This is a genomic window from Actinomadura sp. 9N215 (assembly GCF_044326345.1).
In the GTDB taxonomy this organism is placed as follows: Bacteria; Actinomycetota; Actinomycetes; order Streptosporangiales; family Streptosporangiaceae; genus Spirillospora.
Window position 1 is genome coordinate 56,073 of sequence record NZ_JBIRBA010000026.1, and the last position, 55,300, is coordinate 111,372.

Sequence of the window (55,300 nt, forward strand, 5' to 3'; positions counted from 1 at the left end):
AGCCCGGGAGGTCGAGGCGTCCGCCGCGGGGACGGTCGGCGGGCAGCAGCAGCCAGGTCGCCGCCAGCACGGCGACCGCGCCGGGGACCATGACGAAGAACACCGCGCGCCACCCGTAGAGGCCGGTGAGCACCCCGCCGAGCAGCACCCCGGCCGCGCCGCCCGCCCCCGACACGGCGCCCCACACACCAAGAGCGGTGCCGCGTCCTTTCACGTCGGAGAACTGGGTCAGCACCAGCGCCAGCGCCGTCGGAGCCAGCAGCGCCGCCCCGACACCCTGGACGGCCCGTGCCGCGATGAGCGTTGCGGGCCCGTCCGCCAGCCCGGCGGCCAGCGAGGACACTGCGAACAACCCGACACCGGACAGGAACACGCGGCGCAGCCCGAACACGTCGCCCGAACGGCCCCCGAACAGCAGCAACGCCCCGAAGACGAGGACGTAGGCGTTGACGACCCACGACAGCCCCGTGGAGCCGAGCCCGAGACCGGTCCGGATCTGCGGGAGCGCGACGTTCACGATCGAGGTGCTCAGCACCACGAGGAACTGGGCCGTGGCCAGGACGGTCAGCACCGTCCACGGGCCGAACCTGCTCTGCGCGGGCCTACTCATAGACCCAAGATCACACGGCGGCGCCCGCGCTCGCGTCGGCAGAAATCACCTACTCTTCACGTCGGGCCGTTCCACGGACACAGTGGCGACCTGCCCGCTCGCCGCCGCCTCCGGGGCCCGCCGCACGGTAACCAGGACGAGCAGCACCAGCGCCGCCCCGACCCACAGCATGGTCTCGACCCCCGCGGCGTCGACCACCACGCTCCCGGCCAGCGCGCCGAACGCGATGGCGAGGTTGAACACGAAGCAGTAGATCGCCGTCGCCGCCTCCGCGCTCCCGGGTGCGGCGCTCATCGTCCAGGTCTGCAAGGTCACCGGCGCCGCGCCATAGGCGAGCCCCCACACGAACAGCAGCGCCGCGCCTGTCCAGGGTGTCGTGCCGAGCAGCGGGAACAGCACCAGCGCGGCGCCGAGCACGATCACGATGACAGCCGTGGTGCGTCCCGCCGCCCGGGCCGCCCTCGGCCCACCGACCGCGTTGCCGATCATGCCGAGGATCCCGTACCCGAGCAGCAGCGGCCCGATGACCCCGGCGCTGATCCCGGACACGTCCTGCAAGACGGGGCTCACGAACGTGTACGCGCCGTAGTGCCCGGCGACGAGCAGCGCGGTCGCGGCGATCCCCGCCACCAGCACCGGATTGCGCAACTGCTCCCGCAGCGCCCGCAACCGCACCGGCTCCGCCGCCGGAAGCGCCGGAAGCAGGACGATCGCCGCGACCAGCACCACCACGCTCAACCCCGTCAGCGACCAGAACGCGCCGCGCCACCCCACCAGCTCACCGATCATCGTCCCGACCGGCACGCCCAGCACCGCCGCGGCCCCGACCCCGCCGAAGATCAGCACCATCGCCCGCGGCACCGAAGGTGCGGGCACCAGCCGCACGGCGAGGCTGCCCGCGGTCGCCCAGAACCCGCCGATGGTGATCCCGACGAGCAGCCTGGACGCCAGCAGCACGCCGAAGTTCGGGGCGAGCGCCGAGACCGCGCTCGCCACCGCCATCACCGCGAGCAGTCCCACCAGCAGCACCCGCCGGTCGAGCCTGCCGACCGCCAGCGGCAGCGCGACCGACGCGACCGCCGCGACCACACCGGGCACGGTGACCGTCAGTCCGGCCATCCCGACCGACACCCCCAGCCGGTCGGAGATCGCCGGGATCAGCCCGACCGGCAACTGCTCAGCGGTGATCATCGAGAAGATGCCCACCGACACGGTGAGCACGCTCAACCACATTCGCAGCGTGGTCCGCCGCGCCTCGTCGGATGGTGCGTCGGGCAGGGACACAATGGCCTCCGTATTTCTGGACGGACGAATTCCGGGCAGCACTGATCGCCTCGCGATCGGGCAGGCTCACCCGGCGAGGCTCGTCCTACGGCGGGCGCTCAGGCCCCGCCGGACGAGGTCGATATGTGGTTGACGTGCTCGGGGTCAGGTCACGTGGTCACTTCGAGCGGGACCCAGCGGTCGGCCCAGCGGCTCAACGCGTAGACCGCGTCGTGCAGCTCAAGCCCCTTCTCCGTCAGCCGGTACTCGATCCGCACGGGGGTCTCGTCATGCACGATCCGCTCCACGATTCCTTCGTCCTGGAGCTCTTTCAGCCGCTCGGCCAGCATGCGGTCGCTCAGCCCCGGCACGACTCCGCGCAGGTCGCCGAACCGCGTGACGTCCAGGAGCATGGCCCGCAGGATCGCACCGGTCCACCGCTTCCCGATGACCTCCACGGCCCGGTGGTACCGCGGGCAGAACGCGCTGTCAGTGATGTCCACGCGCCCATACTAAGGAATAGTAAGTGACTCGGCAATAGTAAGCAGCAACCTCAGACGGGATTGCCGGGCTCGTCCAGCCACACCCTCTGAGCGTCCGCGCCGACGGTCATCCCGAACCTGGTGATGTCGGGCCGCCCCCACCTCAGCCACCGCAGGTAGGCGTCCTCGGTCTCGTCCCAGAGCGATCGGTCACCAGCCTGCTGAACCTCGAAGTCGGCCTGACCTGGCTCGTACTCCACCGAAGCCCACGACCCGCGATGATCGTCACGCTCCAGAACCCACAGCGTGGCCCCGTCGGCGTCGGAGTAGAACCGCGAGACCACACCGGGCACCATCGCGGCAACGGCGAGATCCACACTCACCGGCCCGTAGCGCAACGCCCGCGGATCGAGCCGCGTCCGCCGCACCCGGACGTCCCGCTCCGCCGCCCGCGCCCACGTCCGCGCCGCCCCACCGGCAGGACGCTGCGAACGCAAAAGCATGTAATCCGCCGACCCACCGAACCGACCCACCGCCGTCCCGTCGTCCAGTACGTCAAGGCGAAGGACCGCGCCGTACCCGTAACCGGCGCTGAACGGTGTCACGATCACGCCGCCCACCCGCGTCTGCTCGACCCAGGCATAGGGGACGCGGGACACCGCGCACGTGGCGTGCACCCGATCGTACGGAGCACCGTCCGCCCAGCCCTCCGCGCCGTCGCCGACGACCACACGCGGCGCGAATCCAGCCGCCCGGAGCCGCTCACCGGCCCGGACGGCGAGCTCCGGCGAGATCTCCACCGTGGTGACGTTCTCGGCCCCCACTCGGGCCGAGAGCAGCGCGGCCGTCCAGCCGGACCCCGTGCCGATCTCCAAGACCCGATGGTGATCGTACGGATCGAGCTGCTCCAGGAACCCGACGACCATCTCCGGCATGGACAGCGACGAGGTGGCCAGCCCCTCGCCCTCTGCCTTCCCGTCCTCGAACTGGGTGACGAGCGGCTGATCGAGCGCCACGACCCGTTCCCACTCGCCGGGGTCGGCGGCGCGGTCGACACGTGCCCAAGGGCCGGGCCCCAGGTCAGCCCACACCACATCGGGTGTGAACGAACTCCGGGGCACCGACCCGATCACGTTGTGCCAGTCGGTCACGAACGCTTCCCGTCGTTGGGGTTGCCGTCGCTCTTGTCGCCGCCACCGCGGGAACCGCCCTGCGGCTTGTTCCCGTCGGTGCTGGTCTTGTCGTCGCTGTTGCCCTTGTCCCGGCTGCCCATCCTGCCAACTCCTCCCTATCCGACGCGGCCCGTTACCGCGCACGTGTGTGGGTGGAGGCGGCGCGGCGTCTGGGGGGTTGCCGCCGCGCCGCCCCCAGCTCTAATGCGGCCGGTTCGCGCCGAGGGTCGCGGCGACGCAGTCGGCGACCTCCTCGGCGTCCGCGCCGATCGAGAGACCCCGATAAGGGCCGTCGTGCCAGGTGTAGGACGAGCCGTCCCAGCCGATCAGCCTCGGCCCCTCGCCCCGGTAGGTGACGCTGACCCGGCTGAGGCCCGCTTCCTCGTCCCGGACGACCGAGACCGCGATCCGCGGCGCCCGCCTGCGAACGGCCGCGTGCAACCGCTCGGCCGGGCCGAAGATCTCGCCCATCAGCATGTCTCTCCTGGTCGTATGGCGACGAGCCCGCCCAGCGCAGCCCGCACCCACGCCCGACAGACCGGACGACGGCGTCGCGCAGGAACCGGCTGAACGCGCGGGGCCACCGCGACCAGTTGATCCCGCGAATACCTCGGCACAAGATGCGGCACGGGCCGCCGCAGCTCGGCGATCCGCTCGGCCAGCCCACCCGGCGTCGAGGCCTCGACGAGCCAGTGACGCCCGGCGCGGTCACACACGAGCGCCCACCAATTCCCGGTGTACTCGCCCAACCAAGCCGACACGCCAGGAAACCTGCGCGCCAGCTCGGCCGCCACCCGCTCGGGCTCCAGCTCGACCACCGCCCAAGGCGCCGTCACCGGCTCGCCCCATGCAGATAGCCGACGATGAACAAGGCCGCGTCGGTGATGCGCCCCGCCTCGGCGACGGGCTCATTCCAGGACGTGAAGAACCAGTCCCGCTCACCGTCCTCCGACCTCGGACGGCACGTGACCACGTCCGAAAGCCTCCCCACCTCCGAACAGCAACCGGGCACGTCCGGATTCACGACACGCAGCCCGGACGCGGTCAGCTCGACCTCAAGCCCAAGCCGCCGCGCCGACAGATGCGCCCCCAACGCCGCAAGCGGGTCGCGGGAACTCATTCCATTTGCCATGGGTCGGAGTCACCTTCCGGGCAAGGCCCCGGATCTCTGGTGTTCGCCCACCAGCCCGGGGCCGTCGCTTCTCTGGTGGAGGGAGTCATCGGCGTTCACTCGCCGCTTCCCGGAGTGGCAGGCTGGATGAGCTCCTCCGTGTGACTGAGTGAATCGGGTCCGTCACTGGAAGGGGAGATGACATCTGGTGACATGAGGAACGGACATGCCGCAGGCCGTGACGATCACCGGTACGCGTTCGACCGACCATCGCGCACTGACCGATTATCGGGCGACGTTTGATGAGTACGTCCGCCCGTTCGCGCGGCATGGTGTCCGTTTCCACCTGGGCGGCGCGTCCGGCATCGACTCGCTCGCGTTGCGTTGGCTGGCCGACGAGACGGAAGTGCAGATCGTGGTCGCCGTTCCGGCCCGGCTGGCCGATCAGCCGCCCGACGCTCGGCGTGCTGTGGTGGCCGTCCGGAACGCGGGCCGTCTCACCGAATTGGTCGAGCTTGACGGCACGCTCGACGCCGAAGGCTACTTCGCGCGCAACCGCTGGATGGTGGATCGCAGCGATTTCGTCATTGGCTTCCCCCTCCGGGGGACGCAATCGAGCGGTACCCGGTACACGCTCGACTATGCGGCAAACCAAGACAAACCCCGATTGGTGATGCCTGTCTGAGAACCGCGGTGGTGTACTGCGAGGATGGACGGACAACGCAACGCCGGAGCCCGTGCTCTGCGGCGGCTGCGCACGAAGCGAGGCTGGTCCTGGACCGAGCTGGCCGCACAACTCCGTTCGCAAGGCCGCAGGCTGCACATCACACGCATCGGCACGGCCCAGCTGAACAGCATCCGGCGGACCATCGGGCGCTGGGAGGCGGCGGTCAGCGTTCCCGACGACCAATATCAGGTGCTTCTCGCGCACGTCTACGCCCGCACGCCCGCTGGATCGGTGGCCCTCGGCTCCGGTTCGGACTTCCGCGAGTTAGTCGACACACTGGCGCTTCTCGGCGTGCCATCCGAGCGGATCGACGAGCTGACGAACACGGTCGTCGCCGCTGTCACTGATACAGGAACGAGCCTGCTGGCCTTTCTCGGAGCTTCGACACGTGCCGATTTGGCCGGTGTGCTGGCCCGGCCCGAGTCATTGAGCGTTTCGGTTCTCGAGGGGATCGACGCGGCGAGCGTGGCGGTCGACGGGCAGATCGGCACGGTTCCGTTCGTGCGGCTCCACCTTGCCCAAGCGGCCGTCGTGGAAGCATGTCGACATTTGCTGCTGGGCGACCATTCTGCAGAACTGCGGGCCCGGCTGAACACGGTCGCAGCACGCGCCCTTGCGCTGGCCGCCCGCCTCGCCTTCGAGACGCGTGACGACTCTGCCGCGCTGGCGTTGTACTCGGAAGCGGTGGCGATCGCGGGCGAGTTCGATCTTTCGCGGCGGGCTTTGATCCGTTCCAGCCAGACGATGGTCACTTACTACTCCACCGGTGACATCGGTCGCGCCCGCCGCATCGCCGACGCCGCCGCGCGGGACGCTCGCCGTGGCGACAGCGTCCTCATGAGGGCGCGGGCGCAGGCGCTCCAGGCCGAGATGGCGGCGCGCAGCCGGCCTCCGCAGGCTCGCCGTGCCCAGGCGGCCCTGCACAGGGCTTGGCGCGACCTTACTTCCGACACAGCGGGCGATCCGATGGCGGGCTCGTTCAGCATGGGGCGGCTGCGCGGCTTCGAGGGCGTGTGCGGGATCTTCCTCGGTGACGCGGAGGCCGCCGAACGCCAGCTGGCGAGGTCCGCCGAGGCTTTGACAAGGTCCCGCGAGGGTGTCCAGCGCGCCATCGTCCTGACCGATCGCGCGCTCGCGCGACTGCGCACGTCCGGTGCCGGCGCTCCAGAGGCGGCGACCGAGCAGTTGCACGAATGCGTCGAGCTCATCGGCGCCACTCGGGCACGCGTTCCAGCTCAGCGGCTCAAGCTCGCACGCCAGGAGCTGCGCCCTTGGCGTCGTGAGGCCTTCGTGGCGGACCTTGACGACCACATCCACTCCGCGCTGATCGGAACCTGAGCGCACAGCGGGACATGTGTCATGGAGCCCTCGGAGGTCTCTGGCTTCCGGCAGAGGTGGGCTCGTTACTCCCGTCGTCCTCCGGGCTCACCTTCTAGTACTCCAACAAGGCTGTGCGCGATCGTCGGCATCAATCTGTGAACGGGCTGGGAGTGGCGCAATGGAAGAACGCAAGTGGCGGAAGTTATGCGTTTGGGCCAGTTTGGATGTGGCGAGGTGGGCATTATGCCGTCGCGGTTCAGCTTCCTTTTTTCTGTTGTCGGGCTTTTCGGTTCCATTCCCCGTGGTAGCTCTCTTGGTGAGCTGGTGGCGCACGGGCCGGGCATCTGCGTCGGCGCCGCCGTTGGTTGCTGCGGTGTGCGGGAGGATCGCGTGATCACGACGGTGTTGCGCGGTGAGGATTTTGAGCCTGGGGACCGGTTCGATGCCTGGTGTGATCTGGTGAGCAAGCTGCCGTGCAAACACCAGATCCGTTCCGACCACGCCGCCGACTTCAATTTCACGTTGAACATGGCGCTGCTGGGGACAGTCGCGGTGGCCCACACCCGTCTCCCCTCGATCCATGCCATCCGTACCCCGCGGATGATCCGGCAAGCTGATGACGGCGTCTACGCACTGGAGTTGTGCAGGCGTGGCCGCATCGGCGCCGAACAGTCCGGCCGCGAGATCGAAGGTGCGGTCGGGCAGTGGGTCGTGCACGATTCCTGTCGTCCGCACTCATTGTGGTCGGTGCCCGAGGGCCGCCGCAGTCCGGCCGCGGTCGCGCTGACCGTTCCCAAGTCCGTGCTGGGGCTGAACGAAGACACGGTGGCTCCTCTGCTGACCGGTCCACTCCCGGGAGACAGTGGTTTCGGCGGGATGCTTGCCGACATGATCACGCGGATCCTGCGCGAGCCGGCCGCCTTCGGGCCCGCCGACGCCCCGCGCCTGGGGGAAGTGCTGCGTGACCTGGCGGCGGCGATGTTCGCCCACGAGCTGGACGCCGGGCGCCTGCTGCCGGAGGAGACCCACAGCCGGGCGCTGCCCCTGCGGATCCAGGCGTTCGTGCTGGCCCACCTGGGAGACCACGACCTGACACCGGGAACGATCGCGGCCGCGCACCACATCTCGGTGGGCTACCTGCACCGGCTGTTCCGCCGGGACGGCCGCACGGTCGCCGGGTGGGTGCGGACCCAGCGGCTGGAACGCGCCCGCCGCGACCTGGCCGACCCTACCCGGCGCACCATTCCCATTCAGGCCCTGGCCGCGCGATGGGGCTTCACGCACGCCTCAGACTTCTCCCGGGCGTTTCGCCGCGCCTATGGCATCTCCCCGCGCGACTACCGGGAAGGCACCCACGACCAGGGCACGCACGGTTGAGCACGGACCCACCGCCGCGCCCGCCACACAGGGGCCGGATCAAACTGCACGAATTCGAGCCGCCTGATCACGGCATCGGCCGGTCCCGAGGCGGCCTGTCGACGAAGATCCACCAGCTCGTCGACGGCGGCGGGCTTTCGTTGGTGACGCTGATCACGCCCGGGCGGGCCGGTGACTCGCCGATGTTCCCGACGCTCATGGCGCAGCTGCGCGTCGGCAGAGACACCGATCGGCCGCGGACTTGTCCGGACGCGGTCCGAGGCGACAAGGCGTACTCGTCCCGCGCCATACGCTCGCACCTGCGCTCGCGCGGGATCATGGCGAGGAGTCGCGACCGATACGACAGGCACGCCACCGTCTACCGCGCCGCCGTCGTCCTCAACGCCGTCATCGCCTGGATCCCGGCAGTCGTCAGTCCCACCGTGGTTCCTGATTGCTCGCCGGGCTTGTTCGATCGAGTCGCGGCTCGCCAGCGGAGCTCATCGGCCCGGCTCGGTAGCATGCGACACATGGCCATCAAATTTGAGAACGTCGGCATCACCGTTCGCGACCTCGAAGCAGCGATCTCCTTTTTCACAGACCTCGGTCTCACGGTCGTCGGCCGTGACACGGTCAGTGGTGAGTGGACCGACACTGCCGTCGGCCTCGATGGCAACCACGCCAAGATTGCGATGCTCCAGACGCCAGACGGTCACGGTCGCCTTGAGCTCTTCGAGTACATCCACCCCGAAGCGATCGAGTCGGAGCCCACTCGTCCCAACGAGATCGGCATGCACCGAGTCGCCTTCTCAGTCGACGACATCGACGAAGCCCTTGAGATAGCCGCGAAACACGGATGCCGTCCGCTTCGCGGCGTGGCCACCTATGAGGACATCTACAAGCTCACGTACGTCCGCGGTCCCAGCGGCATCATCGTGATGCTCGCCGAGGAACTGAAGAAGAACTGACGTCCGATCGGCCCAATTAGGATGTGTTGCCAACCTCCTCGGGGCTGTAAGTCCGCCCAGTAGGCCATTACCTATCGCGTCGGCTTCGTCCTCAAACGCCGTGATCGCCTGGACCGGAGCATTGTCAGACACGCTCTAGGCTCCCGACACGACCGGTGTTGCGACGACCCTCGAATCCGCCGGGACTGGCGGGGCTTTTCGTGCTCTCCTTTGTCTTATTCGATGGTGATTGTTTTGGTTGTGCGGGCGGCGGGGGAGCCGGTGCAGAGGGGGGTTTGGCCGGTGAAGATCAAGGCGGTGGTGCAGCCCTCGTCGTCGGTGACGGTGAGGGTGGCCTTGTATGTGCCGGGTCGCCGGTAGGTGTGTGTTGGGTTTGGGCCGCCGTTGGGGTTTGTGGTGCCGTCGCCGAACGTCCAGTCGTAGCGGGCGATTTTGCCGTCCTCGTCGGCGGAAGTGGTGCCGTTGAAGCGGGCGGTGCGGTCGGTCACGGTGGTTTGGAAGGACGCGCGCGGCCCCTGGTTGGGCGGGACGGCGACGCCCTGGAAGGTGGGAGAGAGGCCGCCGGTCGGGATCGGTGAGCCTGGGATCTGGTCGAGTACACCGATCTTGCCGATGGTGTAGGTCGCGAGGTCGTGGGACTCGAAATTGCTCACGTAGAGATTCTGTCCGTCGCGGCTGGGGGTGATTCCGACGGAGGCTTTGCCCGACTCGAAGGGCGAGCCTGGGACGGTGCGCAGTGTGCCGTCGCGTCCTATTGAGAACGCGGTCACGTTCCGTGTGACGGTGTTGTCGTGGTTGGGACTGGTGACGTAAAGGTGCCGGCCGTCCGGGGTGACCGCCACGTCCTCGGGGAAGTCGGCGGTGGGGAAGGGGGAGCCCTGCACGGGTGACAGGCTCCCGTTCCGGCCGATGCGGAAGGCGTACACGGCGTCCGATCCGGTGCTTGCGACGTAGATGAAGCGGCCGTTCGGGGTGATGTCGGAGCCGTTTCCGCCGGAGCCGACCGAGACCGGCGGTAGCGCGGTGCGCACCAGGCCGCCATCGGGTTGGACGGCGAATACGACCATTACGTCTTCGCGGCCTGTGGCGGGGCGGCCGTGGCTGACGTAGACGAAGCGTCCGTCCGCCGTCGCCGATACGGTTCGTGGTTCGGGTGCGTTGGTGGGCACCGGCGTCCCGATCAACCGGGGTGTTCCGTTCGCGCCGATCGACAGGGCCGAAACGGTGCCGGAATCGAGGTTGGCGGTGTACAGGGTTTTGCCGTCCGGGGAGATGGCGATGCCGAAAGGTCCCTGCCCGCCGGTCGGAGCCGGATCGCCCAGGACGGAGAGTTCGCCGTGGTCGCCGACCATGTACGCCGAGATCGTGCCGTCGCCGCCGTTGGCCGTGTAAACCCTGCGCCCGTCGGGTGTAAAGACGAAACCGCGCGGCATGGTGCCGGTCGCTATGCGGTCGCCGGTCGGCGTGGGACGCCCGGTGGGGCCCAGTGTGAAAGTGGTGATGTCGTTGGAGAAGAGGTGCAGTACGTAAAGTGCGTTGCGGCGGCTCGGCGGCTCGGTCACCGGATTCGCCGACGCGGAGGACTGGGCGATCGGCGGCGTCACCACGACTCCCGCCAGTAAGCAACCCAGGGCACGGTTCCGAAGCTTCATTGCCCGACCTTCCCGTCGTCATCGACATGGCTGTGTCAATAGCCACGGAAAGCGCGCCGCATCGGTTCATTCCAAGCCGAGCTCGTGCACGGAAGGTCAGAATTGATCAATGTGATCCCGGCTGGCGGATGTTGCGGTGGCGATGGGTGGTGATGAGGCCCTCGTCGCGCAGGGCGGTCGGCGTGAGGTGACGACGGCGGCGCGGCGGTCGTCCGGGGGCCGATGAATTTTCGTACGAGGGGTGGTCTCTCTGAGAGAGATATCACGACGATGGAGGCTCTCCAGGTGAGAAAGATCGTGTTTCACATGCAGACCACCGTGAACAACCGCATCGCTAACGCCGACGGGGGATTCTGGGAGCCGTTCCCGTGGGGAGAGGAAGAGACGGCCTATATCGCCGAGCAGTTCTCCCAGGCGGACACCTGGGCGATGGGCAGGGCGACGTACGAGGCGATCGTGCCTTGGTGGGACAAGGTCGCCCGTGGTGAGACTCCCAACGACGCACCTGTCATCACCGCCGCGGACCGCACGTTCGCCGAGGTGCAGCGGAACCTGGCCAAGGTCGTCTTCTCCACGACCTTGCCGCCCGCCACCGACCGTCTGGTCATCAGTGGCGACCTGGTCGACGAGCTCACCGCGTTGAAGCGGCAGGACGGCAAGGACATCATGCTGTCCTGCGGCCCGCGGACCCTCGCGCCGATCGCCTCTGCGCCCGGGGTGGTCGATGAGTACCTGCTCGCGGTCAGTCCGGCCGTCCTCAGCTCCGGACCTCAGGTGTTCGACGGCCTCACGGTCGATCTCGGCCTTGAACTGGCCGATGCCAAGGTGTTCAAGGGCGGCGCGATCGTTTCGCGATACCGCGTCGTCCACCCATAGGCGCGACGGCTCGGAACCGGACGACGCGGCGACGCCCTCCAGATCGTCGGCGTCCGGCTGGGCTTTCGGACGCTTGGGCGCCGGGCGTCAGCGGTCGTCTGGGCGGCGGCGGGGGCGGGCTTCTTGGGTGCGGAGGTGGTGGACGACGGTTTCGGTGGCGGCGGCCAGGGCGTCGATCTGGTCGTCGGTGAGCAGGTCGATGAGGTGGCGGCGGACGGACTCGACGTGGTGCGGCGCCGCCTCCTCGATGGTGCGCAGGCCGGTCGGGGTGAGGGCGACGACGGCGGCGCGGCGGTTGTCCGGGTGTTCTTCCTTGCACACGAGGTCGCGGCGGCTCATCCGGTCTAGCTGGTGGGCGAGGCGGCTGGTCGACCACATGGTGAGTTCGGCGAGCTCGTACAGCCTGATGCGGTGCCCCGGGGTCTCCGACAGCGCGACGAGGACCTGGTAGTCGGCGAGGGAGAGGCCGGAGTCGCGGGCCAGGTCCCGGGTGATCTGGAGGTCGAGGAGCGCGCGCATCCGCATGTAGCCGCGCCACGCGCGGTCCTCGCGCGCGTCCAGCCAACGGGGGTCCGCCATGGTCCCAGTCTAGTCGAGTTGACGTGTCAACTCGGACGTGCCTAGAGTCTGAGTTGACACGTCAACTCGAATCGTCCCGGGCGCGTCGAAGGCGGCCGGGGCGGGCGCCACAGGATCGGACGGGCGATGAACGACGCACGGATCGCAGTCATCTACTACTCCTCGACCGGCAACATCCACCGCCTCGCCGAGGCGTACGCCAAGGGCGCGGCCGACGCGGGCGCGGAGGTGCGGCTGCGCAAGGTTCCGGAACTTGCATCTGACGCCGTGGTCGACGGCGTCCCCCGGTGGCGGGCGCATCTCGACGCCACCGAGCACATCGCGTCCGCCACCCATGACGACCTGACCTGGGCCACCGGGTACGCCTTCGGCACGCCCACGCGGTTCGGGAACATCAGCTCCCAGCTGAAGCAGTTCTTCGACACGACCTCGCCGCTGTGGCTCGCCGGGGAGATGGCCAACAAGCCGGTGACCGGCTTCACCGGTAGCCAGGACCCGCACGGCGGCCAGGAGTCCACGCTGCTCGCCCTGTACCAGACGATGTACCACTGGGGCTCGGTCGTCCTGCCGCCCGGCTGGGTCGACTACGAGATCGCGCACGCCGCCGGAGGCAACCCCTACGGCATCAGCCAGGTCGAGACCCAGGCCCATGACTCCGAGTACGTGGCCGCCGTCCTCGCGGCGGCCCGGCACCAGGGCGGCCGCCTCGCCGAGACCGCCCGCGCCCTCGCCCACCTCAACGCCGCCCAGGCCAGCGCCGCCTGACCCTCGACCTTCGGGCGTCTCGGTGGGATCTTCAACTGGTGATGACATCCGGTTTGCCCCGCGATCGGTAGCGTCGTAAGGGTGTTCGGCCAGCGCAAGACGTGTGTCCAGGTCGTCAAGGGCCGGACGCATGACGCGGCCGCCCTGCGCGACGCCGCCGACCGCTGGCAGCGGGACGTCGGCCGCCGGGCCCGGGGGTGGCTGGGCAGCACCGGGGGCCTCACCGACGACGGCGTCTACCTCAACCTGGTGTGGTTCGCGTCGGAGAAGGCGGCGCATCGCAACGACAGGCGCCGCGAGCAGATGCGGTGGTGGGACCAGGTCCGCGACCTGTTCGAGGGGGAGGTCACCGTCGCCGAGTGCACCGATGTGGAGACGTTCGGACGGGACGACCCGGACCGGACCGGGTTCGTCCAGATCTTGCAGACCCACGTCCGCGATCGGGAGGCGGTGCGTCCGTTCGTGCCCGAGGAGGCCGAGGAGACCTTGGCCCAGTTGAGGCCCGACATGATCGGCGGCATGTTCTGCGTCGCTCCGGACGGCACGTGCACCGGCGTCGCCTACTTCACTTCCCGGGAGGCCGCGCGTGAAGGCGAGCGCACGCGGATGCCGCCGGACTACAAAGCCTGGCGCGACGAACAGATGGCCCATTTCGACGAGGACGCCGTCTTCTACGACCTGCGCGATTTCTGGCTGCAATCCCCGTGACCGTGTCGGCCGGCGGGATTCAGAACTCGGGGCTGGGGACGAGGGTCGTTGCCAGGCCGAACTGTCCGTGGGGCACCAGCACGACCAGCACCGCCAGAGTGAGGGCCACGCCCATGACATTGCGGGCCCGGCCGAGGAGGTAACCCGCGGCCGCCACTACCAGATAGGCGGCGAAGACCAGCGCAATGGCGACGATGACGCAGGTGTGGTGCCGCAAATCCGTGTCGATGGCGCTCGCGTCCACGGCGCCGGTCATGTGAGTGAGCCGGGGCGACGCCTTCCACCAGGCGAGCGACAGGTTCACCAGCGCCAGGACCGTGCCTGCCGCCACGGACAGGGCCGTTCCCGTCCGGCGGGACCGATCCGCTGCCGCGCGGGCGACCAGCAGCCCGGACAGCAAAGCGCAGATAAGGCCGACCCCGCTGCCGGACGTGTGACCGCAGATGGCGGCGCCCCGCCACGCCGCGACCATTTGCGTGTCCATCTGCGCGTCGGGCCACACTTCCAGGCCCTGCTCGATGCCGCGGGAAATCAACAGGACGGAAGCGACGCCGGTTCCGGTGAGCAGGACCGCATAAACGGCGGCGCACAGTAACGCGGTGTGTCGGCTGGGCAACAGGGTCTGAGCCATTCCGCCATGCTGCCGGAAATCGTCGAATTCCGTTGCCCGTCTCGGCTGACCGATACGGTGATGATCCATGGCCCCCGACCGAAAGTCCTGGAAGAGGACCCGCGCCCGGAACATCGCCCGCTGCACGGCCGGGCTCCTGCGATTCGCGACGCCCCGGGAAATGGACGCGCTGCTCGACCGCCTCCCCGACGACCACGTCCGGCAGGCCGTGAACAGCCACGGGATGCCGAACGCGGTCGTACTCGGGGCGCTGCTGAGGCGCGGGCGCGTCGACGACCTGGATCTCCTCGTCCAGCAGGCGCTGCTGGTCGGGGACCCGCCGTCCCTGCTGGGGCGGCTGCTCGACCTGGACGACCCCGAGGTCAACGCCACCGTGCTGATCGCCGACGGGGTGCTCACCCGGCTTCCGCGGAACCTGCGCCGCCAGCTCGCCCACCAGACCTCGCGCCGCGACGGCGTCACGCCGAGGCCGCTGCCCGGGGAGACCTGGACAGGCGCGCTGTCGCAGCGCAAAGAGGCGCTCGATCAGGCGATCCTCTACGCGACCGACCCCGATCAGGCCGGGAGCGCGCTCCGGAGCCTCGGCGCGGGCGCCGACCCGCACGGCGCGATCCGGGCCTGCCGGACGCTGCTGGACGCCCACCGCGCCCACGAGCTCCGGGACCTCGTCGAGCAGGGACGCCTCCCCGCGTTCAGGTGGGGACCGAACGCCTCGGAACCAAGCGTCCTGGCCTACGCACAGGCCGCGCTGAAGAGCGAGGACGGGACGCGCCGACTCCGGGAACTGGCCGAGCGGGTGCGGCGACCGGAGACTCTCCGCTCGATCGCCGACATCGCCGACGCGGACGCCTGCGAGCCGTGGCGGAATGGCCGCCGTCCGTTCGTCCGGACGGTGGTGAACCGCCGTCACCCGGGCACCCCGCGCGTCGACTGGTCCGCGGTGGGCGCGGACGGAGGCCCGATCCCCTACCGGGCCGCCCGGTTCATGGTGCGGCGCACCGACGCTCCGCTCGCGCTCCTGCGGAGGGTGGTGGCCGACCATCCCGAGCTGGCCGTCTTCATCGACGCCCCCGCGCCGGAACTGCTCACCGACCTGTATGGACAGGGCGCGCGGCCGGGCGCCGACGCGCTCCTCAAGGTCGTCGGGAACGGGCTCGTCGCGGGGACGTTCGACGCCGAGTTCGTCGTCGCGACCGTCCCGGAGGAGGCCCTGCGGGTGGTCGCCGACGCGCTGTGGCTCCCCGGCCTGCGCGGCACGGCGCGGATCAGGGCGCTGCTCGGCCTGGACGGGGACGTCCAGCTGACCCCGCCCTTCGTGGACGAGACCGGCCACGGCCGCACCCGCCGCCTACGCGACCCCAAGGTGGCGGCACACTGGAACCCTGAACTCGCCTACGGGCAAGCAGCCGCGCGGCTGTTCGAGCAGCGGCGGGGCACCACGGCCGACGAGGTGCTCAGGACGGCCGACGTGGACGCGATCCTCGCACCGTCCCAGGGCGGCCTGCCCGACCCGCGCGTGCTGCGCCGCCTCGCCGAACACGCCGACCGGAATCTCGGCGGCCGCCCCGAAGCCTGGATCATGGCGTTGCGCCTACTCCAGGACGGATTCGTCGGGACGCTCCTGGACCTCCTCGAAACGTCCGGCGAGGTCACCAGCTGACGACCCGGGTCACCAGCGGACGAGGCGGGTCAGCAGCTGACCACGCGGGTCACCAGCTGACGACGCGGAAGTCCTTCAGCAGGCAGCCGTGCGGCGGGTCCCCGTCGCGCTCGCCGCGCACGATCGGGTGGTAGACGCGGGCGGCCGCGTCCACGACGTCGAGCGGCGGCCGGAACCCGGCGGCGGCCCGGCGCACCCGGTCGGGCTCCGGCTGCTGATCAGTGAACCAGCCCGGATCGACGCTCGTCACGTAGACGCCGCGCTCCGCCAGCTCGGACGCCGTCGTCCGCGTCAGCATGTTCAGCGCCGCCTTCGCCATATTGGTGTGCGGATGCTCCGCGCCCTTGTAGACGCTGTCGAACCGGCCCTCAACGGCCGACACGTTCACCACGTACCGGCGCGGACGCGGCGACGCCTCAAGGAGCGGGCGGAGGCGTCCGAGCAGCACGAACGGCGCCGTCACGTTGATGAGCTGCACCTCGATCAGCTCCACCGGATCGACCTCGTGCACGAGCCGCGTCCAGGAATTGTCCGGCGACGGGTCGGGGAGCAGGCCCGCGACGTCCACCTCACCCGCCCGCGTCGCGACCGGCAACGCGACGGGCGCCGGAAGCGCGGGCAGGTTCTCGCCCGCGAGCAGCCCGGCGTACGACTCGGGCGGATGCCGCAGCGTCTGCGCCGCCAGGTTCACCAGGATGTCGAGCGGCTCGCCCGCCGCGGCCAGCTCGTCGCACCAGCGGACGAGGGCGGGGATGTCCCGCAGGTCCATGCCGGTGATCGTGAGGCGGTCCCACCAGTCGTCCCGGTCGGGGACCTCGGAGAAGCGGCGGATCGCGTCCGCCGGGAACCGGGTCAGGGCCGTCACGTGGGCGCCGTCCCGCAGCAGCTTCAGTACCAGCTCGAACCCCGCCTTCACCCGTCCGCCCGTGACGATCGCACGCCGTCCCGCCAGATCGGCGCGCGCGTGCCGGTGCCGGTGATGCTCCGCCGCGCAGGGCGGGCACAGCCGGTGGTAGAACTCGTCCGCCTCCCGGAAATGCGCCTTGCACACATAGCAGGCGCGCAGCCTGTTGAGCGGCGTCCCAGCCGGGACGACCTCAAGCGGAGCCTCCGCAGGCGCGCCTTCCACCCGTCCCGGCGCCCCGGTCGCCGTAGCGGCCAGCATCTCCGCATCGGCCTCCGCAGCCCGCCGCCGCGCCGCAGCCCGCTCCCGCCCCCGCGTCCGCCGCACGAACACCCCCACAGCCGCCCGCACCCGCTCCAGATCAGGATCCCCTTCCGGCGCATCGACCATTTCCGCCAACACCCGCAGACACGCCCGCACATCCTCGTCCCGCACACCCACCATTAAACCGACCTCAATCCCGCACCAAAACCAGCTTTGCCCTCTCAGCCTGGCCTCCCGTGTCCGGCGTCAACGCGACGAGCGCCCACAGTGCACCGCGCAGCAGTTCGGGCAACACCAGGTCTGTCGACCCTTCGTCGCACAGGGTCAGCGCGGCCAGGACGCAGGTGGCCGCCAGCACCGTGTCACTTTGCCGAACTGGGCGGCTTCGTTCCCATAGTGGGGAAGAATAAAGCAACGCGGTCGTGATCAAAGCCTCCAAGTCCCTCATGCCAGAAACGTTCGCTCGTCGCCGAGCACGTTCTATCGCCATGACCGGATCATCGGTGAGGTGCCAAGGTCGGAGGTTGCTCAATTGCTCTCGGAGGAAATCACCGAACGACGTTGGCACCCTGTCTGTCTGGCGACTGCGGTAGGTCCGTTCAGGAGTCGAGATCTCCATATGGTGACGCACTAGTTGGTCACAGGCCCCCGCCAGTCCGGTCACGGCGTGCACCCCTTGGGCCCATACGTCACTGGTGGCCATGAGACGGGCCAGGGCCAAGTCGCCGGCGAGGGCGAGACCGTTGCCCAAGGCGAAAGTACCTGCGACGGCGGTGATATGGGCGGTGGTATCGACATCGAGACTCTGCAGATAAGCGGCGTGCTCGCGGGTATGTGCACTTGCGAAATGGAAGTAGCTCGCGATGTTGGAACTGCGGCTATCGAAGCGGAAATGGGCGGCGCCAAGATGGGAGATCTCGTCTATGCTGCGGCTGCGGTCGAGGTCGATGTCGAGGTTGCCGTTGAGATTGCGGGCAGCGGCGTCATGGGCGATGAGGTCGCGGAGCACCGCATTGAGAGCATCGATGTGGTCTGGGTCGTTGTCGTGGCCTTGGGGGCCGGCAAAGGCGTCAGCGAGTTCGTGGGCTTCGTTGACGGCACTGGCGAGTTGTTGGTCGGAGAAAAGGTCTCGATGGGGGGCGAGGTGGAGGACCTCGACGATCGCCTGACTGAGAACTCGATTCAGAGTGGAAGAATCGGCGCGGACACCGACAAATTCCTGGTCAAGGCCATACCTGAAGACTGCGGTGAGAGCTTGCTCAACGGTGCGGACGATGCCGAGTGCGTCGTTGAGATCACTGGCCAGCTTCCTGGCATGGAACATGTCGAATATGCGAACGGGATCCCAGGAAGGGCCTGAGTAGAAGCCGAGCTCACCTTTACGGAGGCGGCGGCGGCAGTGAGCGAGCTTGCAGGCAAGCTCGAAGGCGAGGTCGATCACGTGCAGTAGTTGATGACGAGGGTTTCTGAGGTCGCGAGGGCTGGCATAACTGAGCAGGTGAGTAAAGGGGAGACCTGAGCGGGAACCGAGGAGCCGGCAGACAAGACGGGTCTGGCGGAGGATCAGTTCCGGATGGGCCTCGATCTGTTCCGGTGCAGGCTCATGAGGATGCCGTGCGGATTCACCGAGAATGAGACGCACCTCATTCGGGGCACTGTCCCGGTCGTGGTCGGTGGCGTACAGGATCGTCCCAGGGTCGGGATACAGGTCGCTGCCGAGGGCCTGCTGGGCTTCCTCCGCGGTGGGCAGCCGGTAGCTGATGCCGTCGCTGACCAGGCTGTTGAGCCAGATGAGAAAGCTCTCGAGGTCCGCGAATCGGTCGACGAATCCAGGGTGTGCGTGGGCGCGGAAGTAGCGAGTCCAGAGGTTATCGGGGACAGGGTGAGCGCAGATGCGCGTGCCGCTGTTGTCGAGAGCTCGCGTGTCCTGCAGGGCGCGTGTAGCGGCTACACCATTCAGCAACCGGACTTCGGCGGGGTCGCTATGCGTTGTATTCAGGAGCCGGTCAAGGTCGGCGCGGAGCACGGGGTCGAGTTCGCGGGCTTCGCTCGCGCAGGCGTAGGCGAGGTTGAGCGTGGCGACGGTGCGGGCGGCCAGGCACGCTTCCACGACCGGGCTGGCGTCCGCGCGGGCGGCCCACAGCAGGGTGGTCTCCCGCCACCAGGGGTCACCGACGTTCTCCACCAGGACTTGACGCCGGGAAGCGTGCCCGGGGACGAGCGCGGCCGCCAGATACTCCTGCAGGGTGAGGTGGGCGAAGCTGTACTGCCCGTGCTGATGCTCCAGGAGCAGGCCGCTGCGCCTGACGTGGGAGAGGAACGCCTCGGGCGTGAGGTTGGGAGCGGTGCGCTGGAGCACGTCCCGGATCGCGCGCTCGGCCTGCGCGACGGGGATGTCGCGCAGGTGGTTGCGCATCATGTGCCACGCCAGTTCTTGGATGATGCGTTCCTTCCGTTCCCCGCTCAGGCCCTCCAGGTCGGTGTCGCGCAGGTTCTTGGCCTCCTGGCGGCGGTGGAGCAGGACCTGGCACATCTCCTCGTACAGCGAGGCCCGGCTGCGCGGCAGGCTCCCGGCGCGGTACCGGTGCACGTTGGCGATCATGGTGAGCAGCATCGGGTTCGCGGCCAGGTCGTACAGGGCGGGACGGCCGCTGATCCGCTGAAACAGGTCGTCAGCGTCGCGGGCAGCGATCCGGTCGATCTCCTGCGCGTCGCCTTGGCGGGAACGATGCTCGATGGCCCGGTACCAGGCGTGCAGGAACGCGCGTATCTGTCCGCTGGTGAATCGCTGCACCTGTAAGACGTCAGCGCTGGAAAGCCGGTTGTCCTTGTACCCCAGCGGCCGGGACGTGACGACGAAGGTGTTGCCCGGATAGCGGCTTATCTGGTCTTCCACCCACCGCACCACGCGGCGACGGTCATCGGCGTCGGCGACTTCGTCCAGGCCGTCCAGTAACACGACGCATTGACCGCGTGCGAGGCGGCGTTCCAGCCACTCGGCCGGGATCGCGCCGCCCAGCCATGGGGCGGCCGCCGCGATCGGCGCGAGGTTCTCAGGCTCTCCCGTCCGGATCGCCTCGGCCTGGTCTCGCAGGTAAAGCAGGACCGGAAGCAGCCGTCGGCGCCACCGCTTCTCGGCCAGTTCCAGGGCGGTGTAACGGGCCAGGGTCGTCTTTCCGGACCCTGCCGCACCCAGGACCGCGAGTACACGGCCCGGGGTCAGGAAGGACGCCAGCGAGTCCCGCTGGCCGGGCGCCGACGGGACGGCCCCGATGCCGGTGTCGGTGACCGTGTCGGTGACCGGCTTGGGCTGGAGCATCACGTCGACGTAGACCTGACGGGTCCGCAAGACGAATTCCGCCTGGGTGACGAGCCCGATCGTCTCCATCTGGTCGACGGACGAACGCATTCGTCGTAAGTACGTGTGACGTGCACGCCATGGGCGCCGCATGGGCGGCGTCGTGGTCTCCGCGGCTGGTGTGGCGGGCTGTGGGGCCGCCTGGAGCAATCCGCCCAGGACGGTGAACGCCAGTGCGAGGTAGCCCCAGTTCCAGCTGAGTTTCCCGTTGTTCAGGATCTGGTTGACGGCGACGCCCGCGGCGACCAGCAGTGATGCTCCGAGCAGGGTGCGTCCCATGAACCTCAGTGTTCGCACGGCGGCCGGGCTCCCGGGGTAGGGCAAGAGCTTGCAAACCCACTAAACCGGCTTTACCTCGTGCTCGCCCTGCCGTCGCCAATCTGATACTTGGAATGAATCTGGACAGTGCCCGGTCTTCTCCCGGGGCGGGCAGACCGCCACATATGATCGACTTCGTCCTCGGAACCGGCTGGCTTGGCTAGAATCTGCCTGTTAGGCGAGGCTTCCGCTAATTGTGAGCATGTTGTTGCGCTCCGTTCCCCGTCAGGAAGCCGGCCGCTCACCGTTATCCGCTAAGGAGTCTGTGCATGCCCGTGGAATCGGAAGGTCTCGTCCCAGCGGCGAGTCCCGTGATCGGGGAGGCGGAGATCGAGGCCGCGGTGCGCGTGCTGCGCAGCGGACGGGTCGTCCAGGGGCCCGAGGTCGCCGCGTTCGAGGAGGAGTTCTCCGAGATCGTGGCGGGACGGCACTGCGTGGCGGTCAACTCGGGGACGTCGGCCTTGCATCTCGGCCTGCTCGCGCTGGGCCTCGGGCCCGGCGACGAGGTGATCGTCCCGTCGTTCACGTTCGCGGCGACCGCGAACGTGGTGCGGCTCGTCGGCGCCGAGCCCGTCTTCGTCGACATCGATCCGCGCTCGTTCTGCATGGATCCGGACGCCGTCGCCGCCGCGGTCGGCCCGCGGACCGCCGCGATCATGCCGGTGCACCTGTACGGGCATCCGGCGGCGATGGAGCGCATCGGGCCGCTCGCGGAGCGGCACGGGCTCGCCGTCGTGGAGGACGCCTGCCAGGCGCACGGCGCCTCCGTCGACGGGGTCCCGGCCGGTGCGATGGGCGCGATCGGGTGTTTCAGCTTCTACCCGACGAAGAACATGCACGCGCTGGAAGGCGGCATGATCACCACCGCGGACGCGGAGACCGCGCGGACGCTGCGGCTGCTGCGCAACCAGGGCATGGAGCAGCGGTACGCGAACGAGATCGTCGGCGCGAACATGCGGCTCACCGACGTCGCCGCGGCGATCGGGCGGGTGCAGCTCACGCGGCTCGCCGGGTGGACGGAGCGGCGCCGCGCGAACGCCGGGTTCCTCAACGCGAAGATCACCGAGGCGGTCACGCCGCCGGTCGCGGAGGGCGCGACGCACGTCTACCACCAGTACACGGTCCGGGTGCGCGGTGACCGGGACGCCGTCCAGCGGCATCTGGGCGAGCGGAACGTGGGCAGCGCGGTCTACTATCCGACGCCCGTCCACCGGCTGAGGCCGTTCCTGAAGGACGGGAGTCCCGACCCGCGCTGGGACCTGCCCGAGACCGAGCGGGCGGCGCGCGAGGTCCTGTCGCTGCCGGTGCATCCGGCGCTCGGTGAGGACGACCTTGCACGTGTCGCCGACGCCGTCAACGAGGCGGGGGGAGCGTCGTGAGCGCGCCGCTGCGGGCGGGTCTGATCGGGCTCGGGGTGATGGGACGCAACCACGCGCGCGTCCTGGCGGGGCTGGACGGCGTCGACCTCGTCGGGGTCGTCGACCCGGCGGGACGTCCGGACGGCGCCCCGCACGGCGTCCCGATGCTGGAGTCCCTCTCCGACCTGGTGGCGCTCGGCATCGACTACGCGGTGGTCGCGTGCCCGACGGCGCTGCACGAGGAGATCGGGCTGGCGCTGGCGGACGCGGGCGTCGGCGCGCTGATCGAGAAGCCGCTCGCCGAGTCGGTGGCGGCGGCGGAGCGGCTGGTGGCGGCGTTCGAGTCGCGCGGGCTGGTCGCCGGGGTCGGGCACATCGAGCGCTACAACCCGGCGTTGCAGAGCATGCGGGCACGGCTGGAGGCGGGCGAGCTCGGCGACGTGTTCCAGGTCGTCACGCGCCGCCAGGGTCCGTTCCCGCACCGCATCGCCGACGTCGGCGTCGTCAAGGACCTCGCCACCCACGACATCGACCTGACCGGGTGGGTGACCGGTCAGGACTACGCGTCCATCTGCGCGCACACGGTGGCGCGCAGCGGACGCCCGCACGAGGACATGGTCGCCGCCGTCGGACGTTTGACGGACGGCTCAATGGTGAACCACCTGGTCAACTGGCTCAGCCCGCTCAAGGAGCGGACGACGGTCGTCACGGGGGAGCGCGGCTGCTTCGTCGCCGACACCCTCACCGCCGACCTGACGTTCTACGCGAACGGGGAGCTGAGCACGGAATGGGAGGCGCTGCGGGCGTTCCGCGGCGTGTCCGAGGGCGACATGATCCGGTACGCGATCCCGAAGCGGGAACCGCTGCTGGTGGAGCACGAACGGTTCCGCGACGCGGTCGCCGCGGACGGCGGGGAGAACGGCGGGGGAATCGTGACGCTGCGGCAGGGCCTGCGGACGGTCGAGGTCTCGGCCGCCGTTCTTGAGTCGGCGAGGCTCGGTGAGACGGTCTCGCTCCAGCCGTCAGGGGTGCTTGGTGCCGTCTGACCCCGGGCCGCCCAGGGGTGCGGGGGATCGTCCCCCCGCCGAGGACTCGCGCGGCGTCGACGTCACGGTCGTCGTCGCCGTCTACAACACGATGCCGTACCTGACCGGCTGCCTGAACTCCCTGGTGGAGCAGAGCATCGGCGCGGACCGCATGGAGGTCGTCGCGGTCGACGACGGCTCCACCGACGGCAGCGGAGCCGAGCTGGACCGGTTCGCCAAGGAGTATCCGGACATCGTCCGGGTGCTGCGCCAGCCGAACTCGGGCGGCCCGGCCGCGCCCAGCAACCGCGCCCTGGACGTCGCGCGAGGCCGCTACGTGTACTTCGTCGGCGCCGACGACCACCTGGGCCGCGAGGCCCTGGAACGGATGGTCGAGGCGGCCGACGGCTGGGGCTCCGACGTCCTCGTCGGCAGGATGAAGGGCGTCGGCGGGCGCGAGGTCAAGCAGGAACTGTTCGCCGAGAACCGCGTCGACGTCGACCTGTTCGACTCGCCGCTGCCGTGGCTGCTGTCCAACTGCAAGCTGTTCCGCCGCGACCTGATCGAGCGGCACAAGCTCCGCTTCCCCGAGGACATGCGGATCGGCAGCGACCAGCCGTTCACCATCGAGGCGTGCGTGCGCGCCGCGCGGATCTCGGTGCTGGCCGACTACACCTGCTACTACGCGATGCTCCGCGACGACGGCGGCAACATCACGCAGGGCACCGTCGAGGTCTACACCCGGCTGGAGTGCGCCGAGCGGCTCTTCGAGTTCGTCGACGGGCTGCTGGAGCCGGGCCCTGAGCGGAACGCGCTCGTCCACCGGCACGCCAAGTGGGAGCTGACGAAGCCGATCCGGGAGGGCCTCCTCGACCTGGACGGCGCCGCCCGCCGCGACGTGTGCACGCGCGTCGGCGCCATCGTCGACCGGTATGTGCCCGACGACGTGCTGGCCCTGCTGCCCATCGTCCGGCGGGTGCGGCTCCGCATGGCGCAGCGCGGCGACGTCGACCGGCTCTGCGCGGCGATCGAGGCCGACGCGGCGGGCAAGACCTACCCGATCAGGCTCAAGGACGGCCGCGCCTACCACGCCTACCACGGCTTCGAGGACGCGGCGGCCGGCCTGCCCGACGACCTGTACGAGGTCACCAAAGGGCTCCGCAGGCGGCTCGCGGACGAGGTGCGCGCGGTCGGCGCGCGGCGCTCGGACGACATCGTCGAGGTCACCGTGCGGACGCCGATCACCGGCCCGGATGCGAAGGACCCGGAGACCGTCCACCTCGCGCTCGCCGTCCGCGGGCGGGACGGGCGCGTCCGGCTGGACGAGGCGTCCGGCGCGGAGGTGGGCCGGGCCCTCGGCGACGACGGCCTGACCCTGACCGTGCGGATGCCGAAGCGGCTGCTGTTCGCGTCCGGCACGGCCAAGCGCACGTTGCGGCTGATCGTCCGGGCGTCCGGTGAGGCCTATGACGTCGCCGTGCCCGCCGGCCTGCCCGGTCCGTGCAAATCGCTCGTCTGGCACCGGATCAGGCCCTACCGTCTGTCGGTGCGCGGCGACAAGCGCGGCACGACGGCGATCGAGACACGCCCGTCCCTTCCGGTCCGTGCCGTCGTCAGGCGGCTCCGGCGCGTGACGTCCCTTGGAGGTAGGTAGCACATGCGGATCTGCGTGGTCGCGCTCGGCAAGATCGGTCTTCCGCTGGCGGTGCAGTTCGCCCGAAACGGCCACCGGGTGACCGGCGCCGACGTGGACGAACGCGTCGTCGCCGAGGTGAACGCCGGCCGCGAGCCCTTCCCCGGCGAGGCGGACCTCGACGTCCATCTCGCCGAGGCGGTGCGGGCCGGGCTGCTGACGGCGACGACGGACACGGCGTCGGCCGTGGCCGAGTCCGAGGCGGTCGTGGTGGTCGTCCCGCTGTTCGTGGACGAGGCCGGCACGCCCGACTTCGGCTGGATGGACGCGGCGACCCGGTCGATCGCCGAGGGCCTGCGTCCGGGGACGCTGGTCAGCTACGAGACGACGCTGCCGGTCGGCACGACCCGGGACCGCTGGGCGCCGATGCTCGCCGAGGGGTCGGGCCTCACCGCGGGCACCGACTTCCACCTGGTGTTCAGCCCGGAACGCGTCCTGACGGGCCGCGTGTTCGCCGACCTGCGCCGCTACCCGAAGCTCGTCGGCGGCGTCGACGACGCGTCCGCGCGGCACGGCGTGGAGTTCTACGAGCAGGTCCTCGACTTCGACGAGCGGCCCGACCTGGACCGTCCGAACGGCGTGTGGGACCTCGGCTCCGCCGAGGCCGCCGAGCTGGCAAAGCTCGCCGAGACGACGTACCGGGACGTCAACATCGGCCTCGCCAACCAGTTCGCCCGCTACGCCGACACGGTCGGAGTGGACGTCATGAAGGTGATCGAGGCCTGCAACACGCAGCCGTACAGCCACATCCACCAGCCGGGCATCGCGGTCGGCGGCCACTGCATCCCCGTATATCCGCGGATGTACCTGTGGAACGACCCGGACGCGACCGTCGTCCGCACCGCCCGCGAGGCCAACATGGCGATGCCCGAATACGCCGTCGGCCTTCTCGCGGACGCCTACGGCGACCTCACCGGCGCCCCGGTCCTGGTCCTGGGCGCGGCATACCGGGGCGGGGTCAAGGAGACGGCGTTCTCCGGCGTCTTCCCGACCGTGGAGGCGCTGCGGAAGCGCGGGGCCGTCCCGTACGTGTCCGACCCGATGTACACGGCCGGAGAACTGGAGGCCCTTGGCCTGCCGCCGCACCGGGGCGAGCCCGTCACGGCCGCCGTCGTGCAGGCCGACCACGCCGCCTACCGCGACCTCGGCGCGGACGACCTGCCGGGCGTCAAGGCCCTGGTCGACGGCCGCCGCGTCACCGACCCGTCCCGCTGGACGGGCGTGCACCGCGTCGTCATCGGCGCCCCGGACCAGAGCGGGGCCGACGCGCGGAGAACGCCCTGAGCGCGCCGTATCCGCCCCTTCCCGACGCCGACGGCCCCTGCCGACCACGACTGGAGCAAGCGATGCAAAACGAAGACGAGACGGTCCCCAGCGCGCGCGGCCGCATCGTCATGCTCGTCGACAACGACATCGTGCGCGACTCCCGGGTGCAGAAGGCGGCGAAATCGATCGCCGACGCCGGCTGGGAGGTGCACCTCCTCGGCGTCCACTCGGCCAAGAGGCCCCGCACCTGGATGCTGGGCGGCGCCCACGTGCGCCACCTCAGGCCTCACCACACGCTCCTCCGGAACAGGCACAGCGTGTGGCGCGCAACGCTCCGCCGCCCGCTCGCGTACGCGCACCCGAACGTGGCGGACTACCGGCGGCGGCTCGTCCAGTCCCGGCGGGCCGACCTCGCCGCGAGCCGCCTCGCTCCGGGGGCCGGCCGCCCCGTGCGCAAGACGTGGCTGCTGGCGCGGCGGGTCACGGCGAAGCTCCAGGCGCGGTGGTTCGCACTGCGCGCCCGCCAGACCGACTCGCTCGCCAAGGCCCGCGGCAACCCGCGCGCTCCGCTGGAGCGGATCACGCTCAAGTTCTGGCAGACGCTTCTCGGCGACCGGGCCTGGCGCGTCCTCGACCGCAACCTCTGGGACTGGGACAGCGCGTACGGGAAGGTCATCGACCAGCTGGAGCCCGACATCATCCACGCCAACGACTTCCGGATGCTCGGCGTCGGAGCCCGCGCCGCGCGGCGGGCCCGCGCCAAGGGACGGCCGGTGAAGCTCGTGTGGGACGCGCACGAGTTCCTGCCGGGCATCAGGCCCTGGGGCATCGGGTCGCGCTGGCTCCCGGCCATGATCGCGCACGAGCGCGAGTACGCCGGCGACGCCGACGCGGTGGTGACCGTCTCGGAGGCCCTCGCCGACAAGCTCGTCGATGCCCACGGCCTGCGGCACAAGCCGACCGTCGTGCTCAACGCCCCGGTCACCGAGGGCGAGTCGACCAGCACCGACCCCGTTCCCGACCTGCGGGAGCTGTGCGGCGTCGGACCCGGCGTCCCGATCGCCGTCTACAGCGGCAGCGCCTCCGTGCAGCGCGGCCTGGACATCATGATCGAGGCGCTGCCGCGGCTTCCGGAGCTGCACGTCGCCCTGATCGTCGCCACGGCGCGGTCCGAGTACGTCCAGGGGCTGCGCGCGCGGGCCGTGGAGCTCGGCGTGGACGACCGGGTCCACACGCTGCCGTACGTCCCGTTCGACCAGGTCGCTCCGTTCCTGTCGGCGGCCGACCTCGGCGTCATCCCGATCCACCACTGGCCGAACCACGAGATCGCGCTGATCACGAAGTTCTTCGAGTACGCGCACGCACGGCTGCCGATCATCGTCAGCGACGTGCAGGCGATGGGCGACATGGTGAAGGCCACCGGGCAGGGCGAGGTGTTCCACGCCCAGGACCTCGACGACTACGTGCGGGCGGTCGAGGCGGTCCTCGGCGACCCGCAGCGGTACCGGGCGGTTTACGACGACCGGCCCGACCTGCTCCACGAGTGGACGTGGGAGGCGCAGGCCGAGATCCTGGACGGCGTCTACACCAAGCTGCTGCCCTCCGCCGCGAGGACGTCCGCCCCCGCGCCGGAGGCGTCCGGCTCACCGCCGGCGTCCGGCGACCAGCTGATCGGGGCCCAGGACTGACATGACGACGACGGACCGACTCACCGACCGGAGCGTGGCCGTCGTCACGCCGTGGTACCCCAACCCGCAGCAGGAGTGGGCGGGGGCGTTCGTCCAGGCGATGGTCGAGGCGACGGCGCCGGGCTGCGACGAGGTCACCGTCTACCACAACGAGGCGTGGCTGATGAGGCAGGCGCCGGAGGAGGTCGCGGCGGCGCGGGAGGCGCACCGGCGGCTCCTGCCGGTCGCGCTGCACGACACGCCCACGGTCGCGGGCGCCCGCCTGGTACGGCTTCCGGTGCCGACCGTCCCCGACTACACGTTCGCGGAACTCGCCGAGCAGCACACGGCGTGGCTGCGCGAGGCGCTGGGCGGCAAGCCGATCCCGGCGCGAGTCGTGCACGCCCACGTCGGGCTGCGCGGCGGCTGGACGGCCCTGGAGAACGCCCATCCGGACGCGCGTGTGTTCGTCACCGAGCACGCCTCCTTCATCGACCAGGTCCTCGACCAGCCGGACTCGCGGGACATGTACGAACAGGTCCTCGACCGCTGCACCGGCTTCTTCGCCGTGACGGACGTGCTCCGCGACAGGCTCGCCGAGGCCTTCCCCGCGCTCGCCCACAAGATCGAGCTGATCTCGAACCCGATCTCGTTCGCGGCGACGCGGGCGCGTCCCGTCACGGAGCTGCGCCGCTGGCTGTACGTCGGCACCCTCGTCGAGCGCAAGGGGGTCGACTGGCTCCTGGACGCGTTCGCCGAATGCCACGCCGAGGACCCCGAGCTGACGCTGACCATGGCGGGCCCCGGCGTGCTGGCCGGACGGCTCGCCGAGCGCGCCGCCGAACTCGGCGTCGACGACGTGGTGACGTTCACCGGCGCGGTCGCCCCGGACGAGGCCGCGCGGCTCATGCGGGAGCACGACCTGCTCGTCCACGCGGCCCGGTGGGAGACCTTCGGCGTGTCGATCATCGAGGCGGTCGCGGCCGGGATGCCGGTGCTCGTCACCCGCTGCGGCGGCCCTGAGCGCACCCTCGCGGGCATCGAGGACGCGGTCGGGGAGATGATCGACGTCGAGGAGAACTCGGAGTCGATCGCCGCGGGCTACCGCCGGCTGCGCGACCGCTTCCCGGACGGCCTCGACCTGGGCAAAGGCCAGCGGGTTCTGGACGAGCGCTTCGGGTATAGCACCGTCGCCCAGGCGCACCACCGGCACTGGTTCCCCGAGCCCGGCGCCGGCGGCGGCGAACACGACACGATCGGCGAGAAGGACGACGACGGCACCGACGGAAGAGAAGAAGCGTGAACGTTCTGTTCGTGGCGCTCGGGGCGTCCCGCCGGCCCGCGATCGTCAGGGAGTCCGCGCGGATCGTCGCGGACGGCGGTCACGCCGTCGTGCTCGTCACCAAGTCGTCCTCGTGGGCGAAGGACCCGCTCCCGGACGGCGTCGACGTGGTCGAACTTCCGGCGCTCGAACGCCGCCACGCCCCCGCCGTGCCACGGATTCTGCTGTACGGCATCCCGCGGCGGCTGGTGCGCGTGTGCTTTCCGGGCCCGCTTCGCAAGACGGGGGACCGGATCTACGCCGGGTACCGCAGGCGCGTCGCCCGTCCCGTCGAGCGGCGCCTGGCCCGCCTCCTCCGGCGGGAACCCGCCGCCGTCCGCGGGCGGGCGGTCGACCGCGAACTGCTGCGCGGCCGGTCCATCGGCCTTGTCGTCGCCGGTGACCCGCAGTCGTTCGTGACCGTGTCCGAGCTCTCGGACGTGATCGCGGACGCGGGAGCGCGGCTGGCCTACTCCGCTGACTACGCCAGGGGATGATGACATGACCGAGCGCCGACCGCGCCTGCTGTATCTCGCGTTCTATTTTCCGCCGTCCCGTGCCAGCGGCGTGTACCGGCCCCGCGCGACCGCCAACCGGCTGACCGAGCTGGGCTGGGACGTCACCGTCTTCGCGGCGCCGCTGCCGTTCCTGTACAACGCGATCGGCTCGGTCGACGAGAAGCTGATGGAGACGATCGATCCGCGGATCACGCTGGTGCGGCCGGACCTGAACCGGTTCGTCTGGCAGACGAACCTGCGTGACTACAGCAAATTCAGGGCCACATTCCCTCAAATGGCGCAGTCGCTGTACACGTGGGGGCAGAAGCACGTCTTCCCGGAACATTACGCGTCCTGGGCGCGTGCCAGCGTGCGGCGGGCGCTGCGGATGCACGCGCGGCGCAAGTTCGACGTGGTCCTCGCCACGGGGAACCCGTTCGCCTCGTTCGGCGCGGCCTGGCTCTTCCACAAGCTGACCCGCACCCCCTACATCATCGACTACCGGGACTCCTGGACCCTCGACCAGTTCGGCGAGCAGCCGAGGTACGACGACGGGCACCCCGCGTGGCGCTGGGAGCGCCGGGTGCTGAACGGCGCGGCCAACTCGCTCTACGTCAACGAGGCGCAGCTGTCGTGGCACGCCGAGCGTTATCCCAAGGCGGCCGGGCGGATGATGACCGTCCTGAACGGCTGGGACGTCGACACGCTGCCCGCGACCGCCGAGCCGCCCCCGGCCGCCCGGGCGGAGGCGGGCGAGCACGAGCCCCGGTTCTCCTTCGTGGGCACGATCACCGATCAGCAGCCCATCGAGGAGATGGTCGAGGGGTTCACCCGCGCGCGCGAGCACTCCGACATGTCGGCGGCCTGCCTGGACCTCTACGGCTACTTCGGGTTCTTCAGGGGCTCCGACAGGGCGCTGCGCAAGCGCTTCGCCGCCGCGGACCCCGCGGACGCCCCGGAGGGCGCAGCGACCGAGGGAGCCGGGGGGGACGACGAGGAGCCGGTCTTCGCCCCGGGGGTGCGGTACCGCGGGCCGGTGTCCAAGACCGAGCTCGTCGACGTCTACCGGGACTCCGACGTCCTGGTGTTCCTCAACGGCGGCGGACGCTACGTCACGTCCGGCAAGATCTTCGAGTACATGGCGGCGGCGCGGCCGATCGTGTCGGTCCACTCGCCCGGGTCGGCGGCCGAGGAACTGCTGCGGGACTACCCGCTGTGGTTCAACCCCGGGAGCCTCGACCCGGCGGACATCGCCGTCTCGATGGTCGCGGCGGCGAAGGCGGCGGCCGGTCTCGACGAGCGGCAGGTGGCCGCCGCCCGCGCCTACGCGGACCGTTTCGAGCGGACGGTGGCGCTGGAGCCGCTCGTGCGGCGGCTGAGCGAACTGGCCGGCCGCAGGCGCGCGGTGTCCGGGTGACCAGGTTGGGAGACGATGCGGTGAACGGCGCGCAGGCACCCCGGGTGCTGGTTCTGGCCATGGACGCACGGCTGACCATGGACCCCAAGCCGAACGTGAAGCCCAAACGCCACTACGGACGGATCGTCGGGCTGACCGGCTACTTCGTGGAGGAGGAAGGGGCCCAGGTCGATCTGGTGACCGCCGATTCGGGCGACTGGGCCGAGCTGGACGAGCGCGTGCGCCTGCACCGGCTCGACAAGGCCGAGGCCAGGCATCCCCTGCCGTGGGTGGAGCGCACGCTCGTGGTCAGGCTGCCGTGGCTCGTCGTGCGCCCGGTGGCGGGGCTCGGACGCCCCGGCGCGAAGCTGGAGCGCGTCCGGAACCGGGGCTCGCAGGTCGTCCACCGGCGGTTGTTCGTGCCGTTCTACCGGCATGTGCGGCCGCTCCTGCTGTCCCGCATCGCGTGGCGGCGCGTCCTGCGCGACGTCGACCTGACCCAGATCACCCGGGTCATCGTGATGGACCGGACATCGGTGCCGCTCGGACGGCGGCTGGCCCGCCGCCACCCGGACCTCATCGTGACGACCCGGCAGGACAGAAGCCTCGAGGCCAAGCCCTGACCGGCTCAGCGGCCCAGCGGGTCTTGACCGGGTTCAGCCGTCCAGTGGGTCGTTCGCTTGGGCTTATTTCTCGATGAGGAGCGTCTTGCCGGAGTCGTCTCCGGCGGGCGTCTCGGCGTAGCGGGCACCGGTTCGGGGGCATTCCCATGTTCCGTCCGGGCGTTGCGTGAGGCGGGCGCCCGCGCGGCCGACCCAGCCGATGCGGCGGGCGGGGACGCCCGCGACCAGGGCGAAGTCGGGGACGTCGCGGGTCACGACCGCCCCCGCGGCGACCATCGCCCAGCGTCCGATGCGCACCGGCGCGACGCACACGCTGCGGGCGCCGAGGGACGCGCCCTCGGCGACGTGCACGCCGACCGCCTCCCAGTCGCCGCCGCGCTTCAGCTTGCCGTCCGGGTCGACGGAGCGGGGCTCCCGGTCGTTGGTGAGGACGACGGCGGGGCCGACGAACACGCCGTCCTCCAGCACGGCGGGCTCGTAGACGAGCGCGTGGTTCTGCAGCTTGACATTGTCGCCGATCCGCACGCCCGCGCCGACGTAGGCGCCGCGGCCCACGATGCAGCCCGCGCCGAGCCGGGCGTCCTCGCGGACCTGGGCGAGATCCCAGACCGTGGTGCCGTCGCCGAGTTCGGCACTCGGGTCGACCTGGGCGCTCTCGACGATGCGGTGGCTCATCTGCTGCCTTTCCTCCGGGTGCTAGGTGCTTTGGGGTGTCGATGGTGATTGCAGTTCCTCGCCGCTCTCGCGGGCGCCCAGCCGTTGCCGGACGCGCCGGACCCTGGCCGCCAGCGGCGCGGTGACCTCCACGGTCAGTGTCCCGCGATCGAGCCGGACGCGCAGCCGACGCGGTGGCACCAGCGACGCGTTGGCCGGCCCGGGGAGATCGGACCCCGCCGCGACGCGCACCGGGACCGGCCCGCCGACGCCGTCGACCTCGAAGCTCGCCCCCCAGTGACCGGGGCGCGAACGGGCCAGGGAGATGTCGGCGCGCCGCCGGGACGGATCGTCCGGGACGGCCGCCAGCGCCGCCCGGATCACGGTGCCTTCATGGGCATGGCGCAGGCGGAGACTCATCGCCGGCTCGTCCCCCAGGACGGGCGGCGCCTCGGCGCTTACCCGCACCCGATTCAGCGGGCCCCAAGCGACGTCCGCGTCGTGGAAGTCGCCGGACGCGAGGGGACCGCCCACGTCGAGCACCAGGGTCCCGCTGCCGCGCGCCGGCAGCGGACGGATCACCCGTCTGCCGGTCGCCCGCGTGCCGGCCAGGGCCACGCGCGGGACGGCCAAGCTGCTCGGCTTGACCAGCGGGATCGTCCGGACGTGCCCTTCGATCGAGACCTCAGCGGAGACCGTCCAGCGGCCGTCGGGCAGGGCGGCCGGCTCCGGGCTGATCGCGGCGGTGAAGGTCGCGGCCGTTCCCAGGTCGGTGGGGGAGGCGGGGACGGTCTCGCACTCCACCGGGCGCGGGTCGCCCGTACCGTCGTCGAGCAGGAGGCGGACGGCGGGGGCTCCCTCGTCCACGTCGCGGAGCACGACCGTGCCGTCGATCCTCAGGGCGCCGTCCTCCCAGGCCAGCCTGGTCGGACTGGGCCGGATCTCCGGCGGATCGAGGCTCCGGAAGCACTCGTCGGGGATACCGGAGGCGTCCCGGAAGAACGGGTACATCAGGAAGGCCTCGCCGTCCTCCAGAAGTACGCGGGGCCGCGTCCCGTCCTGGAGGAACCGCAGAACCTCCAGGAACTCGTCGTCGAGGTCGTTCAGCAGGCAGTGGGCGAGCAGCCGGTGGCTGGGGTGGGCGAGTTCCAGCACCCCGGGGGTGTACCACTTCTCCAACAGCTCGCGGCAGTTCGTGAGGGTGATCTTCTGGTCTTCGGGAGTGGAGTCCAGGTACAGCCGGGCGAGCCGTCCGAACACCTCAAGGCGGAGGTACCGATGCTGCAACCGGTCCCTGACCTCGCCTGGCACGGTGCGGTCGGCGACCTCCCGCATCGCCCGGGCGATGATCGCGTAGACGTCGGCGGGCCCGGCGCCGCCGGTCTGGGTCGCGCTCGTCCCGTCCGTCCGGGCCGCCCAGTAGTAGCAGTCGTAGTCGGCGAGGACGGACACGCCGCTCGCCGCCAGGTACGCGCCCGCGGTGAAGAGCTGGTCCTCGTGGGAGAGCAGGCCCTCGGTGAAGCGCAGCGGCCCGTTCTGCTCGATCAGCGACCGGCGGAACAGCTGGAGCGCCGCCATCGACATCCGGGGGAAGAGGTCGCAGCCGGGGTCGAGGACGTGGGTGCGCTCGATCGTCCGCTCGAACATCCTCGGCACCTTGCGGCCGCCGGTCCCGACCTGCTTGCCGAGGACGACGTCGGTCCCGTTCCGCTCCGCCATCGCCGTCATCCGCTCCAGCGCCTCGGGGCCGAGCGCATCGTCGGCGTCCAGGAAGAACACGAACGTCCCGGACGCGAGCTCCAGGCCCCGGTTGCGCGGCCCGCCCGGCCCGCCTGAGTGCGGCTGGTGGACGACCGTCAGCCGGTCGTGGCCGCGGGCCAGCTCGTCAAGCAGCTCCGCGCCGCCGTCGGCCGAGCCGTCGTCGACCGCGATGATCTCGATCCGCTCGGCGGGCAGGGTCTGGGCGAAGACCGACTCCAGCGCCCGGCCCACCGTGTCCCGACAGTCGTGGACCGGAACGATCACGCTTACCAGTGGTCCACTCACAAAGCCCCCTGAGGTCCGGGGCGGGGGTGCGAGGGACACTCTATTCGGGTTCGGGCGCTGCCGTGACCGCTCACCCTTCAGGGCGATGCCGCATCACGCACATGCCGTCATGACCTCCTAGGCCGTGACCGCCGATCCGCCCAGGCCGTGCATCGCCGACCTGGGGCCGGACTCGGCCAGGGTGTCGACGGCGGCGGCGAACCGGGTCATCGCGTCCGGGTGCTCGGGGCCCAGGAGGTAGTCGCGGAGCCTGCGCCGGTCGTCGGCGAGCGGGTCGGCGCCCGGCGTCACGGCGACGGCGACGATGTCCGCGAGCTCCGCGCAGGCCGGGCCGAGCAGGTACGCGGCCGACGCGGACGGGAAGTCGGCGCGGAAGGCGACGTCGTTGGCCGCGTGCGGGTTGGTGACCACGTACGGCTTCAGGCTCGGCATGTAGTCGGAGATCACGCTGGAGATGTCGGTGATGAGCATGTCCGACTGGTTGAAGCAGTCGTGCAGGGACGCCTCCGCGCCGGTGACGACCCGGTGCCCGCCCGGGCCCGTCCGGTTCGCCTGCTCGATCATCTGGATGATCCGGTGGTGGGCCGCCGCGGCGGCGGCCATGCGGGTGCCCGTGTACGGGTGCGGCCGGTAGATGACGCGCAGCCGCGGGCCCTTGTCCAGCAGCGCACCGACGATCTTCTCGCCCATCGTGAGCAGCGAGCAGTAGCTGTGCTCGCTGTCCCAGCCCTCCCAGGTCGGCGCGTACAGGACGGTCGGCACCTCGCTCCCGGACGGCCCCGGCTCGACCCCGGCGAGCTGCGGCCGCCCGACCTCGACGATCGCCTCGTCGCGGACGCCCGCCTCGGAGTTGCGGTAGCGGTCGCGGCCCGCGGGACCGGCGACCCACACCTCGTCGAAGACCTTGCTGACGGGGTTGGAGCTGGAGTCCTTGTCGCTGTCGCCGTGGCCGATGAAGACGTGCTTGATGTCCGGCTCGCGGAGCAGGTGCAGGTTCTTGCCGGTGTTGCCGGTGTAGAGCGCGACGCGGACGGTCGACCAGTCGAAGTTCATGACGTCCTCGGCGCGCGAGATGCACACGACCGGCAGCCGGGTCGGGGCCAGCGCGTCCACGACCTCCGGCGACCGGACGAGGACCATCGCCTTGCGGTTCAGCCGCTCCATCGTCTCCAGCCACATGTTGCCCTGGTAGGCGTTGACGGCCATGCCGGTGAAGTACAGGACGACCTCGGGCCCGTACTCGCCGACGCGGCGCTGGACGTCCTTCCCGACGCGGCGGGCGTTGAGGAGGCGGCGCATCTCCCGCAGGCCCGCGGTCTGCCAGCCGAGGGAGCCGAGCGTGACGGCGGCCGCGGCCACCAGCCCGGCGACGAGCAGCGCGGGGGCGTCCGCCAGCAGGCCGACGGCGCCGAGCAGCAGGGGCAGGGCGTCGATGTAGCCCTCGATCAGTGTGACGAGCCGCACATGCCAGGCGGGCTCGGCGGCGGGGAGTGCGGGCTCGCCCTTGCCGAGGTTGCGGGTGGCGTACGGGAGCGTGTTGACGCGGCGGAGGACGGACGCCCCGACCAGCGCCCCGGCGCGCAGCCAGTCGAGGGCGAACAGCCCGGCGGCGGCGGTCCAGATCGTCGCGTCGCCGGCGTCCCCGTCCTGGACGAGCAGCACCACGAACGCGCCCTGCCGGATCAGCGCCCGCGCGGCGGCGCTCAGCTCGCCCCAGCGCAGCGCGCGGTCCGCGTCCGGCAGCAGCTTGGAGACGGTGGGCTCGGCCGCGTAGCAGGCGAGGGCGGCGCCGAGGAACCAGCCGGGCGACCCGGCGACGGCCGCGACGATCAGCAGCCCGAGCGTGACGGGCAGGGACAACACCGTGGAAAACCGCAAAAGCTTCGAGTACCGGGCGAGACGCCGCACGGTACACCTCCGTCTGGTCAGCGCGGCCCTGGGGCGGCGACGAGGTGGAGGCACCCGCCGGGGCTGGGCGGCGGGTGCGCGAGGGAAGGGAAATGCGGGGGAGTGCCAGGGGAGAGAGAGTGCCGTCAGCCGGGGCGGCCGCCCGCGAATGGATCTTCGCGGCGCACGTCGATGACCTGTCCGGTGAGGCGCGAGAGGAGCACGTTCAGGGACGTCCTCGCGACCTGGTCGGCGCTGAGCAGGGTGTGCGGCGGCTCCTGGCCGAAGGCCTGCGTCCGCATCGGGGTGCTCGTCCGCTCCGGGTTGATGCAGTTGATCCGGACGCCGTCGGCGGACCACTCGTCCGCGAGGGCCTGCGTGAGGTTGACCGTGGCCGCCTTCGCCGACGAGTACAGGCTGTACTCGGCGCGTCCGCGCGTGTAGGAGCTGGACGTGTAGAGCAGCAGCTGCCCGCCCGTCTTGGCGAGGTACGGGAACGCGGCGCGGGCGATGTGGATCGGCGCGAGGTAGTTGACGCGCAGCGCCTCCTCGATCGCGTCCGGGTCGATCGTGTCGAGGCGCCCGATCCGCAGCACGCCCGCCGTGTTGACGACGTGGTCGACGCGTCCGGTCGTCGCGTACGCCTGGGCGAGCGCGGCGGCGACGTCGTCCGGACGTTCCGCGTGGGTGCGCGTCGCGCCGCGGCTGTAGCCGAAGACGCGGGCGCCGAACCCCTGGGCCAGCTCCGCGACCGCGGCGCCGATGCCCTGGCTCGCGCCGAACACGACCATCGTCCTGCCGGCGAGAGCCTCGCGGTACTCGTCCTCGGACAGGTCGGGCGCGTCGGACGAGGCGAGCTGGAACAGCTTGTCCGCGACGAACATGTCGACCGGCTCGGTGACCTTCATGTTGTGGTCGTCGCCCGGGACGACGTAGATCGGCGTGCCGGGCTGGTAGCGCAGCACGACCGAGCAGTCGTCGGTGGCCTCGAAGTTCTCGTCCTGCCACGCCTTGTCGTAGGCGGCGCGGATCGTGGCGAGCCGGAAGCCCTGCGGGGTCTGCCCGCGGCGCAGGTTCGCGCGGCGGGGCACGTCGACGATGACGTCGTCGTCCACCTGGATGATCGTGTCGGCGGACGGGATGGCGACGTCCACGGCCTGGTGCTCGCGGAGCGCGGTCACGCAGTCGCGGATGATGCGCTGCGACAGCAGCGGGCGCACCGCGTCGTGGAACAGCACGTTGGTCGTCTCGGCCGGGTGGTCGGCGAGGGCGTCCAGCGCGAGCTGCGTCGTCGCGTTGCGGGACGTCCCGCCGGGCAGGACGGCGGCGACCTTCGCGCAGCCGGCCCTCTTCACGCATTCCGCGGCGTCCTGGAGGAAACCGGGGTTCATCAGAACGAAGATCTCGTCGATTTCGGGCGCCTCCTCGAAGACGCTCAACGTGTGCTCCAGGATCGTCTTTCCAGCGATCTTGAGGAGCTGTTTCGGCGTGCTGAGGCCCATCCGCTGCCCGCTGCCACCCGCCAGGATGACGGCAACGGTTCGATGCTCGCCCTGCGGCGCCATGACCAATGCGACCGTCCTTTTTCTGTTAGGCGGCCGTCACGGACCGCCAGGATGAAGCCGTTCAGTCACCGTTGGGATCCATGGAAGCGACGGGGCCGCGGCGCTTTGCAGGGCTATGGATGCACACGGGGAGAACTGCCGTTTAACTCTACCCGCTCTGTGTGAATATGTCGTGAATTCAGCGATCTTGCAGTTTGCCGTGATCCGGGCGTGACCACCCAGAACGGTTGGCGACCGGCCGGTCACTGTTTGCTGAACAACGGCCGGATATCGGGCTCGACGGCCCAGCGCGTCACCCGCCGGACCGGGCCCGTGCTCAGCAGCGTGGCGACCACGCAGCACACCGCCGCGATCACGAGGACGCCCGGAATCGTGTCGAGCCAGCCGGCCTCGTTCCACCCGGTGAAGGTGAAGAGCCGGGTGAGGAACCCGTGCAGCAGGTACGTGTACAGCGTCGCGGCGCCGAGGTCGGTGTACCAGGTCCGGCGGGACGGGACGACCGCGAGGAACGCGGCCATGAGGACCAGGCCCGCGACGAGCAGCCCCATCCGCATCAGCGTCCCGGTCAGCTCGCCGACGCCCATGGCGTCGTTGGAATGCGTCCAGCGGACCCAGCGGGCGTCCATGTGCGGGTACGCGACGTACATGGCGGCGAACCCGGCGGCCAGCGTCACCGCGCCGAGCACCCGCGCGGCGGGCCGCCGGACGATCTCCAGCCACTCCGGCCGCAGCGCGAGGCCCACCACGTAGAACGGCATCAGCCCGAGGATCCGGTAGATGTCCAGCGTGCCGCCGAGGTCGCTCATGAACGCCAGCAGGCTGACCAGCACCGCCCCCGCCACCGGGAACCGCGCCCGCCGCCAGATGGGCGTGAGCAGCCGCCACACGAACAGCGCCAGCAGGAACCAGGTGATGTAGTACGGGTTCAGCAGCCCGATCTCGAACGGCCGGTCCCCGAACGTCCAGGCGAACAGGGCGTACAACGTCTGGAAGATCACATAGGGGGCGAGGGTGGCGCCGACCAGCTTGACGGCCTTGTCGTCGGTCAGCGTGAACCGCTTCGCCAGATAGCCGCTGATCATGACGAACACCGGCATGTGGAACAGGTAGAAGAAGTAGTAGGCCGCCGAGGCCAGCGCGACGTCGTCCAGGCCCGCCATGCCGTGCCCGGTCGCGACGAGCAGGATCGCGAGGAACTTGGCGTTGTCGAGATGCGGATCACGCACCCGCGGAGCCGCGCCCTCGTCGGGTGGGCGTTCCGCCGTCGCCTCGCCCGCGACGGAGGCCTCGGGTGTCTGTGTCATCGATGGCTCTGATCCTGAGAGGGGCTCGTGGAGCATATCCGACCAAATCGTGCAGATTTCGCAGGCGGCCGGCTCGGCGCTGAGCGCCAGGACGCGCAGTGGGGAGCGGCAGGACGCGCGATTCTGCGACCCTGCTGACCGGAGAGGCGCCACGAAGATCTACGCTTGGACCACGTTGGCCGGGAGGGGAAACCATGGGGTACAGCAGGCATGCCAGGCGCGGTGTGATCCTCGTCGTGGGCGGGGTCGTCCTGCTGGCCGGGGTGGCATTGCTCGTCCTGCCCGGGCCTGGGCTGCTGCTCGTGCTCGCCGGGCTCCTCATCCTCGCCCGCGAGTTCCCGGCCGTGGACCGCTACGTCGACCCCATCCGGGACCGTGCGGTCCAGGCCGCCGAGGAGAGCGTGACCTCGTGGTGGCGGCTCGCGGGCTCCATCCTCACCGGGCTGACGCTGATCGGCGCGGGCGTGGCGTGGGGCCTGGTGCCGGAGCTGCCGCTCTCCGGGTGGAGCACGGGATCGGGCCTCATCCTGTCCGGATTCATCCTCTTCGGGCTGCTGTACTGGAGCTACCGCCGCGTCCGGGCCGCCCGAGCCGGCTGAGCGAAGCGGAAATCGCCCGCGGATTCGTTTCTGGGAATTGATCCCTGGAGCGGGTATCACCGTGCAATGGGTATGGGCATTCTTCTTCGAGTACTCGTGGCCGGAGGGCTGGCGGCGGACGCCGTCATCCACTGGCGGTTCGCGCCTGACATGGCGCCCGGACCCAACACACCGAGCGGCACCATCCACGGCGACGATCTTTTCCGCGCCCAGGCGATCGCGGCCGTCGTGGCGGCCCTGCTCGTCCTTTTCTGGGCGCGGCGCTGGACGTACGCGATCGCGTTCGTGGTCGCGGCGAGCGCGGCGGGCGCCGTGCTGCTTTACTATTTCGTCGATTTCGGGCGGCTGGGGCCGATTCCGCGGATGTACGACCCGTCCTGGTACAGCGACAAGACGATCAGCCTCGCGGGGGAGGCGGTCGCGGCGCTGGCGGCGCTGGCCGGGTTCTTCACCGTCCGGCGGACGGAGCGCAGCGAGAGCCGCTCCGACGACCCCGTCCACCACTGAGCCGCCCCGCATGGCGGGACGGCGGAGGGGTAACCACGCGGTATGGACACCGCGAATGTGACGATCGGTCTCGGGGACGCGGTGCTGCCGGGCGATCTGGCCCTGCCGGACGCCCCCGGCGGTGTGGTCCTCTTCGCGCACGGCAGCGGGAGTTCCCGGCACAGCCCGCGCAACCGGGCCGTCGCCGCTGGCCTCAACGCGGCGGGCATCGGCACGCTGCTGATCGACCTGCTCACCGCCGAGGAGGACGAGCGGGACGCGATCACCGCCGAGCTGCGCTTCGACATCGGCCTGCTGACGCGTCGGCTGGCCGGCGCGATCGACTGGCTCGCCGCCGCGCCGCCGACCGCCGGACGTCCGATCGGGTTGTTCGGCGCGAGCACCGGGGCGGCCGCCGCGCTGGCCGCGGCGGCGGAGCGGCCCGGCCGGATCGGGGCGGTGGTGTCGCGCGGCGGCCGCCCGGACCTCGCGGGCGACGCGTTGAGACGGGTCGCCGCGCCGGTGCTGCTGATCGTTGGCGCCCGCGACCCGGAGGTGCTGCGGCTGAACGACGACGCGGCCGGACGGCTGCGCGCCGCCGTCCACCGGCTGGAGGTCGTGCCGCGGGCGTCGCACCTGTTCGAGGAGCCCGGCACCCTGGAGCAGGTCACGGACATGGCCGCACGCTGGTTCGACCGCTACCTGACGCAGGGCGCCGCCGTCCCGTGACCACCGGCACGGCTGAGGAAGAGCGTGTGGCCGTGGTGGGCTCAGTCGAGGACGGCGATGGCTTCGATCTCGACCATCAGGTCGGGCTCGGCCAAGGCTGCGATGCCCAGGAGCGTGGTCGGCTTGACCGGGTCGATCTCCATCTTCGCCGCCGCCCGCGCGACCCCCTCGCCCAGCAGCGCCATCTTGTCCGGGGTCCAGTCGACGACATAGACGGTCAGCTTCGCCACGTCGTCGAACGTCCCACCGGCCGCGGCCAGCGCGGTGCCCACGTTCAGGAGGGCCTGCTCGACCTGCGCCGCGAAGTCGCCCTCGCCCACCTTGCGGCCCTCGGCATCCCGCGCGACCTGCCCGGCGAGGTACACCGTCCGCGATCCGGCGGCGATCGAGAGCTGCCGGTAGACCTCGGGCTTCGGCAGTCCATCGGGGTTCATCAACGTCACGGCCATCGCTGCACTCCCTCGTAGTCGACAACCCTGAACTTAGCCGCGCACCCTGACACCGGAAGGACGCTGGAAGCCGCGTCAGGCGCGGCGGACGGCGAGGCCCGGATAATCCAGGACGAAACCCGACTCGTCATAGACCAGGCGAGCGGTGAAGTCGAAGGCCGGGGCCGCGTAGCCGTAGCACTGGCGTCCAGTGGTGTCGGGCAGCCGCGCGTAGGACTGTTCCAGGCGGTCGACGGTGAGGTCGGCGGCCCGGACGTAGACGGCGGGCGCGTCCGCGGTTTCGTCGACATCCAGGCGCAGCCGGTGCACGGGCAGCGCGTTCGTCATCGCGGACGATTCGAGATCGACGTCGACGCAGCCGTCGAGGCGTGGGTCGTGGCGGTCGTCGACCAGCCATCGGCCGTCCGGCGCCTTGTCCAGGGCGAGTGGGCGTCCGCCCAGGGGGTGACGGACGCGGGCGCTGCGCGTGTGCCAGTCGCCGTCCACCTCGATGGCGTATTCGACGACCCAGGGCGTCCCGTTCTCGACGGCCGTGGTCGTTCCGCGCAGCGTCCAGCCGCCGTCCCGGCGGGCCGTGCGGAGGACCTCGAAGCCGGTGCGGGCGTCACGGTGCTCCCAGGCCGCGCTTGCCGGCGGTTCGGCGAAAACCATGATCGCCATCCTGCCATCCCGCCGTGACCTGGCCGCCGGGCGCGGTCCTCGTCCGCCGGTACGTCGCCTGTGGTAGCCGGTGGGGGCGGCCTGCGCCGGGCGTCGTATCCGCAGTGTCGTCCTGTAGCGGACGGCATCCGGACTACCAAGGGCGATCGTCATTGATGCGGTTACGACGCTGAAAGGACGTGACGACATGGCGGTAAGCGAGGCGAAATCCGCGCAGGACACCGGGAAAGCGGCCGGGGAAGCGGTCCGGCGGCCGGACGGCTGGTTCAAGCTCGGGCGCGGCTGGCGCAAGGCGGTGCTGGTCACGCACATCGTGTCCGCCGGGGCGTGGATCGGGATCGACGTGATGGTGGCCGTGCTGGTGCTGACCGGGAAGTTCGGCACCACGGACGAGGTGCGCGGGCTGGCGTACGAGGCGCTGGCGACCTTCGTCGTGTGGCCGATGCTGGGCAGCGGGCTGATCAGCCTGGTCACCGGGCTCATCCTCGGCCTCGGCACGCGGTGGGGGCTCATGCGCTACTGGTGGGTCGCGATCAAGCTGGTGCTCAACCTCGTCCTGTGCACGCTCATCCTGGTGGCGCTGCGCCCGGGGATGGGCGAGGTCGGCGAGTACGGCCGCGACCTGGTTCACGGGGCCCCCGAACCGGCGGCCATCTCGAACCTGTTCTTCCCGCCCGCGGTGTCGCTGGTCACGCTGACGCTGGCGACCGTCCTCGCGGTGGCCAAGCCCTGGGGCCGCATCCGCCGTACCCGCACCGGCGCCAAGCGCACGGACCGCACCCGCACCCGGACGACGCGATGACGCTTGTACCGGTATAACTGGTTGCATGGCACTGGGCTGGAAACTGGTCATCGACACTACGAACGCGTCCACGCTCGCGGACTTCTGGGCCGAGGCGCTGGGCTACGAGGTGGAGGACCCCAGCGCGCTCATCGAGCGGCTGCTGGCGGACGGCCACCTCGGCGCGGACGCGGTCGTCGAGCACCGCGGCCGCAAGACCTTCCGTGGCTACGCCGCGATCCGCCACCCCGAGGACCCGTTCGACGAGGCCAGCGGCGTCGGACACGGCCGGCGGCTGCTGTTCCAGGACGTGCCCGAGCGCAAGTCCGGCAAGAACCGTCTGCACATCGACGTCCACAGCGAGCCCGGCGGACTCGACGCGCTGGTGGCCCGGCTGGAAGGGCTGGGCGCGACCCGCGTCCACGAGGTCGACCAGGGCCCCGCAGGACACTGGTGGGTCATGCGGGACCCCGAAGGCAACGAGTTCTGCGCCGCCTGACCCGCCACTACGCCCTTGTTACGGTGCCTTTCGCACGAGCAGCATGGCGGCGCCTTCCTGCGAGCCGGTCTGTGGCGTCGCTGGTCACGGGGATGCCTGCTGGTGCCGCGGCCGGAGGTTCAGGACGGCGACGGTCAGCAGCCCGGCTCCGATCGTGGCGAACAGCGCGGCGACGACGTCGAGCAGGTAGTGCTCGCCCAGGGTGACGCGGCTTGCCGATACCGCCACCAGCGTCGTCACGCCGGCCGCGAGCACGGTGGCGCGCCACGCGGCGGTCAGCTCCAGGCTGATCACGAAGGCGGTGATGGCCAGTGCGGCGAGGACGGTCACGTGTCCGCTGGGGTAGGTCCAGTCCTGGGACGTGACCGGCGGACCCGGACGCCGGAAGGCCGCCTGCAAGGCCACGGTGGCCAGGCACGCCACGAGCAGCGCCCCGTGGCGCGGCAGCAGCCGGGCGCCTCCCGCGCGCCGCCGCCACAGCAGGCGCGCCGCGGTGGCGAGGAGAAGGGCGAGCCCGAGAACCGTCCCGGCGCCGCTGATCACGGTGGCGATCACGGCGGGTGTCGTCTCGGGCCGGGAGTACAGGTGATCGACGATCCAGGAGTCCAAGGGCGGGACGCGGTCGTCCAGGGCGATTCCGGCGATCCCCATGCCGGCCAGGCAGAGCCCGCCGGCCCCGGCCGCCTTGAGCCGCCACGTTCTCGTCGTCGACGATTGATCTGTCATAAAGGGACCGTACGAACAACCGGCAGCCCAGGGCATCAGGGATCACCCCGAACAAACCCTGAGGACGGCACCGGGCTCCTCCTAGCACCGGACAGACATGGGGCTAGCGGTAACCCCGTTTGAGCAGGTATTTCGCTCCCGCCTCGAAGTCTTCGGGGGTCAGCAGCCCGAACCCGAAGGCGTCGGCGAGGCGGCCGGTGACGTTGAAGGCGGCGCAGACCGCGAGCGCGTCCTCGACCTGGCGGGGTGAGGCGCCGGCGGCCAGCACGTCCCGCATGTCGTCGGCGCCGACCGTTCCCTCCCGGGTCAGCTTGCCGAGCATCCGGAGCGTCGCCCGCAGGGGCTCCGCGACGGGGGCCGAGTCCAGGTCGTCCAGCACGGCCGTGACCTGTGGCGCGTCCTGGTACGCCAGCTTCGCGGTCGCGGAGTGGGCGGCGACGCAGAACGCGGACCCGTTCACCTGCGACACGTACGCCGCCATCAGCTCCCGGTCGCCCACCGACCAGTCGGACGGCCCGCGCATCGCCTCGTGGGTGAACGCCTTGGCCCGGTCGCCGTAGAAATCGGGCCGGTAGAAGACCAACTTGGCGGCGTCCGGGACGGGGTGCCTGGAGACCAGCCGAATGACGGTGAACAGCAGTTTGGTTCCGGTGCCGTAGCCGTGGTTCAGGATGTCAAGTCGCATGGTCCGTCGTCCCCTCGGCGGTCGTCGCTCCTTTGGCGGTCGCTTCGGCGAGGGCCTGCAGTCCGGCTTCGTACAGCCGGTCGGACTGGCCGACGGCGGCGCAGATCACGAGCTCGAAAAGCTGGTCCTCGGTGCAGCCCGACACTTTGGCCGCGGCCAGGTCCGCCTCGGTGACCTGCGCCGGGCTGTTGACGACCTTGACGACCAGCGCGTCGAGCGCGTCCAGCGGCGGCGGCTGGCCCTCGTTGCGGAAGGCGCGCGCCCGCTGCTCCGCCGACGCTCTGCCCTCCCCGTTCAGAATGCGATCCACGAGGGCCCGGTAGGCCGCTCGCTTGGTGTCTTCGTCCGGCATGGTGCTCTCCGCCTCCTTTGCGTCCGAGCAATCTGCCCTCATGCGTAAGACGATCGGCGCGCCGCCGAATACGACATCCCGGCCGACCTGGTTCGAGGTCAGGGAGCGTCGCGCGCTTCCTCGGCGGACGGCATCAGGGGCGGGCCGTCGGTCTCCAGCGCCGCCACGACCTTCCGGAGCAGGCCGGACAGTTGCTCCCGCTCATCGTCGGTCAAAGCGGCGAGGAGCGCATGCTCGGTGGACGCCTGCTCGCCGATCGTGGCCTCCCACGCCTGGTGGCCCTGGTCGGTGAGGCGAACCAGCAGGCGCCGCCGGTCGGCCGGATCGTGCGTCCGCGTGATGTGCCCTGACTTCTCCAGGCGGTCCAGCCTGCTGGTGAGGGTGGCGGGGTGGGCGTTCAGGGCGCGGGCCAGCCAGGACGGAGTCCCCTGGTAGGGCGGCCCTGCGGAGCGGAGCCGCCACAGGATGTCGTACTCCCAGCTCTTGAGGTGCCGCGCGGAAAGCCCCGCCTTCCTGCGCCGCTGCAGGACCTGGACGAGGGCCTGCATCCGGGTGATCGCGCCCTCGACCTGCGGGTCGAGATCGGGCACCTCCCGGGACCAGTACTCGATGTGCCGATCGATCGAGTCTTCCATCACATCACTGATCCTACCGTTTGATATATTACGATTTCGTATTAATGCAAGGAGGCTCCATGCCACTATGGCCCGCCGACTTCTCCGGCAGGATCGACGAACGCACCATCACCAGCGAGTTGCTCCGCGACAACCCGTTGGGCGACCCCCACCAAAGGCCCCTGTGGGTCTACACGCCGCCCGGCTACGACGCCGACACCGAGCGCCGCTACCCGGTCGTCTACATGCTGCTGGGCTTCACCGGACGGCTCCCCGCCTGGAGCAACCAGCCCGGCGCCTACCGCACGTCCGTCCCGGTCGCCGCCGACGCGATCTTCGCCGCGGGCGAGGCCCCGCCGATGATCCTGGTCTTCGTGGACGCCTGGACGACCTACGGCGGCAGCCAGTACGTCGACTCCGCCGGGACCGGCCGCTACCACTCCTACCTGTGCGAAGAGATCGTGCCCTGGGTGGACGCCCGCTACCGGACGCTCGCCGCCCGCGACCATCGGGCCATCGCGGGCAAGTCCAGCGGCGGGCTGGGCGCGATGGTCACGTCGATGCTGCGTCCCGACCTGTTCGGCGCGTTCGCCTCGCACTCCGGAGACGCCCTTTCCGAAGCGCAGTACATCCCGCATTTCCTGTGGGCGGCCCGCCACCTGCGCGCCTATGACGGCGACATCTTCTCCTGGTGGAGCGACTTCCGTTCCCGCGTCGCCTTCACCAAGGACGAGGACCTGCGCCTACTGGAGATCCTCGGCGTTTCGGCCTGCTTCTCGCCCGGCGACGACGGCACCCCGCTGCTGCCCTTCGACCCGGTCACCGGTGCGCTGCGTCCCCAGATCTGGCAACGCTGGCTGGAATGGGACCCCGTCCGGATGGCACCCGCGCACACCGAGGCGCTCCGCTCCATGCGGGCCATCTGGATCGACGCCGGAATCCGCGACGAATGGTTCCTGGACCTCGGCGCCCTGGCCTTCCGCAAGGCCCTGGACGAGGCCGGAGTACCAAATGAATCCGTGTACTTCGAACTCTTCGACGCCGGCCACCACGCGATCGAATACCGCCAGCCCCAGGCACTCGCCTGGCTCTCCCACCACCTGACCCCGACCACGTAACCCCGCCCGTCACGCCCGATCACGCGCAGGCCCGGTTTGCGGCCCGGTCCCGACCGTGCGGCGCGGGGGCGGAGCCGGCGGAGAGGGTCCCCGCCGGCTCGGCCGCCTACCGGCTCACGGGTCAGTTGACCAGGTTGACCTTGGGCTCACCGATCAGGTAAACGCGCTTGCGCCGCTCGTCCAGGTCGAACGTCGCGCAGCGGCCGTTGCGGTCGTGGTCGGGCGGGACGCTGACCGTCCAGCCGATCAGGCCGTGCGCGGCGATGCGGCCCTGCACCAAGCGGGTCGCCTCCTCCTTGGGCATGCACCGCGCGTTCAACCTCTTCGCCAGGTCGTCGTGCAGCTCACGCACCGCGATCGCCTGCTTGCTCTCCTGCGGGCTCGCCGGCCGGGTGGGGCGCAGGCCCAGGCGTTCGCATGTCCCGCCGTCGCCGGGGAAGACTCCGACCGGTCCGGTGTCCAGCAGGCAGGCCCGCAGCGGCGGCGCCTTGGTCGTGCCCTGCTTGACCTCACCCCGCCGCCACAGGTCGGCGCAGGTCTCGACGGGGTTCCGGTCGGTGGTGTCGATGACCGTGAGGTCGGCGTCCAGGCTTGCTTCGGCGTAGCAACCGGTGCCCTGCGCGTCGGTCGCGCCACCGTCCCAGAGCTGGCCGGCCGCCACCGCGCCGCCGCCGCCCGAGATGACCAGTGCTCCGGTCAGCCCTGCCAGCCAGCGGGCCCGCCGCGAGACACGGCGGCGAGGTTGGGTGATCTCCGACATGAGATGTTCCCTTCGTGCGAGGAACCGGGCGCCGGGGAGGTCGCGTTCAGCGGGGGTCGCCAACTCGTCGTTCATGACTCCTCCTCGGTCGTCCGGAGCACCGGTCGGTGCTCATCCAGTCCGTGTCCGGTGCCCCCGGCCAGTTCCCGGAGCCTTGCGCGTGCCCTGGACAGCCGCGACCGAACGGTGCCGACGGCGACGCCGAGCGTCACCGCGGCCTCGGCGTAGCTCAGGCCGTCCCAGGCGCACAGCGCGAGCACGTCCTGGTCGGCCTTGGGCAGTCGCCCCACCAGGTCCAGGACGCGGCGCATCGCCTTCTCGTCGTCCAGCCGACCGGCGACGTCGTCGGAATGGTCCGGTGCGGCGAGGGGCGGCGGCAGGCGGTCGAGCGCCGCGCGGTGCCGCCGCCGGGATCTGCGCCGGTTGCGGACGACGTTGTTGGCGACGCCGAGCAACCAGGGCAGGGCCGAGCCGCGTTCGAGCTGAACGTCGGCACGTCTCCGCCAGGCGTCCAGGAACACCATCGAGGTGAGGTCCTCGGCGGAGGCCCAGTCGGCCACCGCGCGGAAACAGTGGTTGTAGACCGCGCGCGCATGGCGGTCGAAGACGACGCCGAACGCCTCGGCCCGGCCCGCGGCCGCCTCCCGCCATAGTTCGGCGTCGGACAGCTCAGCGAGCTCGTCCTCTGGCAAAGGGGTCATACCCTGCTCGTGTCCGCTGCCGGAGCCGGGTTCCTCGGACCCGCTGCCAGGACGGCAGGCATGGTGCAGGTGTTCGGCATCGCCGCTGTCCTCCATCCGCTACTGCCACCTCTCCGGATGAGACGGCTCGCCGGTGGGTGAACCGGTGATCGGTCTTTGTCGTCGTACTTGGCGATCAATCGGTCCAAGCGAATCACGAGGGGTGCTCCCATGAGCGATGCCGGACGACCGGCGGAGGCGACCGTCCTGCATGAGCAGGGGCTCGAGGCCCAGCGCAAGGGCGACCAGGCGGAGGCGGAACGGTGCTTCCGGGAGGCGTTCGAGAAAGGCCGTCCGGTCGCCGCCCATGATCTGGCGGAGCTGTTGCTCAAGCGGGGCGACAAGGGCGAGGCCGTGGAATGGTATCGGCGCGCGGCGGAACAGGGCGTCCCGCAGAGCGCCTTCGAGGTCGGGTATGCGGAGGAAGTGCGCGGCGAGCTGGGGGAGGCCGAGCGCTGGTACCGGCAGGCCGCCGAGGGGGGCCATGCGGGCGCCTATCTCAACCTCGGGGTGATCCTGCGCGATCGAGGGGACCTGGACGAGGCGAAACACTGCTACGAGCGCGCCTGGGAACTGGAGTCCGATGACAAGGCGGCCTCCAATCTGGGGGCCATCTACGACGACGACGGGAAAGGCGATCTCGTCGCCGCCGCCGAATGGTACGGCCGGGCGGCCGACCGCGGTAACGCTATCGCCGCGTACAACCTGGGATTCGTCTGGCAGGACCGGGGCGAACCCGAAAAGCGCCTGGAAGCATGGCGCCGCGCCGCGGACCTCAAGCACCCCAATGCCGCCAACGCGATGGCGAACCTCTACCTGTCGCAGAACGTGGACGAAGGCATCGTCTGGTTGCGCAGGGCGGTCCTGGAGGTCGGCAACAAGGAGTCTGCGCGCAAGCTCGGCGAGATCTACGCGAACGCGGGACGGCACCGGATGGCCCGGTTCTGGGGCGAGTTCCCGGACGGGCCGACCTTCTACAGCCCGGAGTTCCAGGCGTACGCGAGCGAGATCGCCGCCGCCGGAATCCACCAGCAGGACGTCTTCAACGACGCCTTCACGCAGAACTACATCGAATGGAACCCGGAAGAAGCGACCGTGACATTGGACGGCCGCACCCTGCGGGGGCTCACCGTCCTGGGCAGTTTCTCGAACCTTTCCCAGACCTGGTTGTGGACCTGGGACAACCCCAGTTGGGACCAGGATCTGCCCGCCCTGGCCGGACTGCGCACCATTCGGGACTTCGGCGAACGCCACCAGATCCCGGAACTGGTCAAGGGGCATCTGGACTTCTCCCGGTTCAACGATCCCACCGGGGGCGCGTTCACGATGGCCCTTTCCGCCGCCCCGCTGATCGGCGCAAAGGGCGTCAGTTTCGTCACCGTCAACGAGGGGAAGGGACGCCTCGTCCTGGCCGTCGACGACCCGGACCTGCCCACCGCGCGGTTCGACCGCCTGGCCGCTCCCCGCCTCCTCACGCGGGCCGCCGAGGTCTGGCCGCACGAGCAGCGGCGCGTGGTCCGCGGCTTCATGGAGCGCCACGGGTTCGAGATCGGCGAATCGTCCGCCGTCATCGTCGTCGAGTCCGCCGACGGACATCGCGTCAGCGTCCGCTGCCCCCTGGAGAGGGCCAAGGAGCACCCGGAGGTCGCCGCCATCCTCGGCCGCGACGGCGCCAAGATCGTGGAGAACGCGCCCGCCCGCATCGAGGGTCAGCGCCCAGGCCGTGACCGCGGTGACGGCGGCGGACGGCAGGAGCGCCTGGCCGTGCTCTTCGACCTCGACGACCGCATCCTCACCATCAGCAGCGATGCGGAGGCCACGCCTGACGCGTGACGGTATGCGGTGATGTCGCGCTCGTCGCGCTTGTCGTGCACGGTACGCGTCGATTCACTCGCGTTCGTGGTTCGGGATTTTGCGATCCGGTTCGTGATCAGCGGGTTTCGCTAAGCGTGGTGCAGGAAATGCGAGGGGCGTGGGGATAGCGGTGGTGCTTGCGCTCGCGGTCGGGTTGTTGGTCTCGCCCGCGAGCGCCCATCCGAAACCGCATCCCGTCACGGCACGGACCGGAGGCGTGGACGGGCACGTTCGAAAGTCCGTGCTGCCGGTGGTGGAGCGTCCACCATTGTCGCCTTCGCCGCATGAATTCGGGGAGCGTCTTTCGGAAAAAGGGGAGGCGCGAGCGGCTGGGCTTTGTGAGCCGGGCGATTTCGGCGGACGGTCGGGTAGCGTGCTGGTACGGCAGATCAAGGCGTCGTCGAAAGGCTGTATCGATACGCTGTTCGGTCTGGCCGGGAAGGACGCCTACGCCGCGTTTCGTGAATCTCAGATGTTCGCGGTCGCTTTGGCATTGCGTCACAACGCCGTTCATTATCCGGGTGACAATCGAACGGGCACCGCTCAGTTAGTCCTGTATCTGCGTGCCGGTTACTACGTTCAGTGGTACAACCCATCTGCTGTGGCCTCCTACGGGGTCACGCTGAAGAAGACGGTGCAGGCAGGGCTCGATGCCTATTTCGGGAACTCGAAGTCATCGACGGTCAGTGACGCGAATGGAGAGGTTCTCGCCGAGGCCGTCACGCTGGTAGACAGCGCGCAGGAGAACGGGCGCTACATCTACGTCGTCAAGCGGCTGCTGAACGGCTACAACGCCACGTACGACAAGCACTGGCGGATGCTCAACGCTGTCAACAATGTGTACCTAATCCTGTTCCGGGGCCATCAGGTGCCCGAGTTCGTGTCCGCGGTTGAAGGAGATCCAAGCGTTCTCGACGCGCTCAACTCTTTCGCCGTCCGGCAGCTCGGTCTGCTCGGCACCGCACGCGGCTACCTGACGTCCAATGCCGGACGTGAGCTGGGCCGATTCCTCCAGCACACCTCGCTGCGCGAAAAGGTGAGGCCGCTGGTCAAAAGGTTGCTCGGCGCGAGCCATATGACCGGGAGAACGGCAGCACTGTGGGTCGGCGTCGCGGATATGACCAGACACTACGACCAGGCCAACTGCACCTACTACGACACGTGTGATCTGCGGAAGCGGCTGGAGCGGAGCGTCCTGACCGTCGATCGTTCTTGCAGTTCCAGCATCAGGATTCGTGCGCAGGACATGACGGCCGCCCAACTGTCCGAGACGTGCGCGAGCCTGGTGAAGCAGGACGCCTACTTCCACACCTTGGTGAAAGACGGGAACACGCCGGTAGCGGACGACGGCAACGCCACGATCGAGGTGTGCGTCTTCGATTCCAGCGCCGACTACCGGACCTACGCGGGTGCGATGTACGGCGTCGACGCCAACACCGGCGGCATGTATCTGGAAGGCGACCCGGCCGCGTCCGGGAACCGGCCGCGGTTCATCGCCCACGAGATGGAGCGGGCGCGTCCGAGGTTCGAGATCCGGAACCTCAACCACGAGTACACCCATTACCTCGACGGACGGTTCGACCTGTACGGCGGCTTCGACGCCAATGTCCGCACGCCGACCGTCTGGTGGATCGAAGGGTTCGCCGAGTACGTCTCCTACTCGTACCGCAAGGTGACCAACGGCCGGGCGAGCGCGGAGGCCGCGAAGCACACGTACGCGCTGAGCACGTTGTGGGACACCACCTATGGCCACGACTCGTCCCGCATTTACGCCTGGAGCTATCTCGCCGTCCGTTACATGCTGGAGAGGCATCCGGACGATGTCGCCACGGTGCTCGGCCATTACCGCACCGGGCACTGGAATGCCGCCCGGACGTTCCTGACCGGCACAATCGGCACCCGTTACGACGCCGATTGGCAAACGTGGCTCGCTTCCTGCGCCGCAGGCGCCTGCGCCGAAATGAAAGGCGACGACGTCAGATAGTAACGGTCACCTTCGCGCCGGTCCGGGACACGACATCGTCCGCGGTGACGCCGGGGGCGGTCTCCACCAGCGCGAGGCCGGCCGGGGTGACGTCCAGGACGGCCAGGTCGGTGATGATCCGGTCGACGCACGCCCGGCCGGTGAGCGGCAGATCGCACCTCTCGACGATCTTCGGGGTGCCGTCCTTGGCGTTGTGCGTCGTCAGGACGATCACGCGGCGCGCGCCGTGGACCAGGTCCATCGCCCCGCCCATGCCCCTGACCAGCGCCCCGGGGATCATCCAGTTTGCCAGGTCGCCCCCGGCCGACACCTGCATCGCGCCGAGGATCGCGGTGTCGATGTGGCCGCCGCGGATCATTCCGAACGACAGCGACGAGTCGAAGTACGACGCGCCCGGCAGGACGGTCACGGTCTCCTTGCCCGCGTTGATCAGGTCGGGGTCGACCTCGTCCTCGCGCGGGTACGGGCCGACGCCGAGGATCCCGTTCTCCGAGTGCAGCACGACGTGCACGCCGGGCGGCACATGGCCGGGGACGAGGGTCGGCAGGCCGATGCCGAGGTTCACGTACGAGCCGTCGGTCAGTTCGCGCGCGGCGCGGGCCGCCATGTCGTCGCGGGTCCAGGCCATCAGGCGCGCACCGTCCTCTTCTCGATTCCCTTGGCCGCGGCCTGCTCAGGCGTCAGCTCCACGACCCGCTGGACGAACACGCCCGGCAGGTGCACCTCGTCGGGTTCGAGGGCGTCCACCAGCTCCTCGACCTCGGCGACCGTGACGCGGCCCGCCATCGCGGCGAGCGGGTTGAAGTTCCGGGACGCCTTGCCGAACACGAGGTTGCCGTGCCGGTCGCCGCGCCGCGCCCGCACCAGCGCGAAGTCGGTGCGGATGCCGCGTTCCAGCACGTACGGCGTGCCGTCGAAGTCGCGGACCTCCTTGGCCGGGGACTGAACGGCGACGCTCCCGTCCGCCGCGTACCGCCAGGGCAGGCCGCCTTCGGCGACGGGCGTCCCGACACCGGCGGGCGTGTAGAAGGCGGGGATGCCGCAGCCGCCCGCGCGGAGCCGCTCCGCGAGCGTGCCCTGCGGGATCAGCTCGACCTCGACCTCACCGGCCAGGTACTTGCGGGCGAACGTCTTGTTGTCGCCGATGTAGGAGCCGGTCACGCGGACGATCTGGCCCGCCTCCAGCAGGATGCCGAGCCCGCCGCCGTCGACGCCGCAGTTGTTCGACACCACGCTCAGCCCGCCGGGACCGGCCGCGTGCAGCGCGTCGATGAGGACGTTCGGCACGCCGCTCAGCCCGAACCCGCCCACGGCCAGCGACGCTCCGTCCGGTACGTCCGCGACGGCCGCGGTCGCGCTCGCCACCACCTTGTCCATGCCGGCATCCTGTTCGCCTAGTGAACTTTGCTTCATAATTGCCGATGCAGTGTCGGTGGTCGTCCGGACGATGTCAAGGAGGGGACATGGGGGGAGCCGCGCCGGTCGGGCCGCTCAAACGCGGCCTGGAGGTCCTGGAGGTCGTCGGGCGGGCCGGGGGGCCGCTCCGTCCCGCCGACCTGGTCGCGGAGACCGGGCTGGCCCGCTCGACCGTCGACCGCGTGCTGAGCACGCTGACGGAGACCGGCTACCTGCGCTGGCGGGGCCGTGACGTCGTCGCGACGCCCCGGACGATGGACGTCGGGAACCTCTACCTGTCCGGCCTCGACCCCGAGGGGTTCCTGGCCGGACGGGTCGCCCGGCTCGCCGACGACCTGGACGAGTCCGTCGTGCTCGCCGCGCCCGACCGGGACGGCCTTCGCGTCGTCGCCCAGTCGCGGCCCGGCGGCTCCCTGGCGATCGCGTTCAAGGTCGGCGACCTGCTCCCCGCCGAAGGGGCGTTCGGCGGGCATGGATGGTCGTCGTACGACGACTTTCTGGAGCCGGGGCTCGTGGCCGTCGCCGTTCCCGTCCGCGCTGGGGCGGGCCCGCTCGCCCTGGTCGTCGTCAGCCACGCGAGCCGCCACTCGGCCGCGTCGTTGCGGGCGCATGCGCGGCCGTCCGTCATGGCGTGCGCCGCCGAGATGGAGCAGGTCGCGGCACGTCCGGCGCGTCCGGACGAGACGAGGACGCCCGGCGAGGGCAGCGACCTCAAGGCCCGGCTCGGAGCGGAGTTCCTCCAGTCGCTGGATCGCGGTCTGGACGTCCTCCACGCCATCGGCACCCGGCCCGAGGGGCTGACGATCTCCGAGGCCGCCGCGATGACGGGCCAGGCCCGCGCCACCGCCCGCCGCGCGCTCCTGTCGCTCACCGCCCTCGGCTACGCGCGCGAGAGCGCGGGCGGCGGCGGCCGGTTCGCGTTGCTGCCGCGCGTCCTCGACCTCGGATACCGGCAGGTGAGCGGGCGGACGTTCGAGGACCTCGCGCGCCCGCATCTGCGCGACCTCGTGGTGCGGGTGCACGACTCGGCGTCCGTCGTGGTGCTGGACGGCACCGACATCCGGTACGTCGCCCGCGCCCAGGCGTCCAGGATCATGCGGGTCGAGATCACCGTCGGGACCCGCTTCCCCGCCTACGCCACCGCGATGGGACGCGTCCTGCTGGCCGGGCTGCCGGGGGCGGAGGCGTCCGACCTGATCGTCCGCTCCGACCGCCGGGCCTTCACCGGCCGGACGCTGACCGCCGCCGCCGACCTGGCCCGCGAGGTCGGCCGGGCACGGGACGACGGGTACGCCGTCGTCGACCAGGAGCTGGAGACGGGGCTGCGGTCGATCGCCGTCCCGATCCACGCGGCCGGACGCGTGGTCGCCGCGCTCAACATCGCCGCGCCCGCCGCCCGCGAACCGGTGGACGCGATGCGCGACCGCCTCCTCCCGGAACTGCGCGCCACCGCCCGCGCCCTGGAGGCCGACGTGGCCGCCTTCACCCGCCACCAGCCCCTCCCACTCTGATCGCGGGGACGGTCGGAGCGCCTGGTTCCGCGTACGGCGCCCGCCTTGACCTCAAGTCGACTTGATGTTCAAGAGTGGCCTTATGAGCGCAACGGACATCGACGCACGCGAGGCCGAGATCGACGCCATCAAGCAGGTGGTCGCCACGGTCGAACACGCACAGAACAACGAGCTCCCCGACGAGTTCCTCCGCCTGTTCCGGGCCGACGCGATCTGGACGACGGGCGGCGGCAAGCGCCTCTACGGCCTCGACGAGATCTCGGCGTTCACACGCCAGGTGCTTCCGGGCGGGATGCAGGACCAGACGGTCA

54 protein-coding genes (2 of these 54 only partly in view) are annotated in these 55,300 nt (G+C 70.4%); 27 read left to right on the forward strand and 27 right to left on the reverse strand.

Annotation, left to right across the window (positions count from 1 at the left end; translation table 11 throughout):
- The 7 genes from ACH34T_RS33960 to ACH34T_RS33990 all read right to left on the reverse strand — a co-directional run.
- Positions 1 to 610 carry the start of an MFS transporter gene (locus ACH34T_RS33960; RefSeq protein ID WP_396025055.1) on the reverse strand. Its footprint begins 722 nt before the window's first position, so the window shows 610 of its 1,332 coding nt (coding positions 1-610); its start codon is at positions 608 to 610; its stop codon lies beyond the left edge, outside the window.
- 45 nt (positions 611 to 655) lie between these two features.
- Positions 656 to 1,894: an MFS transporter gene (locus ACH34T_RS33965; protein ID WP_396025056.1), complete on the reverse strand. Its 1,239-nt coding sequence runs from the start codon at positions 1,892 to 1,894 to the stop codon at positions 656 to 658.
- A gap of 149 nt (positions 1,895 to 2,043) precedes the next feature.
- A complete protein-coding gene (locus ACH34T_RS33970; RefSeq protein WP_396025057.1) occupies positions 2,044 to 2,376 on the reverse strand; it encodes a winged helix-turn-helix transcriptional regulator in 333 nt (110 codons plus the stop codon).
- A gap of 50 nt (positions 2,377 to 2,426) precedes the next feature.
- Positions 2,427 to 3,506, reverse strand: coding sequence for a methyltransferase domain-containing protein (locus ACH34T_RS33975; protein ID WP_396025058.1), 1,080 nt, complete (start codon positions 3,504 to 3,506; stop codon positions 2,427 to 2,429).
- Positions 3,503 to 3,628, reverse strand: a complete 126-nt coding sequence (locus ACH34T_RS33980; protein WP_396025059.1) for a hypothetical protein — start codon at positions 3,626 to 3,628, stop codon at positions 3,503 to 3,505. The genes ACH34T_RS33975 and ACH34T_RS33980 overlap by 4 nt, the downstream gene beginning before the upstream one ends.
- 100 nt (positions 3,629 to 3,728) lie before the next feature.
- Positions 3,729 to 3,998: a hypothetical protein gene (locus ACH34T_RS33985; RefSeq protein ID WP_396025060.1), complete on the reverse strand. Its 270-nt coding sequence runs from the start codon at positions 3,996 to 3,998 to the stop codon at positions 3,729 to 3,731.
- Between the two features lie 361 nt (positions 3,999 to 4,359).
- Positions 4,360 to 4,659 carry a hypothetical protein gene (locus ACH34T_RS33990; protein WP_396025061.1) on the reverse strand — a complete coding sequence of 100 codons (300 nt, stop codon included), beginning with the start codon at positions 4,657 to 4,659 and terminating at the stop codon, positions 4,360 to 4,362.
- Positions 4,660 to 4,864: 205 nt separating this feature from the next.
- Between ACH34T_RS33990 and ACH34T_RS33995 the strand changes: the two genes are divergently transcribed.
- The 4 genes from ACH34T_RS33995 (at position 4,865) to ACH34T_RS34010 (ending at position 9,009) form a co-directional block, all read left to right on the forward strand.
- Positions 4,865 to 5,323 (forward strand): hypothetical protein, encoded by a 459-nt coding sequence (locus ACH34T_RS33995; RefSeq protein ID WP_396025062.1) that lies wholly within the window; start codon positions 4,865 to 4,867, stop codon positions 5,321 to 5,323.
- Between the two features lie 24 nt (positions 5,324 to 5,347).
- Positions 5,348 to 6,703 carry a hypothetical protein gene (locus tag ACH34T_RS34000; protein WP_396025063.1) on the forward strand — a complete coding sequence of 452 codons (1,356 nt, stop codon included), beginning with the start codon at positions 5,348 to 5,350 and terminating at the stop codon, positions 6,701 to 6,703.
- Between the two features lie 225 nt (positions 6,704 to 6,928).
- Positions 6,929 to 8,062, forward strand: a complete 1,134-nt coding sequence (locus tag ACH34T_RS34005) for a helix-turn-helix domain-containing protein (RefSeq protein WP_396025064.1) — start codon at positions 6,929 to 6,931, stop codon at positions 8,060 to 8,062.
- Entirely contained in the window at positions 8,059 to 9,009 is a 951-nt protein-coding gene (locus ACH34T_RS34010) for a VOC family protein (protein ID WP_396025065.1), read from the forward strand. The genes ACH34T_RS34005 and ACH34T_RS34010 overlap by 4 nt, the downstream gene beginning before the upstream one ends.
- Positions 9,010 to 9,224: 215 nt before the next feature.
- Here the strand turns inward: ACH34T_RS34010 and ACH34T_RS34015 are convergent, their stop codons facing one another.
- Positions 9,225 to 10,613 carry a beta-propeller fold lactonase family protein gene (locus ACH34T_RS34015; RefSeq protein ID WP_396025066.1) on the reverse strand — a complete coding sequence of 463 codons (1,389 nt, stop codon included), beginning with the start codon at positions 10,611 to 10,613 and terminating at the stop codon, positions 9,225 to 9,227.
- Positions 10,614 to 10,946: 333 nt separating this feature from the next.
- Between ACH34T_RS34015 and ACH34T_RS34020 the strand changes: the two genes are divergently transcribed.
- Positions 10,947 to 11,537 carry a dihydrofolate reductase family protein gene (locus tag ACH34T_RS34020; protein ID WP_396025067.1) on the forward strand — a complete coding sequence of 197 codons (591 nt, stop codon included), beginning with the start codon at positions 10,947 to 10,949 and terminating at the stop codon, positions 11,535 to 11,537.
- An 87-nt stretch (positions 11,538 to 11,624) separates the two neighbouring features.
- On the opposite strand, the gene ACH34T_RS34025 is transcribed toward ACH34T_RS34020, so the two are convergent.
- Positions 11,625 to 12,116: a MarR family winged helix-turn-helix transcriptional regulator gene (locus ACH34T_RS34025; RefSeq protein WP_396025068.1), complete on the reverse strand. Its 492-nt coding sequence runs from the start codon at positions 12,114 to 12,116 to the stop codon at positions 11,625 to 11,627.
- A gap of 126 nt (positions 12,117 to 12,242) precedes the next feature.
- On the opposite strand from ACH34T_RS34025, the gene wrbA reads away from it, so the two are divergent.
- Together wrbA and ACH34T_RS34035 are read left to right on the forward strand one after the other, a co-directional pair.
- A complete protein-coding gene (wrbA, locus tag ACH34T_RS34030) occupies positions 12,243 to 12,881 on the forward strand; it encodes an NAD(P)H:quinone oxidoreductase (protein WP_396025069.1) in 639 nt (212 codons plus the stop codon).
- An 81-nt stretch (positions 12,882 to 12,962) separates the two neighbouring features.
- Positions 12,963 to 13,589: a hypothetical protein gene (locus ACH34T_RS34035; RefSeq protein ID WP_396025070.1), complete on the forward strand. Its 627-nt coding sequence runs from the start codon at positions 12,963 to 12,965 to the stop codon at positions 13,587 to 13,589.
- Between the two features lie 19 nt (positions 13,590 to 13,608).
- Here ACH34T_RS34035 and ACH34T_RS34040 read toward each other — a convergent pair whose 3' ends face one another.
- On the reverse strand, positions 13,609 to 14,289 hold the full coding sequence (locus ACH34T_RS34040) for a hypothetical protein (RefSeq protein WP_396025071.1): 681 nt from the start codon (positions 14,287 to 14,289) through the stop codon (positions 13,609 to 13,611).
- On the opposite strand from ACH34T_RS34040, the gene ACH34T_RS34045 reads away from it, so the two are divergent.
- The gene (locus tag ACH34T_RS34045) at positions 14,288 to 15,880 is read left to right on the forward strand and encodes a hypothetical protein (RefSeq protein WP_396025072.1); all 1,593 of its coding nucleotides are present in this window, start codon (positions 14,288 to 14,290) and stop codon (positions 15,878 to 15,880) included. The genes ACH34T_RS34040 and ACH34T_RS34045 overlap by 2 nt on opposite strands.
- Positions 15,881 to 15,929: 49 nt before the next feature.
- On the opposite strand, the gene ACH34T_RS34050 is transcribed toward ACH34T_RS34045, so the two are convergent.
- Both ACH34T_RS34050 and ACH34T_RS34055 read right to left on the reverse strand, forming a co-directional pair.
- Positions 15,930 to 17,219, reverse strand: coding sequence for an SDR family NAD(P)-dependent oxidoreductase (locus ACH34T_RS34050; protein ID WP_396025073.1), 1,290 nt, complete (start codon positions 17,217 to 17,219; stop codon positions 15,930 to 15,932).
- A gap of 19 nt (positions 17,220 to 17,238) precedes the next feature.
- Positions 17,239 to 20,685: an NACHT domain-containing protein gene (locus ACH34T_RS34055; RefSeq protein ID WP_396025074.1), complete on the reverse strand. Its 3,447-nt coding sequence runs from the start codon at positions 20,683 to 20,685 to the stop codon at positions 17,239 to 17,241.
- A gap of 308 nt (positions 20,686 to 20,993) precedes the next feature.
- Here ACH34T_RS34055 and ACH34T_RS34060 point away from each other — a divergent pair, with 308 nt between their 5' ends.
- The 9 genes from ACH34T_RS34060 to ACH34T_RS34100 all read left to right on the forward strand — a co-directional run bounded on the left by ACH34T_RS34060 (position 20,994) and on the right by ACH34T_RS34100 (position 31,570).
- Entirely contained in the window at positions 20,994 to 22,103 is a 1,110-nt protein-coding gene (locus tag ACH34T_RS34060; RefSeq protein ID WP_396025075.1) for a DegT/DnrJ/EryC1/StrS family aminotransferase, read from the forward strand.
- A complete protein-coding gene (locus ACH34T_RS34065; protein WP_396025076.1) occupies positions 22,100 to 23,128 on the forward strand; it encodes a Gfo/Idh/MocA family protein in 1,029 nt (342 codons plus the stop codon). Before ACH34T_RS34060 ends, ACH34T_RS34065 begins: the two co-directional genes overlap by 4 nt.
- Positions 23,118 to 24,761, forward strand: coding sequence for a glycosyltransferase family 2 protein (locus tag ACH34T_RS34070; RefSeq protein WP_396025077.1), 1,644 nt, complete (start codon positions 23,118 to 23,120; stop codon positions 24,759 to 24,761). Before ACH34T_RS34065 ends, ACH34T_RS34070 begins: the two co-directional genes overlap by 11 nt.
- A 3-nt stretch (positions 24,762 to 24,764) precedes the next feature.
- Positions 24,765 to 26,084, forward strand: a complete 1,320-nt coding sequence (locus ACH34T_RS34075) for a nucleotide sugar dehydrogenase (protein WP_396025078.1) — start codon at positions 24,765 to 24,767, stop codon at positions 26,082 to 26,084.
- 62 nt (positions 26,085 to 26,146) lie between these two features.
- Entirely contained in the window at positions 26,147 to 27,754 is a 1,608-nt protein-coding gene (locus ACH34T_RS34080; RefSeq protein ID WP_396025079.1) for a glycosyltransferase family 4 protein, read from the forward strand.
- Position 27,755: 1 nt separating this feature from the next.
- Entirely contained in the window at positions 27,756 to 29,036 is a 1,281-nt protein-coding gene (locus ACH34T_RS34085; RefSeq protein ID WP_396025080.1) for a glycosyltransferase family 4 protein, read from the forward strand.
- Positions 29,033 to 29,551 carry a hypothetical protein gene (locus tag ACH34T_RS34090; RefSeq protein ID WP_396025081.1) on the forward strand — a complete coding sequence of 173 codons (519 nt, stop codon included), beginning with the start codon at positions 29,033 to 29,035 and terminating at the stop codon, positions 29,549 to 29,551. Before ACH34T_RS34085 ends, ACH34T_RS34090 begins: the two co-directional genes overlap by 4 nt.
- 4 nt (positions 29,552 to 29,555) lie before the next feature.
- Positions 29,556 to 30,968, forward strand: coding sequence for a glycosyltransferase (locus ACH34T_RS34095; protein WP_396025082.1), 1,413 nt, complete (start codon positions 29,556 to 29,558; stop codon positions 30,966 to 30,968).
- Positions 30,965 to 31,570 (forward strand): hypothetical protein, encoded by a 606-nt coding sequence (locus ACH34T_RS34100; RefSeq protein ID WP_396025083.1) that lies wholly within the window; start codon positions 30,965 to 30,967, stop codon positions 31,568 to 31,570. Before ACH34T_RS34095 ends, ACH34T_RS34100 begins: the two co-directional genes overlap by 4 nt.
- A gap of 63 nt (positions 31,571 to 31,633) precedes the next feature.
- Here ACH34T_RS34100 and ACH34T_RS34105 read toward each other — a convergent pair whose 3' ends face one another.
- The 5 genes from ACH34T_RS34105 to ACH34T_RS34125 all read right to left on the reverse strand — a co-directional run bounded on the left by ACH34T_RS34105 (position 31,634) and on the right by ACH34T_RS34125 (position 39,026).
- A complete protein-coding gene (locus ACH34T_RS34105) occupies positions 31,634 to 32,245 on the reverse strand; it encodes an acyltransferase (RefSeq protein ID WP_396025084.1) in 612 nt (203 codons plus the stop codon).
- A 21-nt stretch (positions 32,246 to 32,266) separates the two neighbouring features.
- Positions 32,267 to 34,249 (reverse strand): glycosyltransferase family 2 protein, encoded by a 1,983-nt coding sequence (locus tag ACH34T_RS34110; protein ID WP_396025085.1) that lies wholly within the window; start codon positions 34,247 to 34,249, stop codon positions 32,267 to 32,269.
- A gap of 138 nt (positions 34,250 to 34,387) precedes the next feature.
- Positions 34,388 to 36,133: a CDP-glycerol glycerophosphotransferase family protein gene (locus tag ACH34T_RS34115; RefSeq protein WP_396025086.1), complete on the reverse strand. Its 1,746-nt coding sequence runs from the start codon at positions 36,131 to 36,133 to the stop codon at positions 34,388 to 34,390.
- A 170-nt stretch (positions 36,134 to 36,303) separates the two neighbouring features.
- The gene (locus ACH34T_RS34120) at positions 36,304 to 37,722 is read right to left on the reverse strand and encodes an SDR family NAD(P)-dependent oxidoreductase (protein WP_396025087.1); all 1,419 of its coding nucleotides are present in this window, start codon (positions 37,720 to 37,722) and stop codon (positions 36,304 to 36,306) included.
- Between the two features lie 242 nt (positions 37,723 to 37,964).
- A complete protein-coding gene (locus ACH34T_RS34125) occupies positions 37,965 to 39,026 on the reverse strand; it encodes an acyltransferase family protein (protein ID WP_396025088.1) in 1,062 nt (353 codons plus the stop codon).
- Positions 39,027 to 39,220: 194 nt separating this feature from the next.
- Here ACH34T_RS34125 and ACH34T_RS34130 point away from each other — a divergent pair, with 194 nt between their 5' ends.
- The 3 genes from ACH34T_RS34130 to ACH34T_RS34140 all read left to right on the forward strand — a co-directional run bounded on the left by ACH34T_RS34130 (position 39,221) and on the right by ACH34T_RS34140 (position 40,840).
- Positions 39,221 to 39,625: a PGPGW domain-containing protein gene (locus tag ACH34T_RS34130; protein ID WP_396025089.1), complete on the forward strand. Its 405-nt coding sequence runs from the start codon at positions 39,221 to 39,223 to the stop codon at positions 39,623 to 39,625.
- A 72-nt stretch (positions 39,626 to 39,697) separates the two neighbouring features.
- A complete protein-coding gene (locus ACH34T_RS34135; RefSeq protein ID WP_396025090.1) occupies positions 39,698 to 40,132 on the forward strand; it encodes a hypothetical protein in 435 nt (144 codons plus the stop codon).
- Between the two features lie 42 nt (positions 40,133 to 40,174).
- Positions 40,175 to 40,840 (forward strand): dienelactone hydrolase family protein, encoded by a 666-nt coding sequence (locus ACH34T_RS34140; protein WP_396025091.1) that lies wholly within the window; start codon positions 40,175 to 40,177, stop codon positions 40,838 to 40,840.
- A gap of 41 nt (positions 40,841 to 40,881) precedes the next feature.
- Here the strand turns inward: ACH34T_RS34140 and ACH34T_RS34145 are convergent, their stop codons facing one another.
- Entirely contained in the window at positions 40,882 to 41,289 is a 408-nt protein-coding gene (locus tag ACH34T_RS34145) for a RidA family protein (RefSeq protein WP_396025092.1), read from the reverse strand.
- 75 nt (positions 41,290 to 41,364) lie between these two features.
- On the reverse strand, positions 41,365 to 41,949 hold the full coding sequence (locus ACH34T_RS34150; RefSeq protein WP_396025093.1) for a putative glycolipid-binding domain-containing protein: 585 nt from the start codon (positions 41,947 to 41,949) through the stop codon (positions 41,365 to 41,367).
- Positions 41,950 to 42,136: 187 nt separating this feature from the next.
- On the opposite strand from ACH34T_RS34150, the gene ACH34T_RS34155 reads away from it, so the two are divergent.
- Together ACH34T_RS34155 and ACH34T_RS34160 are read left to right on the forward strand one after the other, a co-directional pair.
- A complete protein-coding gene (locus ACH34T_RS34155; RefSeq protein ID WP_396025094.1) occupies positions 42,137 to 42,751 on the forward strand; it encodes a hypothetical protein in 615 nt (204 codons plus the stop codon).
- A 25-nt stretch (positions 42,752 to 42,776) separates the two neighbouring features.
- Positions 42,777 to 43,229 (forward strand): VOC family protein, encoded by a 453-nt coding sequence (locus ACH34T_RS34160; RefSeq protein ID WP_396025095.1) that lies wholly within the window; start codon positions 42,777 to 42,779, stop codon positions 43,227 to 43,229.
- A gap of 84 nt (positions 43,230 to 43,313) precedes the next feature.
- Here the strand turns inward: ACH34T_RS34160 and ACH34T_RS34165 are convergent, their stop codons facing one another.
- The 4 genes from ACH34T_RS34165 to ACH34T_RS34180 all read right to left on the reverse strand — a co-directional run bounded on the left by ACH34T_RS34165 (position 43,314) and on the right by ACH34T_RS34180 (position 45,627).
- Complete coding sequence (locus tag ACH34T_RS34165; RefSeq protein ID WP_396025096.1) at positions 43,314 to 43,955, reverse strand: phosphatase PAP2 family protein; 642 nt, start codon at positions 43,953 to 43,955, stop codon at positions 43,314 to 43,316.
- A 103-nt stretch (positions 43,956 to 44,058) separates the two neighbouring features.
- Positions 44,059 to 44,640 (reverse strand): carboxymuconolactone decarboxylase family protein, encoded by a 582-nt coding sequence (locus tag ACH34T_RS34170; RefSeq protein ID WP_396025097.1) that lies wholly within the window; start codon positions 44,638 to 44,640, stop codon positions 44,059 to 44,061.
- On the reverse strand, positions 44,630 to 44,992 hold the full coding sequence (locus ACH34T_RS34175) for a hypothetical protein (protein WP_396025098.1): 363 nt from the start codon (positions 44,990 to 44,992) through the stop codon (positions 44,630 to 44,632). The genes ACH34T_RS34170 and ACH34T_RS34175 overlap by 11 nt, the downstream gene beginning before the upstream one ends.
- A 98-nt stretch (positions 44,993 to 45,090) precedes the next feature.
- On the reverse strand, positions 45,091 to 45,627 hold the full coding sequence (locus ACH34T_RS34180) for a MarR family winged helix-turn-helix transcriptional regulator (RefSeq protein WP_396025099.1): 537 nt from the start codon (positions 45,625 to 45,627) through the stop codon (positions 45,091 to 45,093).
- A 59-nt stretch (positions 45,628 to 45,686) separates the two neighbouring features.
- On the opposite strand from ACH34T_RS34180, the gene ACH34T_RS34185 reads away from it, so the two are divergent.
- Positions 45,687 to 46,724, forward strand: a complete 1,038-nt coding sequence (locus tag ACH34T_RS34185; protein WP_396025100.1) for an alpha/beta hydrolase — start codon at positions 45,687 to 45,689, stop codon at positions 46,722 to 46,724.
- A gap of 121 nt (positions 46,725 to 46,845) precedes the next feature.
- Here the strand turns inward: ACH34T_RS34185 and ACH34T_RS34190 are convergent, their stop codons facing one another.
- Positions 46,846 to 47,559, reverse strand: a complete 714-nt coding sequence (locus ACH34T_RS34190; RefSeq protein WP_396025101.1) for a hypothetical protein — start codon at positions 47,557 to 47,559, stop codon at positions 46,846 to 46,848.
- Complete coding sequence (locus tag ACH34T_RS34195; RefSeq protein WP_396025102.1) at positions 47,556 to 48,185, reverse strand: RNA polymerase sigma factor; 630 nt, start codon at positions 48,183 to 48,185, stop codon at positions 47,556 to 47,558. The genes ACH34T_RS34190 and ACH34T_RS34195 overlap by 4 nt, the downstream gene beginning before the upstream one ends.
- 210 nt (positions 48,186 to 48,395) lie before the next feature.
- On the opposite strand from ACH34T_RS34195, the gene ACH34T_RS34200 reads away from it, so the two are divergent.
- Positions 48,396 to 50,057, forward strand: a complete 1,662-nt coding sequence (locus tag ACH34T_RS34200) for a DUF6882 domain-containing protein (RefSeq protein ID WP_396025103.1) — start codon at positions 48,396 to 48,398, stop codon at positions 50,055 to 50,057.
- A 151-nt stretch (positions 50,058 to 50,208) separates the two neighbouring features.
- A complete protein-coding gene (locus tag ACH34T_RS34205; RefSeq protein ID WP_396025104.1) occupies positions 50,209 to 52,062 on the forward strand; it encodes a collagenase in 1,854 nt (617 codons plus the stop codon).
- Here the strand turns inward: ACH34T_RS34205 and ACH34T_RS34210 are convergent.
- Together ACH34T_RS34210 and ACH34T_RS34215 are read right to left on the reverse strand one after the other, a co-directional pair.
- Positions 52,055 to 52,690: a CoA transferase subunit B gene (locus tag ACH34T_RS34210; RefSeq protein ID WP_396025105.1), complete on the reverse strand. Its 636-nt coding sequence runs from the start codon at positions 52,688 to 52,690 to the stop codon at positions 52,055 to 52,057. The genes ACH34T_RS34205 and ACH34T_RS34210 overlap by 8 nt on opposite strands.
- Positions 52,690 to 53,439 (reverse strand): CoA transferase subunit A, encoded by a 750-nt coding sequence (locus ACH34T_RS34215; protein ID WP_396025106.1) that lies wholly within the window; start codon positions 53,437 to 53,439, stop codon positions 52,690 to 52,692. The genes ACH34T_RS34210 and ACH34T_RS34215 overlap by 1 nt, the downstream gene beginning before the upstream one ends.
- 86 nt (positions 53,440 to 53,525) lie before the next feature.
- Between ACH34T_RS34215 and ACH34T_RS34220 the strand changes: the two genes are divergently transcribed.
- The gene (locus ACH34T_RS34220; protein ID WP_396025107.1) at positions 53,526 to 54,989 is read left to right on the forward strand and encodes an IclR family transcriptional regulator C-terminal domain-containing protein; all 1,464 of its coding nucleotides are present in this window, start codon (positions 53,526 to 53,528) and stop codon (positions 54,987 to 54,989) included.
- Positions 54,990 to 55,071: 82 nt separating this feature from the next.
- On the forward strand, positions 55,072 to 55,300 hold the 5' portion of the coding sequence (locus tag ACH34T_RS34225) for an SgcJ/EcaC family oxidoreductase (RefSeq protein ID WP_396025108.1). 218 nt of this gene lie beyond the right edge of the window; the window shows 229 of its 447 coding nt (coding positions 1-229); its start codon is at positions 55,072 to 55,074; its stop codon lies off the right edge, out of view.

What these genes read in the sequence shown, in the direction of transcription:
- ACH34T_RS33980 (WP_396025059.1), bottom strand. Translation starts at nt 3,628, where the DNA reads ATGGGCAGCCGGGACAAGGGCAACAGCGACGACAAGACCAGCACCGAC.
- ACH34T_RS33985 (WP_396025060.1), bottom strand. Translation starts at nt 3,998, where the DNA reads ATGGGCGAGATCTTCGGCCCGGCCGAGCGGTTGCACGCGGCCGTTCGC.
- ACH34T_RS33990 (WP_396025061.1), bottom strand. Translation starts at nt 4,659, where the DNA reads ATGGCAAATGGAATGAGTTCCCGCGACCCGCTTGCGGCGTTGGGGGCG.
- ACH34T_RS33995 (WP_396025062.1), top strand. Translation starts at nt 4,865, where the DNA reads ATGCCGCAGGCCGTGACGATCACCGGTACGCGTTCGACCGACCATCGC.
- ACH34T_RS34000 (WP_396025063.1), top strand. Translation starts at nt 5,348, where the DNA reads ATGGACGGACAACGCAACGCCGGAGCCCGTGCTCTGCGGCGGCTGCGC.
- ACH34T_RS34005 (WP_396025064.1), top strand. Translation starts at nt 6,929, where the DNA reads ATGCCGTCGCGGTTCAGCTTCCTTTTTTCTGTTGTCGGGCTTTTCGGT.
- ACH34T_RS34025 (WP_396025068.1), bottom strand. Translation starts at nt 12,116, where the DNA reads ATGGCGGACCCCCGTTGGCTGGACGCGCGCGAGGACCGCGCGTGGCGC.
- wrbA (WP_396025069.1), top strand. Translation starts at nt 12,243, where the DNA reads ATGAACGACGCACGGATCGCAGTCATCTACTACTCCTCGACCGGCAAC.
- ACH34T_RS34045 (WP_396025072.1), top strand. Translation starts at nt 14,288, where the DNA reads ATGGCCCCCGACCGAAAGTCCTGGAAGAGGACCCGCGCCCGGAACATC.
- ACH34T_RS34040 (WP_396025071.1), bottom strand. Translation starts at nt 14,289, where the DNA reads ATGGATCATCACCGTATCGGTCAGCCGAGACGGGCAACGGAATTCGAC.
- ACH34T_RS34055 (WP_396025074.1), bottom strand. Translation starts at nt 20,685, where the DNA reads ATGGGACGCACCCTGCTCGGAGCATCACTGCTGGTCGCCGCGGGCGTC.
- ACH34T_RS34060 (WP_396025075.1), top strand. Translation starts at nt 20,994, where the DNA reads ATGCCCGTGGAATCGGAAGGTCTCGTCCCAGCGGCGAGTCCCGTGATC.
- ACH34T_RS34075 (WP_396025078.1), top strand. Translation starts at nt 24,765, where the DNA reads ATGCGGATCTGCGTGGTCGCGCTCGGCAAGATCGGTCTTCCGCTGGCG.
- ACH34T_RS34080 (WP_396025079.1), top strand. Translation starts at nt 26,147, where the DNA reads ATGCAAAACGAAGACGAGACGGTCCCCAGCGCGCGCGGCCGCATCGTC.
- ACH34T_RS34085 (WP_396025080.1), top strand. Translation starts at nt 27,756, where the DNA reads ATGACGACGACGGACCGACTCACCGACCGGAGCGTGGCCGTCGTCACG.
- ACH34T_RS34095 (WP_396025082.1), top strand. Translation starts at nt 29,556, where the DNA reads ATGACCGAGCGCCGACCGCGCCTGCTGTATCTCGCGTTCTATTTTCCG.
- ACH34T_RS34105 (WP_396025084.1), bottom strand. Translation starts at nt 32,245, where the DNA reads ATGAGCCACCGCATCGTCGAGAGCGCCCAGGTCGACCCGAGTGCCGAA.
- ACH34T_RS34120 (WP_396025087.1), bottom strand. Translation starts at nt 37,722, where the DNA reads ATGGCGCCGCAGGGCGAGCATCGAACCGTTGCCGTCATCCTGGCGGGT.
- ACH34T_RS34125 (WP_396025088.1), bottom strand. Translation starts at nt 39,026, where the DNA reads ATGACACAGACACCCGAGGCCTCCGTCGCGGGCGAGGCGACGGCGGAA.
- ACH34T_RS34130 (WP_396025089.1), top strand. Translation starts at nt 39,221, where the DNA reads ATGGGGTACAGCAGGCATGCCAGGCGCGGTGTGATCCTCGTCGTGGGC.
- ACH34T_RS34135 (WP_396025090.1), top strand. Translation starts at nt 39,698, where the DNA reads ATGGGCATTCTTCTTCGAGTACTCGTGGCCGGAGGGCTGGCGGCGGAC.
- ACH34T_RS34140 (WP_396025091.1), top strand. Translation starts at nt 40,175, where the DNA reads ATGGACACCGCGAATGTGACGATCGGTCTCGGGGACGCGGTGCTGCCG.
- ACH34T_RS34145 (WP_396025092.1), bottom strand. Translation starts at nt 41,289, where the DNA reads ATGGCCGTGACGTTGATGAACCCCGATGGACTGCCGAAGCCCGAGGTC.
- ACH34T_RS34150 (WP_396025093.1), bottom strand. Translation starts at nt 41,949, where the DNA reads ATGGCGATCATGGTTTTCGCCGAACCGCCGGCAAGCGCGGCCTGGGAG.
- ACH34T_RS34155 (WP_396025094.1), top strand. Translation starts at nt 42,137, where the DNA reads ATGGCGGTAAGCGAGGCGAAATCCGCGCAGGACACCGGGAAAGCGGCC.
- ACH34T_RS34160 (WP_396025095.1), top strand. Translation starts at nt 42,777, where the DNA reads ATGGCACTGGGCTGGAAACTGGTCATCGACACTACGAACGCGTCCACG.
- ACH34T_RS34165 (WP_396025096.1), bottom strand. Translation starts at nt 43,955, where the DNA reads ATGACAGATCAATCGTCGACGACGAGAACGTGGCGGCTCAAGGCGGCC.
- ACH34T_RS34170 (WP_396025097.1), bottom strand. Translation starts at nt 44,640, where the DNA reads ATGCGACTTGACATCCTGAACCACGGCTACGGCACCGGAACCAAACTG.
- ACH34T_RS34175 (WP_396025098.1), bottom strand. Translation starts at nt 44,992, where the DNA reads ATGCCGGACGAAGACACCAAGCGAGCGGCCTACCGGGCCCTCGTGGAT.
- ACH34T_RS34180 (WP_396025099.1), bottom strand. Translation starts at nt 45,627, where the DNA reads ATGGAAGACTCGATCGATCGGCACATCGAGTACTGGTCCCGGGAGGTG.
- ACH34T_RS34185 (WP_396025100.1), top strand. Translation starts at nt 45,687, where the DNA reads ATGCCACTATGGCCCGCCGACTTCTCCGGCAGGATCGACGAACGCACC.
- ACH34T_RS34190 (WP_396025101.1), bottom strand. Translation starts at nt 47,559, where the DNA reads ATGAACGACGAGTTGGCGACCCCCGCTGAACGCGACCTCCCCGGCGCC.
- ACH34T_RS34195 (WP_396025102.1), bottom strand. Translation starts at nt 48,185, where the DNA reads ATGACCCCTTTGCCAGAGGACGAGCTCGCTGAGCTGTCCGACGCCGAA.
- ACH34T_RS34200 (WP_396025103.1), top strand. Translation starts at nt 48,396, where the DNA reads ATGAGCGATGCCGGACGACCGGCGGAGGCGACCGTCCTGCATGAGCAG.
- ACH34T_RS34210 (WP_396025105.1), bottom strand. Translation starts at nt 52,690, where the DNA reads ATGGCCTGGACCCGCGACGACATGGCGGCCCGCGCCGCGCGCGAACTG.
- ACH34T_RS34215 (WP_396025106.1), bottom strand. Translation starts at nt 53,439, where the DNA reads ATGGACAAGGTGGTGGCGAGCGCGACCGCGGCCGTCGCGGACGTACCG.
- ACH34T_RS34220 (WP_396025107.1), top strand. Translation starts at nt 53,526, where the DNA reads ATGGGGGGAGCCGCGCCGGTCGGGCCGCTCAAACGCGGCCTGGAGGTC.